This window comes from Rhodohalobacter halophilus, from assembly GCF_001715195.1.
GTDB classification, from domain to species: Bacteria; Bacteroidota; Rhodothermia; order Balneolales; family Balneolaceae; genus Rhodohalobacter; species Rhodohalobacter halophilus.
The window spans coordinates 57,672-115,342 of the sequence record NZ_MDWE01000002.1; the positions used below are offsets into that span (position 1 = coordinate 57,672).

The following is a 57,671-nucleotide window of genomic DNA, read 5'->3' on the forward strand; positions in this document are numbered from 1 at the left end:
TTTAATAAAATGATACAGTGCTTGTTCATCTCGTTTTCCAATTAATTTTGCTATTTCGTAATGACTTTTATCTGAGTTAGCAAGTAACTTTAACGCTTTTCTTACCTTTATCCTTAATAGATAAACTCGAGGGCGTTTACCGTAATAATTTCTGAAATCTCTTGAAAATAGTTTTGGAGAATCATACCCCATCATCCTACCCCATTCATTCACCCTATCAATTGTATGTAAGTTATCTTTTAATAACTCAATAGATTTTTTTATCTGATATCTCTCTTTCATCTATCCTAATATTAAATATCAATTCAACATGGACCCTCTAATCTATAAGAGTGAGATTTTGAGATTTCCTTACAGAGTTATTTTAAATTTTAATCAACGTTAAACTACCCTTCACATTCAGTACTACACCACTTTTTGTGACATGTATGTTCCTGCCCTGATAAATGGGGAACTCAACATCATCCCCAACTTTATAGAGCTTGGATGCCTCGACATCAAACAGATAGTAGGAGTGCCATTCGCAACCGTCAAACCCATCAACAAGTGAGATAAATTCTACACCTCTTTCCTCTTTGATTCTCATGAACAACCATTTCTGATCCAATACAGTCAGTTCTGATATTTTCGAATTGCTTTTATAAACCTCTCCGCTTGTCCATTCCCCGCTATCATTCCGCTCTTCATATTCATATAGCGGCTGTATTAATTCAGGCAGCTCATACTTTTCAATTAACTCCTGCTCTTCGTCATAAATAAATAAGTAAGGATAGTGATCAATCGTTACGATGGTCTTACCCAGATCAGGGAGCGATCGTACCTTACCCCCGGATGAGAGAGCGTCTCTGACAACCGGAGCTTTAAAATTGTACACCGGCATGAATGAGTTTTGAACATTTCCATCCATGTCGATTTTATAAATTAAGTTCTGATTTGCAGAAGTATGCGGATTATCTCCGCCGAACGGTGCGAGGCCTAAATAGAATAAAACCTCTCCATTTGAAGAAACCGAGTAGTTATTGTGCTTCGTTGGAATCGTTTTTTCATACTCGCAAATAACCTGTCTACAATCAAATACAGATATTTGAAAACCCTGCATGGCAACGTAGGCTTTCCCATCATGGAATGTTAATTCCTGTGCAAATAGTATATCGCCGGGGCCCCTTCCCTGACTCGCCAAGACCGTATAACTCTCATCGGATAAATCGTACTCTAAAAGCCTGTTATTGTCTCTCTCAAGAATTAAAACCGTAGAGTGATCTTTTGATACAACATCTATCCGATCGGTGGTTAAAAGATCCAGTTGATTGTTTTGGTCTATCTCAATACTACCGGTAAGATAATTGTAAAACGTTCGGATACTTTCGGGAAATTGATCCAGTTCCTCCGAGGTAAGGTCATTAACCTGAAGAAGTTCCGGAGTGAAATCAGAATAAGGAATTCGGTCCGGCTCCGGATGTTGGGTAACTTCCATTTGTCGTCGATTTTCTCCACAGGAAACTATAAAACAAAGTGTTGTTAAAGCTACAAGATAGATGCGTATCATATATCAATAATATATTAAAACCGGATTGATAAATTTATTATGTGAGAATCCTGATAAGAAGGCACAAAAGATGAGAATGTTCATCAGAATATTGAATAGTCCAACGAACACCCCTCTAAATTTCGTTTCACGTGTCGCTAACGTTCGGAGCCCCTTACTAGGGGAGACTTTTACATTAATCAAACTCAGGTAAATAGATAATAAAATTCATCATTGATCATACCTTCATGCATTTACTATACGCCGACCCGATAGATTCGAATTGAATGCCCTTCAACCGGATCCTTATGGATTGTGTATATCTGCCTGTCATTTACAAAATGAATGTCATCGTGTACAGAGAGGTAAAATGTGCCTTCCGGCTCGCCTTCCATCGTATATAAAACGATCTGACTGCCTTCTTTCTTTGTATCCACATGCAGCCAGAAATAGCTTTCAGACACCCAAACATTTAAAAAAGGCGGTTTAACATCCGGTATACGATCTTCCAGGGCTCTGCGAACCTCATTTGTGGCATTTCTCAATTCAAATAAAAAATCCAAATCTGATTTTTCCACCACCCGATCTTTTACATGAAGCGGAATCTTTCTTTTAAATTCATGATTATCGATATAAATATAGAGTGCAGAGCTGTCGGCTCGGGCTATTACATAACGGTTATTTTTCATCACTCTAAATTGATCAGAATATTGATATGGAGGCCACCCGAGAATTGTCAGTGCCCCTCCTTCAGACATTCGCACAGCGGGTGTTGGCTTTTTTAGAAGATGAAGAGAATCCACAAGAACATTCTCATTTGGATCCACGATCGTTACCGGTACCCACCCAAATTCTGCACGATCTGCAATGATGGATCGCAGCTGCTGATTATTCCAGGACTCCCGGGCATAATATTCTGTTTCAGAACGGGGAGCGATGGTAAGTAACGTTCTCTCCCTGAACGTTTCCGGAAGCCACGATTTACTGTGTCTGTACACATGATCCTCTCCCCGGCCGAAGAAATCAATCTGTTGAGACATACCTGTATAGCGTACAATCAGGGTGTCATTTACTCCTTTCCGAAGCGAAAAAAATTCCCGTAACTCGCCGGGACCTCTGCCCTCTTTAGCAACAGTAGCAATATGTTTGCCTTCTGCATTAAATTGCTCAATTGTCATTTTTCCCCAATCGGCTACCAGCATCGTCTTATCAGAGAAAATAACAAGGTCACCCAATGCACCCGGTACATATTCAGAACTCTCTCCAATTTCCCTCTCCATCTGAATATCTATTAAATTCAGATCTTCGTAGTCGATGAGAACTGGTACCGTTTCATCACTGCTGCAACCAAACGATAACAATAAAAATAACCCAATCAGTATGAAAAACTCATGTAAGAAAAGCCGGGGTTTAAAAACTCTCATTATTCATCTGCATAGATAAAATATTAAAATATAATATTCATAGAGATATTAATCCTCTCTGAGCCTTCACCTTCAAACTATTGATATTCATTAAATACAGTGCCGATCAAACTGGCAGCACCAATGGGCGCAATTTGAAGAACAACCTCTTTCGCCCGTAGAGCAACAGCACATGTATTGAACCTGGCACGGATATACAACACAGTCATCATTTATATTTCCACCTATTATATTTTTCATCTCTTCGCGATTTAGTACTTCCATAATTATCCTCTTTACATTATATCCAATTTCTCCCACGGATTAATCCACGAGACGGGCATGAATGTTTAATCCCTAAGGAATTATAATGAAAATATTTAGATCCTAAACCCATATTATTTTGTGGGATGAGGTTTAATTATTTTTTAGTATGTTGAGGTGATTTGAGATTATTTTGTTTTTTTTTGGAGTGGTGACAAAAATAAAATTAGCCGGTTTTAGCAGTAAATCATCCCCCAACCCCTTATTCAGACCGGAGACATCCTTTATAGGTGTTCGGAGACATGGTTTACACTTTTATCGCATGATGTTAATTTGATTTAGATGAATTGTCATTTACTGCAAAAAGATTACCCCCCTCACTCCCCCCTTGTTAGGGAGGAATTATTATTACCCTACACATACTTTGAGTTCTGAAAAATCTCTGTGGCCTTCCGTGGTTTCGTTTCACGTCAAATGATGAGATTGGCAAAGTTGTAGTAATTCAAACTCATCACTATTCCTCAAATTCTATCCGATACCGAACCACTTGCTGCAGGCCGGTTTCAGCATCGGTCTGGCGAGTGTACATGTAGCCGTTTTTTACGACCTCTATCGGCTTATTCCGAGGCCAATCAAATTTAGTAATCACTTCACCTGTGTTTTCAAGCACCCACCATTCATAGATATCAAAATTTTCTACGATAGTAGAGACCCAGATACGATTTTCGTTGTCAATGAGAATCTCATTCATGACAGGCCACACATCCGGCAGGTTCTCAGCTTCACGAATCATTTGCAATGCCATATTATCACCCTCATTAAAATCCAGACGACTCATGTCTATTCTTTCATATTTACCGATTAATTCTCTTCTTGTCGTTTGGATGGGATTAAATGAGTGTTCTATACTTCGAACGATTTCTCCGTTTGTAGCTCTAACGTCAATACGAAATTCATCCGAAAATGCCGTATAGAGGTATCCATCTTCCGAAACTGTAAATATTGATTTGCCATAAAAAGGAAATGCATAGTAGTTATATCCTATTCCTTGATGAACCTGGTAAAGATAGGTACGGTCTTTCTGCTCCAATATCGGTCCCCCTACAATTGCACCATTTTGATCGTGAAGGTAGTACATAATCTTATTCTCACCTCCTTCAAGGTATTCAGGTGAACGCACCTGTTCATAGGCCACCAAAAATTTCTCATTTTCCAAAGGGTATACACTTCTTGGAAAATAGTTTTCCAGTTGTGGGCTGAATTTCTTTTTATCAGATTCTCTAAAAAGCACTCCTCCTGATAATGAATAATCATTTAATGAAAATACCTGCACGTTATTAGAGAACATCCATTCGGTACCGGTTACGAACAGTTCATCTTGTTTTGCGTGTATTCGAGTATGCTGAGTAATGTGTGGAAATTCGCCGGGACCCCGCCCCTGCCGCCCAATAGATGTTTCATAACTCCCATCGTAGTCATAAACATGAATCGTTACATTTCCCGCATCTGCGATATAAACCCGGTTTTCAGAATCCACATCTACATCCCATATCCTACCCAAAAACACCGTATCCGTATCACCAAAAACTTGATCTTTTACAAACCTTATAGTTTGGAATGAAGAGGAGATCATCTCTTGATTTAAACATCGCCGTATCTCACTTGAAGAACAGTCCGGGTTTTCCAGTGCAAGATCCGTATTAAATAATAAAAATCCCGTTAATATAGGCAGGGTATAAATCAGCATTATGTCAAGGTTACAATCAAAATATTGTCGATTAATAGTAATATTACATCTAACTATACATTGCATTACTTGTTTAAAAATAAGAATATGACCCAACCTTTTTGAAGTGGATCATATTCTTTCAACCAAGTTTTAACTATATGCTATTTAATTTTAATATTATCATTAAATACAAGTACAAGTCCAACCTGTATCGTGTGCCCCGCACATAGGCCAAACACTTTGTATTGAACAATCACTTACATAACCTTGACAAACTTCGTTTTGACAATTACCACATGTTAAATAACAAGAACCCTCTCCGGGTTCCAGTTCTTTTGGATCATTTCCACCAGCCATTATATTCTTCATTTCGCTTCGCGTTTCTACACTTCGTTACGAATCTTCGCGATTTAATACTTTCATATCTATCCTCTTTACGTTATATCCAATTTCTCCCACACATGGGATGGGCGTGGATGTTTAATCCCTAAGAGAGTATAATGAAAATATTTAAACCGTAAACCCATGTTATTTTGTGGGATGAGGTTTAATTATTTTTTAGTATGTTGATAAGCTTTGAGATTATTTTGTTGTTTTTTGGAGTGGTGCTAAAAATAAAATTAGTCGATTGTGACAGTAAATCATTCCTACTACTTCGCATATGCTACAAAGTGAAGCCCTCACCCTTTCCAAGGTGGTTTTCTGCAGTTCTGTGGCCTTCCGTGTTTCCGTGGCAAACTTACCTATTTGCAATTTCTTTCCTGCTTTTTGAACTCCATCCGATACTTCACCACATAATGCTCACGTTACTTCATCGAGCTCAAATAGGTGGATCTTCAAGATTTAAAATTTGAACCGCTTCATCCCCATTCTCTCTGTTTTCGATTCCATATAATAAACCGTTTCCAGCCTGAATCCTCCATAATTTTAGGGGAAGATCTATATAGTGCACGTTACCGGTTTCTTCTTCAATACGAATGATTTCAGTTCGTTCATCCTTTGAAGGATTAAAAATAGTCAAGTAGAGTATGTTGTCATGAACCACAAATTCACTGAATAATGGTAGAAGAGTTACAGATTCCATTGTTTTCCTTAAAGATGGAAACCTGGTCATTATATTGGAAGCAAGCTCCATTAAATGCCCCCGGTTTTCCGGTGTGATTTCTCTTTCAGCCAGATCAAAAAAAGTTTCAAACGAGGTTTCACCCGTTCGTAGATTGTATCGATTAATCGTTGCATTATGGGATGTGATATAATAAAACCATTCACCGTCCAGATCCCATAACGTCTTTTGCCCCACTATATGGTCGACATGAGACCATTCGCTCAACGACATCTTTTCATTTCCGGGCATCTCGAACAGAGGTTCAGTCTGAATAAAAGAAGCATCCAGTTTGTATAAGTGATAGACTTCTTCTCCGGAACTGTAATCCACGATCGATCGAATAACCCCAAAATTGCCCCATGGTGTAACATAGATATTGTGCAGCCAAGTACCCGGCTCAAGGTTTACATAGAAGCTGGTATCATACATCAGTTCACCCTGGTGTACACGAAACCGGGTAATTCTGTGAAGACGTAAATCTAGTGCATAGAGGTACTGATTCGGGCCTGCATGCAACTGGATGGCCCCCATAAATTCACCCGGCCCGCGGCCATTCCCTCCGGCCTTGGCAAGGTGTGTCCCTGTTTCATCAAACAGATGAACCTGGTTCTCTGTCCGGTCAGTAGATGCTATATAGCGCCCACCCGAGACCGGTTCCAGATAATAAGGTCCCATAAAGTCAGGTGAATCAAAAATTCCTACAGGTTCGGCTGCCAATTCAGGCAATGTTGAGGCAAGATGATCCACAGAGTATAGGGGAATACTTCCGGTTTCATCCGGTGATCCCTTCTCCCCGTTACACGAAAGAAGCAATGTTGCAGTCAAAACGATCAGACAGAACCTATGAAAGATTTGCTCCCCACCCTGTGGATTCCTTGTTTTTTCCATTGACATAGCTAATTGACTTGAAAGCAATCATTAATACATAAGCCATTCAATTCATGTACCTCCTGACGACAAAGTGCCTGTTCATCAGATGATGGATCAGGATATGTACTATTACACTCATGATAGTAGCCAGAATACAGATTTAAACAATCAGTTGCGCACGATGCACATGAAGGGCAATTTCCGGCCATAACTAATTTCATCTCTTCGCGATTTAGTACTTCCATAATTATCCTCTTTACGTTATATCCAACTTTATCCACACTGTAAACTTAGCATGATGGGCATGGATGTTTAATCCCTAAGAGATTATAATGAAAATATTTAAACCGTAAACCCATGTTATTTTGTGGGATGAGGTTTGATTATTTTTTAGTATGTTGATAAGCTTTGAGATTATTTTGTTGTTTTTTGCTCACCATTTTGTCACATCGGTCTTGTTTGTTAATTCCACTCCCCAATACTAAATTATAGTATGAAACGAGTTGTCAACATCTCAAAAAATGCCGCAGAAGCTCAAGAATGGGATATTAAGCAACATCTCAGCTTGAGTGTTGAAGAGCGCCAAGCGGCAGCCCACACCCTAAAAGAGAGAGTGTATGGCAAAAACTCACCTGACATAAGAGAAGCTGAGCGAAACAAATGAAGGCTTCTCACTTTTCCAACGACTGTGTGGAGTTTATCTCACTTCTGAATAAATATGGTGTAAAATTCGTGATCGTTGAAGGTGAAGCTGTTATTTATCATGGATATGTTCGCCTTACCGGCGATGTAGACTTTTTTTATGAGAGATCTGGGCAAAACTGTATCAGACTTTATAATGCTCTTCAAGAGTTTTGGGAAGACGACATCCCTGGAGGTTTATCTATTCACGATCTGGAAGCACGGGGATATTTTATACAGTTCGGGATTCCACCAAACCGAATCGATCTAATGAATCATATAGATGGGGTATCTTTTAAAGATGTATGGGAAAATAGAGTAATTGAACAAGTTGATTATAAACAAAAAAAGATTGCTGTTTATTTTATTGGTTTAAAGGAACTTATAAAAAATAAATCCAGCACTTCGCGACCCAAAGACCAGGAAGACCTAAAGTATTTGAAATCGAATTTAATGTAGCTTCTGTTTACTGTTAACCTCATTGATTTACCCGGTTCATGATTATTCACCTGCCTGCTCCAATTCCATCCTATACTTCACCACATACTCAGCTCCCGTTTCTTCATCAATCTCTTTGCCGTACAGATACCCGTTTTTGATGTCGAATATTGTTTTTAAAAGTGGACGCTGCAGCTTGGCCAGCAGTTCGCCTGATTCATCCAGAATCCACCATTCTAATATTTCCCGTTGCTGATCCATCGGTACGGCCGCCCATATTCTATTTTCGTCATCTATCCTCAGCCTGAACAACACGGGGTTGGTTTCCGGCAGGTCCCGATCAATGTCCGAAAATGCATTCTTGATTACCCGTGCGGAAGGGCTGAATGGCGATGAGTTCGTGTGCACATCAAGATCGAACGGCAGACTCTGCACGGGATAGTAGAAGGCAGATTGATAGATGCCGTTTGCATCGTATTTCCGAATCAGAAAATCCCTTGTAAAGGCCGTATACAATTCATCGCTGCGGGAAACGGCTTCCAAAGTACTCCCCATAAAATATAGCGGCATGATGGGGCGCGCGGATGGATCAGTCTGTATTCTGAAGCCTGCTGGTAAAGCAAGCGATGGGTCCTGTATAATGCGCCCCTCATGATCCATAATCTTGTACCGGTTTGAGAGTTGTCCGATAACAGACCGTGGTTCAGAAAATATCAGCCAGTAATTCCCGTCCTGCCTTGCGTAGACATACCCAAACCTGGATTCGCCCCCGCTATCCCACTGTTCGAAACGGATGGAACGTATCACGGAGAAATCGGCAGTTGAATATTCGTTCAAGCGCTGATTGGTTACATCGGGTACAAATAGCTTGGTTCCCGTAACCTGCGGCCCTAACATAATACCGTACTCTCCGGGCCCTCCTCCCCGGCCTCCAATGACGGTCAGAAAAGCTCCATCACTTGAATAGGCGTGAAGAGACTGTTGGTAGTCGGTATTTGTACCCAAAATAATTACCTGTTCTCGATTATCCACTACGGCATCGAGAACACGGTTCAGGTATGGGCCTTTTGCATCGTCGAACGTCACCTCCGAGATCAGCTCCACGTCGTACACCGGCTCAGCATCTCCCGGAAAAATGGTGAGGTTTTCGACTTCCAGAATGTGCTCCGGGATTTCATCGAGGATTTGGATGTGATCTGTTTCTGGCTCTTGCGAGCAGTGAACCAGAAAGAGGGTTAGAACGATTATGAGGCGTGGTCTCATTTATTTGATTGTAGGTTAAAGTTTGTACTTTTTTGGATGATGATTGCCCCACTTTTTGGATTGTTTGGTTTATCGGTTTGCATAGTGAAGCTTCTTCAAATCAATTATGACGGATTTGCCCGGCTATGAGTTTTCCAACCACCCCTTCACCCCTCCTTCATAAGGAGGGATGCTTCTTCACTTTACATCTTGAGTCCTACGCGCTCATTATTCAAAATCTACCCGGTACCTAACAACCTCCACAAGGCCGGTCTCTTCATCCGTCTCGCGGGTGTAGGCTGATCCGTTTTTCACCTCCCGGATCTCCCGGCTTTCGGGCCAGATAAAGGCTGCAAGAAATTCACCCTCTTCCGAGAATACCCTCCAGTTAAACATCTCTTCCTCATCAGAGTAAAGAGCGGCCCAGATGCGGTTCTCATCATCCAGCACCAGGTGCCGGTAAGCCGGCCACCGTTCCGGCATATTATCATTGCGAACCATTCCCCGCCACGGCTCATCCCGGTCGGAATACTCCTGCAAAATCTCGTTCCGGTTTAACGATATATTCTCATTCGGCTGCCAGACCGCACGTTGATATGCCCCGTCCATGTCATAAAACTTGAAGAGCAGCTCTTCGCTCCAGCCATGGGCAAGCCGGCTGTTATTCACAACCGTAATGGAGCGACGCTTGTACTCCGGACTCATCACACTCATCGAGGTCCCCTCCCGGTGAACAATTGCCTCACTGATGGGGAACTCATACACAAATCCCTCTTCAAACTCACCGGCTGACCGGTTCAGCAGCCGTCCGCGATCTTTCGGTTCAACGTCCGAGTCATCCATCGCGGCGCTGTAGCCCGTCCCAAAATGGATGAGATAGTAACTGTCACCCACCAAATGAAAGTTGCCGGGAAAGCTTACAAACCCGCCTTCCGACTGAAACTCAAACGGAACCGACAGGTTATCGACAAAATTGTGAGAGTCCAGAGTAAACCTGGAAATTCGCATCGATCCTGTATCCAGTACGTGCAGGTGCCGCTCACCCGGGCGGATGGCACTCACTCTTCTGAATTCTCCCGGTCCGTCTCCCTCCCGGCCAATCTGTCTCAGGTAGCTGCCGTCAGATTCATAGGCGTGAATCACGTTCTGGCTGAAGTCGGCGATATAGATTCGTCCGGACTGATCCACAGAAAACTGCCCCATTTGCCCGATGATGACGTCTTCAGTATCTCCATAGGAAGCTGCCGGAGTCAGGCTGATCGAATGAATCGGATCGGCGTCCGCCTCAATCACATTTAGGTTTTCAAGGGAGGCGATCTCTTCCGGAATCTCAATGTCTGGCGAGCCGGAGCAGGCGGTTAGAAGTACGAAAAAGATCACGAACAGTAGATTCGATATTCTGTAATTCATCATATTGTTGTTTAATGTGAGTTAGGTATAAAATCTTTGGATAAGAGTGTCCCCTCCTTCTCAAGTAGGGTTGTGGGGTGGTTCTCGTTGATTTTCAATGAATTAAAATTTTAAATTTGGGACCACGTGGTATTTAAATTACATGTTATCATGTACTTATGCCACATTTATAACTATGATGAATTTAATCAAATCCAACATCATACCGCACAACCTCTGTCAGACCTGTCTCTTCATCCGTTTCTCGCGTATAAACCGATTCATTTTTAACAGCCTGAATTTGCCGGGTTCTTGGCCAGTTAAAAACCCCAAGTAACTCTCCCTTTTCTGAAAAAACAATCCACTCATACAGATCACGATCTTCCGTAACCGCTGCAATCCAGATACGTTTTTGCTCATCTACGTGCATGATATCAAACGCCTGCCAGGTGTCCGGCATATTCTGATTTCGCAGGACCGTTTGAATTCTGTCATCCCAGTCTGAATACGATTCCAGGGCATCAGACCGGTTCAACGGCACAGATTGGTAGGGAAAGTACACGGCCCCAATGTACTCTCCACCGTTATTGTACGATTTAACTAAAATTTGCTCGCTCCATGCATGGTACAATACACCGTCCGGAGTCATCGACATGAGAGATTTTCTGCCATACGGGGGCGGAAATGCGCGGATAAAATCATCACTGCTGTCAACAATCCACTCATTGGCCCGAACTTCCAGGTAGATATCCGAGGCATACTTCCCTTCTGAGTCTAACAAGGCACTTTGCCAAACCATCTCTTCGGTAGATGCCTCATCCGTAAACGGCCCGGTAAAAAAGACAAGGTACGTACCGTCGGGACGCACATGATAATCATAGGGAAATGAATACTCGACCGGGGGGTCATCCGAGTTTAAACTGACTGCCGAGTGAAATTCAAGAGATTCCAGTTCATAGCGTGTAATACGCCTCAGGTTTTGATCCACCGCATGCAGCAACCCGTTCCCAACTTTTACCGGACCGATCCCCCTGAATTCGCCCGGGCCTTCACCTTCCCCGCCAATTTGAGTCAGCCACTCGCCATCCGGAGCAAAAACGTGAATCACCTGCTGGCTGATATCCGCCAAAAACACTCTGCCTGATTCATCCACGGCAAACATTCCCATCTGCCCGATGATCACATCCTCCGTATCTCCATAGGAAGCTGTCTCATTCAACCCGACAGAACGCGACGGACCTGCATCCGCCTCAACCACACTCAGATTTTCAAGCGAGGCGATCTCTTCGGGGATGTCAACGTCGGGTGAGCCGGAACAGGCTGCCAGGAATAGAGAAATCACAAAAATTGCGGCATAGATCTTCTTCATATCTGTATGGTTTATTTTGAGTCCAATTCCCTTTTTAAGAACCCTGAACGCCGCTTAACTCAAGATTCACGCACAGCTACAAAGGAGCAACGGCCTTTAAAGTAACTCTATCTCAGGATATTTCAAGAACATAGATGAACCGGGCGGGGTTTGTAAATTAGAATATTAGGTGGGTAGTATAGGGTCTGCAGACGATTCCGTGGAAAGGGCCGAAGTATGAAATGCGGCAAATACTAAACCGTATTGAACGACAAAAGCCGTTACTTCCCGTTTCTCTTTCTTTTGTCCCACCACATGATGAAGCCGGTTACCGGTAAGCTTCCCGAAACGATGCAAAGAAGAAAAGCCAATATTTTACCCGGTATCCCCCCGATCGCCCCCACGTGAATATCGTAGTTCATCGCGATCAGCTTCTCTCCCCTATTTTTCTCATCGTAATCGTCAACATGCACGATTTCTCCGGTGTAGCGGTCAAATGCCATTTCACTCTTTTCATAGTAGGTTTTGTCATCTCCCCTGACAATTGCCCGGATCACTCCGGTTGTGCCGGCTGGCCTGATGAATGAGATATTGTCCGCATCCGGAAATCGATCCCAGGCATTTCTATAGGCAGCTTCTAACGGGCTATCGACCGAAGAATCCCCTACAACTGACTGAACGACTTCCTGTTCAGTTTGCGGCATGGAGTATTCCCCGGTGCCAATAAAATGAAGCGTTTTTTGCACCATGGGAAACGCCCAGTACAGCCCGGTGAATCCTATCACAAATGCCAGGATGAGCGAGTAGAATCCCAGTACATTATGCAGGTCATAATTCAGGCGCCGCCATTTGCTTTTCCAGGAGATGTTAAAGCTTCTCTTTCGCCCATTCTTATTCCATTTCTTGGGCCACCACAAGACCATTCCGGTAATCAGTAACACCAAAAAGATTACGGTGCTCCAGGCTACGATTGGCTGGCCAATGGGGGTAGAAAGCAGAAGGCTCCAGTGGATTCCCTTCACAATTTGAAAGAAATCTTTCTCCTCATCGATGATGGTCAGTACCTCGCCGCTGTACGGATTCAGGTAGGCCGTTTTATACTCCTCAATACTCCCAAAATATGTCCACGAAGGCTCATCAGGCCGTGTAAAACTAAACGCGGTCCAGGATCGGCCCGGATCTTTATAGGTGGTCAGGCCGTAACTCAGCCGGTCCACCTCCAGGGCGTCTGCGGTTAATCCGTACATCTCCTCCACGGATAGCCGCTGAGTCTCGGCCTCCACATACATCACATCATGTCGCAGCCAGTGAGTAAACTCTTTCTGGAAAACAAAGATGGCTCCCGTGATGCTTAGGATTAACACCACTGCCCCGGTAATAAGCCCGAGCCAGCGGTGTAGGAATAGGATCGCTTTCTTGAACATTCAGATCAGAGACTGCATCAAAACTTATAGGTAAATCCGGCTTTCACCACTCTTGGCATCTGTGGATTGATCGTCGTCCAGCCTTTGTAATACTCCTGATCGGTGAGGTTATCCACCTTCAGGTCGATGCGGAAAAGTTCTGAGTCGTAGAAAAGGGACGTGTTCAGCACCGTGTATGAGGGAAGTGTAAAGGTGCCCGTGGATTCACGGTTCATGATCTTATTTTCACCGGCATAGTTCAACCCTGTTCCAATACCGAATCCCTTGAACGTCCCGTCAAGAAATTTATAGCTGGCCCATAGATTAACCATCGATTCCGGCCCGGCAGATTCCGGCCTTCTTCCCAGGAACTCCTCGCTGTCTGTTTTTGTAACTTCACTTTCATTGTAGCTGTAGCCGATGTTCAGGTTCAACCCGTCAACAGGTGATGCAACCAGGCTTGCTTCAATACCTCTGCTGAAATTCTCTCCATCCTGAACAAAGAAATTTGGCCGGTCAGGATCTTGCCGGACAACATTGGAAACCAGGATATTGTAGTAACTGAGTGTCGTTGAAATCCTTCCGTTCAGGGCGTTCATTTTTACACCCGCCTCCCATTGATTCGCCCTTTCGGGAGAGAATGATTTCACCGATCCGTCTGCCTGGGTTCGGGGTGCAACGTTGTTAAACCCATTCATGTAGTTGGCAAACAGGGACACCTGGTCTTCAACCGGCTGGAAGACAAGGCCAAATTTAGGGCTGATTGTCGTTTGCTGATAGTCGTCATCCTCAGTCCTGTCGCTGCCGATGTTGTCGAAATGGTCGAGCCGGACACTTGCCATTGCCGACAGAGCCGGTGTGAAGTCGATAATATCAGACAGGTACGCACTGTACACATGCTGTTTTGTTTTACTGTTTACAACGGCCGCCCCGGAAAGAGCTTCATCCGCCGCCGGCTGGGAAACACCTTCCCCCTGGCCGCCGTCACCAATCGTCACCGAGCCAAAACCCACATAGCCCGTGCTGTTGTTAACCGTCTCCTCCACGAAGTAGTCAAACCCTCCGATAAATGTATTCTTCAGGGTTCCCGTCTGAAATTCTCCGACAAAATTTTGCTGGACATTTTTGCCAATCGTCGTGGAGTTTTGATTGCTTAAATATCTCGCAAACGTTGAATTTCCATCGGCCAGATCCCATAAATATGTGTAGTATCCGTCGGTTTTTGCATTGCTGCTCGATACCGATGTTTGGGATGTCCAGTTATCCGAGATCCGGTACTCCATGATTCCCTGGAGGCTGACCGTCGGGTTCGATATGGTCAGATCGTTGCTCGTGTATGAATTCCTGGGATCATAGTTCAGTTCATCAAGATTTTCCCAGCCCAGTGGAGCACTGCGGTTCAGGAAAAGCATGGTGGGATTGGTCTGCTCAGAGTTGATGAATTCGCTGTTGAACAGAAACGACAGGCGGTCATTCACCTGGTAGGAAATGGAAGGCGCGATAAAGAATGATTCATACTCACCCGCATCCTGAAAGCTGTTCTGTTTGTGATACGAGGTATTGACACGCGCCAGAATTTCCCGCTCTTCACTTAGCGGCGCATTGATGTCGGCAGCAAACCGGTTCAACCCGTAACTGCCCGTCCGGTACGAAACATCACCGGCAAAATAGTTGAACGGTTTTTTGGTAACCACATTGATCAATCCGCCGTAGGAGATCAGACTGCTTCCATACAGGGTCCCCGACGGCCCCTTCATCACCTCAACGCGATCGATATTCTGAGGGTCGAGGCTTCCGTTGGTTAAGGAAGGCAAACCGTTGACGATGGTCGGCTGAACGGAAAAACCTCTGAGCGCGTAGTATCCGGCCCCGTCATCTCCCCGGCCGGTCGACTCCCAGAGTTTAAAAATTCCGGGTGCATTTGTGATCGCCTCATCAAAATTGGTGACCACCTGTTCCTCCAGAAGTTCGGAGCTGATGGTATTGTACACCTGGGGATTCCTGATATTTTCAACCGGCACTTTTGCAACATAGCTCGTCTCTTCGCGGTTAAATTTATTCATCTTTGAGCTGGTAACGGTAATATCCTGCAGCTCTTCGTTTGAAGCGGATAGCGTGACATTGATCAGTAATATCTCCCCTTCGTCGATTGTAATCTCTTTCTCCTCCGTGTCGAACCCGACTCCGGACGCGACAAACGTATATCGTCCTTTGGGCACACTGTTAATTTCATACGTTCCATCCTGACCGGATGCCGACCCGATGGTGGTATCGTCTAACCTGAGGTTGATTCCGGCAACCGGATTATTGTTTTCATCCACAACCTGGCCGATAATCTTGCCGTTGATTGTTGAGCCATCTGCTGAATTGAATAGCAGTACAAAAATACCAAGTAGAATGAGCAGCTTTTTCACTTTACAAACATGTTTAAGGTTCATATCTTTTTTCATCTATTTAGACCACATCTAAATAACTCTGTAATGATAAGGCTCTTCTCAAACAGGCTCAAGCACTATTTAGATTTATTCTAAACAACATAAAAACCCCGGCTTCCCGTCCCCTTTGCCTAAAATTTTTAACCGGGCCTTTTTTGGATGCGGACTCGAAACCCCCAAGGCCGGAAGCCATCTGCCTGCGGCGCCTCTTCAGAGCAGTCATTGGTTTATTTTGCAGCTATTTATCCTTTGTAAATGTCGCGGACAGCAAACGATTAGAGTGCCCGATTTCAGGGTTCGATTGACTTCCCCGGGGATTAAAAACTCCCGTATCATAGCCGGGTCAAAAACGTGCCGCTTTATTTTTTTAAGCCGGCAATCCAAACCGCTTAACCTTCCGTTTTCAAGAAACTGCCCGGGACTCACTGATCTTCTGAAGATGTGACCCGCTGTTTACAAACGAGCGGTACTCATTAAAGCCCTTTCGGACCACAGAATTCCGCATCCTTCAATGTATTCCGGTTCAGGGCTTTCTAAACCAAACGCTTCCAGACAATTCCAAAGCATTATGTGACCGGGAATCGTGTAAATGATTCCCACCTGATGGAAATGGCCACAAAAAAATGGCCGGTAGCTGCATCCGGATCTATATTATTCGTAATCCTTTCGAATGCTTTTACACATGGTTTGTACAAATGACGGTATGCCGTCACTCCCCCTCCTATTTTAGGGGTAATCAATAAATTAAATCGGAGAACTTGTTATGATTACCATAAAAATTGGTACCGCAGAACGAAGAGATTAACTCTTCCTAAATTCACAACTTCTTTTATCTTATGACAAAGAAGAATAGCACTATATAGATATAAGCAATACGTTAAATAATAATTGCATCCTTAAATTTACAGCATCATGTTTCCACAATGGATAAGATGGGATGAATTAGAATAACTCAATGGATTAACACTTCCAGGTGTTTATATTTTTGCGATAACAGAAAATAATATACAAGGTGAAGAATTTAGTTGACTAAAAGACATCGTTAATATCGGATTGACAAATTCAAGAAAAGGTTAAAAAGGCACCTTTATCAATTCGGGCAAACCATCAGAGGTTATTCAGGGCACGGTGAAGTCAAACGGTTCAGATATGATCATCCAATTTATGATAAACTAACAGTGGATTTATTTGTAACTACTCAATTTTTTAAATGTGATAACAAAACATATCCACCTACTGCAGATGATCTTTTAGTAATGGGGGATGTAGCAAAGTTTGAGTACGAGTGTATCGTTGACTACATGAAGTGATATAACAAATTACCTAACTATAACGACACAAAAATTTCGCCAAACAGATAGGCAAATATTTCCAAAGAAAACGATCATTAATAATCATGTGAAAGTGGGTGATTATTTTACGATAATCCTTATCAATAAGGTTAGATTTTGAATTACAGAATCCCAGCTGCACATCACTGTAAACATGCGAGCATTATATGAGCGACATTGAAGATATCACAAACTCTATAACAAAATTCAGGGATGAAAGAGATTGGGAGCAGTTTCATAATCCGAAAGATCTGGCGGTTGCGCTAAATATTGAAGCGGGAGAACTGCTGGAAGCTTTTCTTTGGAAAAAACCTCAGGAAGCCGATCCCGAAAAAGTAAAAGAGGAACTGGCGGATATTTTCAACTATGCCTTTCTGTTGGCAGAAAAATATGATTTCAATGTTAAAGAAATCATCATGGAAAAACTTCAGTCCAACTCAATAAAATATCCTGTCCATAAGGCAAAGGGTTCTGCTAAAAAATATACCGACCTCTGACCATGATCGTATACAAATCTACTAAAGAGAGTTTTACCGCTGATGTTGAAACCGGGATGGTTGAAGAGGTCATTGAGGCAAAATATAATGCCACTTTGAACCGTGGAGTCTCTAAAAATGAAAAACGATCATGGCAGAACTCCATGATGTACATGAACACGGTTTTAACGGACTATGAAATCCCCCTGGATGCCGGTATCACTATAGAGATGCAGATTCCTCAAACATCAAAGCGAATTGATTTTATCATTACCGGCAAAAATAAATCAAAACAAGATCATGCGGTTATCGTAGAGCTCAAACAGTGGGAAACGGCTGAGAAAACTGGATTAGATGGAATCGTAAAAACTTTCATTGGGGGCGGAAAAAGAGAAGTCAGCCATCCCTCCTACCAGGCATGGTCATATGCCGCCCTGCTGAATGATTTCAATGAAGCCGTTTACGATGGAGATATCAACCTGAAAGCTTGCGCCTTTCTTCATAATTATCATTCCAACGAAGTTTTGGATGATCCTTTCTATCAGGATCACACTGAAAAGGCTCCGGTATTCATGAAGAAAGATATCACGAAGCTGAGAGAGTACATCAAGAGCTTCATCAAGTATGGCGACAGTGATAACATTATCTATCGTATCGAAAACGGGCGTATCCGACCCTCGAAAATGCTGGCCGACAGTCTGAGCTCTATGCTTAAAGGCAACGAGGAGTTCATCATGATTGATGAGCAGAAACTGGCGTTTGAATATGTAATGGATGCTGTACTCAACAGAAAGAAAGGGCAGAAACGGGTCGTGATCATTGAGGGCGGGCCGGGAACCGGTAAATCCGTTGTAGCCATCAATTTGCTCGTCAAATTAACGGCTAAAAACCGGTTTGTAAGCTATATCACCAAGAACTCAGCACCCCGAACGATTTATTCCTCTTTACTAACCGGTGACATGAAGAAGAGCCATATCAACAATCTTTTTAAAAGTTCAGGGTCCTTTACGGATACAGAACCCAACCTTTTTGATGCACTCATTGTGGATGAAGCCCACCGGCTGAATGAAAAGTCGGGAATGTTTCGAAACAAGGGCGAAAATCAGATCAAGGAATTGATTTCGGCATCTAAAACTTCTGTCTTTTTTATTGATGAAGACCAACGGGTTCATATCCATGATATCGGAGAGAAGCAGGAGATCAGAAAGTGGGCTGCAGAAGCCGGGGCTGAAATTATTGAAACAGAACTCAGCTCACAATTTCGCTGCAATGGATCAGACGGGTATATGGCGTGGTTGGATCATGCCCTGCAAATTAGGGAGACGGCCAACACAGATTTAAAAGGCATAGACTTCGACTTTCAAATTTTCTCCTCTCCCAATGAAGTATTTGATAAGATAAAAGAGAAGAACAAAGAGAATAATAAATCCAGGATGGTGGCCGGGTACTGCTGGGATTGGAACAGCAAGAAAAATCCGGACGAGATGGACATTGTGATCCCAGAACATGATTTCGCTAAAAAATGGAACCTGGCAGATGACGGAATGCTCTGGCTGATCAAGGAGGAGTCCATTAATGAAATTGGCTGCATTCACACCTGCCAGGGACTTGAACTGGATTACGTGGGTGTTATCATCGGCCCAGACTTCAAGATTCGGAATGGCGAAGCTGTTACGGATGCCTATGAGCGATCAAGCAACGACCGGTCGATTTTCGGGATTAAAAAAATGATGAAAGAAGAGCCTGCAAAAGCCAATGAGCTTGCTGAAACCATTATCAAGAATACCTACAGAACCCTGATGAGCCGGGGGATGAAAGGGTGCTATATCTATTGCACGGATAAGGAGACGGAGGAGTATTTTAAGGCAATGACCTAAAAATAAATGGCTTAAAAACTAATGTAAATGTCTTCACAGCTAAATAAGTAAGAAAACCCCGAAGCCAGCAAACTGGAAGCCGAAATAGACCAGCTGGTGTATGAGCTGTATGGCTTGAGTGATGAGGAGATTGGGATTGTGGAAAATTCAATTTAAATAAGGAGAAATGACTGATACTATAGAAATTCAAGTCTTTGTTTCTAATCCTGGAGATGTTGAGCCTGAAAAAAGAGTGGTTGAATCGGTTTGCAAGAGACTTTCAGAATCTTATCAAGATTATTGTAAAGTTAGATTAAGAGTTAGGGAATGGTCTACAATTGTTGGTCAATTTGGAAAACGTCCACAACAAATTATTAACGATGAAATTCAAAATTATGATATTTACTTAGGAATTTGGTGGATGCGTTTTGGTTCAAAAACAGGTGTTATAAATCCTGAAACAAAGGAGGAATTTGAATCAGGTACGCATGAGGAATTTTACTTAGCATATGAAAATTGGGATCAATTTAGGCAACCTGAAATTTTTCTTTTTTTTAAAGAACCCAAAATTTCAGGTGCCTCAAGAGAAACAGAGCAACTACTGAAAGTTCAAAAATTTAGAGAAAACCAGCAGAAAAATGGATGGTGTAACAGATTTCAAGATGAAAAAGAGTTTCAGAGTAAGGTATATGACCTCTTAAATAATAAGTTGTTAAATTTTTGTTTTAAAGAGAAAAAAGCTAAAAAAGACAGAGTTGAAAAAAATTCTAAACATTTACCATTTACTAAAAAACAGGATATCTATTTAAAACAGCTGTATATATCTCGGGACATAATTCCATATAACTCACTAGTAAATGAACCTAAATTCAGACTTAATGATAAAAAGAATCGCAGCAGGCTTTTAGAAAAAATATTGATAGAAAGTAAAATCGTATTGCTAGGGGAAGCTGGTTCTGGAAAAACTACAGAACTAAAAAAATTAGCAATAGACTTAAACGATGAAGATTCTTCATTTTTTCCAATTTATCAGCAATTAACTAACTATACTCCAGAAATAGGTTTAGAGGATTTTCTTCCAGAATATTGGAAAGAAATTCCTGAGGATTTATTGGTAATTATTTGGGATGGATTAGATGAAATACCTCCAGAAGAGTTCAACAAGGTAGTACGTCAAATTAATAGCTTTTCAGAAAGATATTCCGAAATAAGGATTGTCATTTCTTGTCGTACCAATTTTTATGAATTACCGAACAATACATCTCAAGGCACACTTCCAGATTATGAATCTTATTTTATAAATGATTTCGATATAGATGATGTAAAACGGTTTTATAAAACAAGTTTTGAAGAAAAAGAGGTGGATGACTTTATTGCAAATATATTTGAAAATGATTTGGGTGACTTAATTGTAAACCCCTTCTTTGTAATGGTCCTGGCAGATGTTTATTCGAAGAACAAAACTCTATCGCTAAGCCAGGCTGATTTATTCCAACAATTTCTATTTCAGAGAATGGAATTTGATGAAGAGCACTTCAAAACAACGTTTGAAATACGATCTAAAAAACAGGAGTTAATAGAATTATTGGAAAAAGTTGCATTGGGGATGGAAACTCTTGCCCAAAATTACATTCAGGAGGAAGACTTACTGACGCTTGTAAATAGTAAAGAATATAAAATGCTTCAATTTGGCTCATCTTTTACTAAAAGGAAAGGCGATGATAGAGTTTGGAAATTTGAACATAACAATATTCAAGAATATCTAGCCGCAAGGGTGTTATCTAAATTGGAGTATGATAAAGTTATCCAATTTATAACCTTTGAACCCGATCATGAAAAACTCATTCCAAGCTGGCTTAATACACTATCCTTTTTATTTAGTTTGTTGAATTCAGATGAAAACTTATTTAATCAATTATTGAAATGGTTATTGGATAACGAGGAGGAAGTAGTCGTAAAGTTTGAAAGAGATAAAATTCCAACTGGTACTCGGAATGAACTATTTCAAGGTATTTTCAATCATTATAAAAGTCACGATGTTCGGATAAATTCAAATAAGTTTAGTGATCGGGAATTAGCAAAATTTGGCCAATCTTCTGAAAATCTGAAATTCTTAATTAGTGAAATAAAGGATGAAAACAGCTCCCGAATAAACAAACTAAATGCGATTCATTTGATCGGGTATTATAATTTTGAAGATTTTGGTACAGAAGAAATAAGTCTAACAAAAGACCTTCTTGTAGCTGAAGTATTATCTCATATTGATGATTCGTACTACATATTCAATTCGATTCATGCATTGGAACATGGAAAACTATATGACCGAGATGTTATCGAAAAAATAATGGATCAGTTCGGTAAGAGGGAGAATCAGTACATTCGTGCGGCAATCTATTCTCTGCTAATTGAATCCGGTTATGTAGATAACTATGTAGATTATCTGGTGGAAGGGTCAAAATTATTGTATAAACAAGATTCAAATGAGAGGGGGCAAACAAGTCTCCTTGATGAAAGCTGGAATCTTAAAAATTGCTTTAAAAGCATTAAGTCTTATGAAGGGTTAACTACTCTTTATCAAGAGATTTCAAAAGAAAGGTATTTTGATTTCGGATATGACTCCGAGAAAATCTTGAAAGCTATCATTGATAATTCAATTCAATTGTACAAAAAAGATACACGAATCTTCGAAAAATTTTTAGACTGGTATGTGAAACAGGTTAATAACTTTAGATGGAAGTGGTTGAAGGAGCAGTTAAGATTTTTTAAGGAGACGGACACTACTGTTAAAGCATTCCAGAGTCTATGGGAAAGTGAAGATAGAGACAGTGAAGCGATTGTAACAGCTTTGGCGCATCTTGCTACTGAAAACTCTTTAAAATTTGTGATAAAAAAATATGAAAAGCATGATTGTACCAATAGAGATATTGAAAATTTATACCAGCGAATGTATCGGGTTGGAAATGAGAGCTATCCAGTTTTTAAAGAGCTAATCAAGGAGAACACTTCAATTTCTATAGAAGAGCCCGAACCTCAGTTTGATTACGAGAAGTTTAGAAATGAAAAGAGGCAGAAAGACTTTGATCTGCTTTTTGAAGAAGAAGGTATAGAAAGAAGTGTTGAACAGATATTTCAAAAAGAGGAAAAGAATGTGCTTTCTGAAGACGACCTTTTTGAAATGCGAAAGATACAAAACAGGTATACCGAAATAGATGATATTTATCCTGAGCCTGCCTTGAGGTTACTACGCAGTCTGTCTAGAAAGGAAAAAAATATAACTCAAAGGGAAGCCCTTAATTGGTTTGAAGAAAATCATAATGTTGAATGGTATAAAATTTCATTGGTATATGAATACCTTTCTCGTGATGAAAACCTTGACGTCAAAGAATATCAGAGAGAGTGGATTAAGAATTGGTGTGATGATAAAATCAGTGAAGTTGATTTTAAAGTTGCCATTCGACAAAAAGAAGGAGAAGGGGTAAGCAGTAATTATATAGCTATATATCTTTGGTATTTCTTGAGAAGGTTTGACTTTGATTACCCGGAACATGTGATGCTGGACATGCTGTCTTTTGATCATATAGAAGGCCATGGTTGGATAGGTATAAATTATATAACAAGTAAGCTTGATGTTGAAATTATTAAGAAAAGGGTAATTCAAAATCTACAAGATGGTATTGAAGTTACCCAAGTACTTTTAAACCATATAGAATATGCGGTTGAACATAAACTAAAAGAGGTTTATCCAATAATATTTAAAGAAATTTTGAACAATCAGCATGATGATTATGATCGCAGAAAAATGCTCAATATATATTATGAAGCAACGAAAGATATTAGTGAACTTAAAAATTTATTAGCCAAAGCTGACTCACTTATCAGGTGGGAAATAGTAGAAAAATTATATCAAAGCGAAGATTTTAATTACCTGAAAGGTTATTTGATTGAATTTCTGAGTGGTGAATTTGAAGATGAGGAAAAATTAAAAGCGGCTGAATTTCTTGTGAAAATGAATAGCTTGGAAGGTCTTAAATATTATTCAAGGTGGTTAATTGATAACAACCCGTCTGAATATGATTTTACAAAAACCAATTGTCTAAACAAATTGACCGATAGAAGAGCTATTCCATATCTCTTAGAATTATTGGAACTCAGCTACGATATAAAAGTGGGTTTTGAACGAATTAATTCCTTGAAGAACAATGCACTTGATGCTTTGACAAAAATAGCCTTAGAAGATAAAGATAACTTTAGTGAGGTGATAGAAAGACTGAGAGACTTTATGGAAGAACACAAAGAAACTAAAAATGTAAAGTTTCTTCTTCATACTATAGAAAGAATGGAACATCAATTTTATATGAATAAAGCTCAGTCTTATTCTATCAATCAGGTAAAACAGAAATTGAAATTAATTGAAAGTTATAATTGAATTACTGCTCCATGATTCCAGTTTGAGAATAGGGTCCCCTCAAACCAATGGTTAACGGGCAACCATTTCTTTCTATCTGTTGGTAACTCTGTTTAAAATTTGTTCAAAAATAATCTCAAATCGGTTAGGATAATTAAGTACATTCTTATAGATCGTACATATAGCGATTGATGTACTTATCCAGGGAGGGTAGTCGGCCCTGGGAGTTCCAGAACCGACTTACAACCAACTTTTGCTGAAATTCGTAATTGAGTTATGAAGTATATCTTTTTAGATACCAATGTGCTAATTCATTATTTGCCAATTGATGAAATAGACTGGGAAGTTTTTTTTGGCAAAGAAGAATTGTGCTTTTCAATTCCTTATACGGTAGTTCAAGAATTGGATAATCATAAATATAGTGATAAGAGTTTTTTGCAAAAAAGAAGTAGAAAAATCTTATCAAGTCTAAGAAAATTAGAGAACGGGAGGGGAGCATTTTCAGATAAAATAAATGTAGAAATTTTGATAGAAGAACACTCTGAATCAATTTATAAGCCAAATAATTTAGATAAAACTCAACCGGACGAAAGAATAATTGCTAGTATTTTAAATTATCAAAAAGATAACCCAGAAAAGGATATTTTTCTTGTTACAGGTGATTTTTCAATGGGGTTAAAGGCGAAAAAATTGGGGATTAACGTAAAGCAGTTAAATGATGAATACCTGTTGCCTTCAAGTGAATCTGAAGAACAAATAGAGCTTAAAAAGCTTCGTAAAGAAAACCTAAGACTCAAAAAATTATTTCCTGATGTTGACTTACTTTTTCCAAATGGGAAAAAGCATCAGTTATTTACTGTTCACAAGATGTTAACTTATGAACAGGATTATATTGACAAAAAAATCGATGAACTTAAATCAATAGTTCCCAAAATAGATACCAAAAATAATAGATCATCTTTAGGCCTATATGATCTTGCTTCTACAAAAGTATTTTTAAGTAAAAGTGCAGAAGATTATAACAGTGAGCTTGATGACTATTATGAATCTTATCGAGAATATTTAGAGAATAGGCTTGCTTACCTTCAATGTATGCGAAGATCTTTTGAGATTAAGTTAATTGTTCAAAATAAAGGAACCGCTCCCGCTGAAGACTTAGATATATGGCTGCATTTTCCTGATGGATTCTCAGTTTACAGTGTTAAGGAATTTCCCCTTAAAAGGCCGGTTGAACCTTTACCACCTAACAGGGAATGGAATAAAGATTTGGCAAGTCGAATACCTTATATAGGTATTAATGATTTCGACGCACGAAATTTTAATATCACGTCAAATGTTGGCGGGTTAGATATTAATAAGACAAATAGCTATGAAGTAGAGACCTCTGTTGGTAGGATTAAGCATAATAGAAGTGAAAACATAAAAGATATAATGATTCTATATATGCCTGAAGATGAGGTCAAGGGATTCAACATTGATTACAGAATAGATATTGGGAATTACCCTGATCGTATCGAAGGCCAACTAAATGCACAAGTGCATGAGATTTAAATTTTTGTGAAAGTTGGAGGAATTATAATTAAAGACATATTCAAAGTTTGACAGACCAAGAAAGAGAAGTGGAAGAATACAGATCAACTGTTCGAGAGATGCGGGATTATGCCCAGGAACAGTTTGATAAACTAATTGTGTACTTATCCAGCGGGGGGCTGATCTTAACTTTGGGCTTCGTAAAAGACTTAGTTGATTTAGATGAAGCAAATTGGAAGTTCCTCATGATCACTTCTTGGGCAGGTTTTGTCATATCATTGCTGTTAATCCTATTGTCCCATAAATCCGCCATTAAAGCTGGAACTCTTGAGTTACAAGGAAAGCAAACCGAGAGTGATAAACAGGATAAAATTACGAACCGATTGAATAACTGGTCGTTTGGTTTCTTAATCGCAGCAATAACCGTATTTGTAATATTCTTCACCATAAATATATAGTCATGGCTAAAAAGCAAAAAACACAACAGACAGTCCCTGTAAAAAAGGGGAAAACTAAGCATCCAAGACCCTCTGCAAGTCAAGATAAAAAACCACCCAAAAAATGAGTGATTCAAAGAAGAAAAGCATAACTAAATATCCGGAAAAGAAAAGAGTCAGGCACAATAGTAAAACAAAACCTCCGCGTCCGGATGTTACAAAAACAAATCCTCCTAAGAAGGATTAGGGGGCTTACCCTGTTTTTTTAGGCTGCTGTCGTTTCATCTCCTTTTCAATAATTCTAATCAGCCGGTCAGAAACTTCTTCAGCAAGTTTTTCAGGATTCATCACTTTACGTTCCTCTTGTTCTTGCTCTTTTTTCCGCCACAAGTCAGCGGCTACATGAGGATCAAAGCGACGGCTTGTGTTATCTGTTGGTTGCTCGGTCATTCCAGATAGTTTTTGAAAAAGTGGTGATTAAGTTTCGGATCAAAATAGTGTTTACGTTTTATCCAGATAAATCCATCACCTTTGGTGATAAGGGCTACATCTACCGGACCGCCCACACTTTCTTCTTTAAAAGTGATTCTGCGTTTAAGATACGTTAAGTAAATTAAACTTTCCGCCATTTCTGCGAGGTCTTCCTTTGAGAGGCTTCCAACGGCACTCATCAAAGGGTTTATGTAATTCTCCCGCCGGATCTTGAAGTTTTCATCAATGTATTCTTTGACTACTTTCTCTAAATTTAAACCAAGAATGGCATCTGCAAGTTCCTGAGACTGATCCTCTATCGTCTTTGCTACGAGCCGATTATATTTTTGTAGAAATTTCATGAAATTGTCTGTGTAAAAAGAATCCAACTCTGGGTCAATCCCTGAAAGTACTGTATTAATCACATCAGTCTGTGCAAATGGTCGAATAGCGGCACTATTTTTTGAGGATATGTGGGCCTGATTATCAACGTCAACAAAAGCTCTTAGTTTTTCATCGAGCACAAATGATACATGGACAGGAATCAATTGTGAGTAAATTTCTTTGTCGCCATACCCTACAAAAATCAAACCGGTATAATTGCGATAAAAGTCTTTGGTAGTTGTCTGATAAAAGAGAAATTTTCGCAGTTTCGATTTTAAGCTATCCTTTAGTTCAAGTTCTAACGGGTCAAAAATCCATTGTAGACATTGATCAAAAATATCTTTGGTATAGGCACTAAATGAGCGTTGAGTATAGTTTTTGAAGTCAGTGCATAATTCCCGCCCCTTCACATTTTTAGTAAACTTAGTGACCATTTCCGCGAAGCGGTTTAGAAAATTTTCTTTGTTTTCCTCAGTTGGATTTAAAAGTAGATTTCTGTGGTCTTTCAATACTTCCTCAACTAACACGTTCATCCAGAAAATAAAAAAATCAGTCAACTCACCGTCTTCCTCTTCTCTGTCACTGAAAAAATTATTTGAACGCAAGTATTTGAAGAAATCTTCTTGATAGGCTTTAACAGTCTTGAAAGATTTATTTTTTAGCTGATCCCGGTACATTTTAATGATAATTTCCCAAGGGGTTCCCATAAAGGAAGCGGAATTGTAAACCATTACCCCAACCGGGTGATATTTGGACAGAGTAAAAATTTTATTGGCCGTATTAAAAATCTTTCTGTTATCTCTCCTGGAAATAGTAACGGCACTATCAGCAGCTAACGCTACAGCTTGTTTATTAAGAATCCCGATAACCGATGACATAACTTTAGTGTAGTTAATTGAATTGACAATGCATAAAAGTTAATCGGATATTATAAATAGTCAAATCTTTCAACTTTTATTGCTGGATGTAACTATTAGTGTATTATTTTTGAGTTAAAACACCCCATCCAACGATTTAGCTTTCAAAATCCTCTCCCGTGAAGCATAACGTGGGCTCTGAGGTGCTTTGCACGGACTATTCCCAAGCGGCACTTTCTTGATCTTTTCAGCCGGTTTGTAAGCTCCCCCGAAAGTTGGCCATTTGAAAGTAGAGGATGTACTTATTGGTATCCTGCCACTGTTCAATAGATTTTACTTCAGCCATATGTGTAATAGCCGAAATCGGGGCTGTCTGATACGCTGCAACGTATTTAATTTTAGGAATCATGGAAGAGTTGAGTCGAATATGATGCCAGCAATTTTCTCCAATAAAAGTCTCTTCAAAGCCATCCTTTCGGGCCGGAACTACAATGGTATCAATTTCAGAAATGTCCACTTTTTCTATGTCCTCAGAAACTTCATTCAGGAAAGGCTCAAATTCCAGTTCGTATGGGACAAGGGTATATTTTTCGTTTTTGTTCCAGAGCATTTGGTAGAATAAAGTTTTTAAATAGCTTAAATCAGTTAGCTATTATACATTTTGAAAACTCATGAGTCAACATGTAGAATATCTCACATTTTCGGACAACGCTCTTCGAATGGCGTTTCCGGCTCCTGTGATGGACTATTCAGAAGGCACCCCCCAAGTAGATCAGCTTATACTGAATCTTGAAATGGAATTGAGCCGGGATGATATTCAGGAAAAACTGGGACTCTCGGATCGGAAAAACTTTCGAAAAAACTATTTAAACCCTGCTATTGAGTCTGGACTCATTGAATACACGATTCCGGATAGTCCGAATCATCCGAATCAAAAATATCGGCTTACTCAAAGTGGCAAAGCCTATAAGAATAAACTTGAAAAATGAAATTCTACATCGGCGTTACAGATGATAACTGGTTTCACTTTCTGGCTCAGCAGCAGCCGGATGAGGTGAATTTCTGGCGTCCGAGGGATAAATCAAATTTCAAGGTGATCCAGGAAGGGGCACCCTTTCTGTTTAAGCTCCACAGCCCGAATAATTTCATTGTGGGCGGAGGATTTTTTGTGAAACACCTGTTTCTCCCGTTAAGTCTGACCTGGGATGCGTTTGGCATCAAAAACGGAGCGGCTACGTATGATCAGTTTCGCCAATCGATTATGAAATTCAGGCAGGGAGAAGGGCTCAATCCAACCATTGGCAGCACGATACTCACCGAGCCCTTTTTCTTTGAGCGACAGGACTGGATACCCATTCCTGAGAACTGGAGTAAAAACATTGTGAAGGGAAAGTCATATAGTACTGATGAACCCATTGGTTCAAATGTTTGGAGGCAGGTGAAAGAGCGTCTGGATGCAAAAAAGTACAGAGAGGGTGAACTGGCTGTTGAGGAACCTGAAACCCGATACGGCAACACATATGAACTTCGTTCCCGCATCGGCCAGAGTGCGTTCCGGGCAATGGTTACCGATGCCTATAAATACCGCTGTGCCATCACCAAAGAGAAAACACTCCCGGTACTGGAAGCGGCGCACATCAAACCTTATTCAGAGGCAGGCCCCAATCTCACAAAAAATGGACTCCTGCTTCGATCCGATATGCATATCCTGTTTGATAAGGGATATATGACTGTGACGAATGATCATATTGTGGAAGTAAGCCGAAGAATCCGGGAGGAGTACGAAAACGGAAAAGAGTACTATGCCTGGCATGGCAAGAAGCTGCAAAATCTGCCGGAGCATAACTTAGACCAACCGGCTACGGATTATTTGCAATGGCATCAACAAGAGATTTATTTGGGTTAGCGTGTTCACAAACCGAGAACATTATTAAACTCATATGTATCTCGTATTTTGGAAATCACAATCCGAAACGAAGAGGACTTAACCAAAGCCGAGCCGTTGATTTTAAGGAGTTATGAGGGGTTAAACACGCTCTACTCTATTTTTATATATTTTACCATCAATTTCTACGGTACACCAGGGAAAACAATTTGGACTAGGATGATATCTGTACGATTTCGCATCCTGTGAATATGAGATTACCGGGGTGACCTGCAAAGGAAGCCCATAATGTCGAGGGTGCCAACCAGAACAGTAGTCCCAAGGTGTTCGCCAGCGAATAAAACGCTGGAGAGTGTGAGTGTGGGTGAAGTTTTTTATAAAAACCTTCGGTTCACTCCCAACTACTATTCGGTACTCTAATGCTGAGAAAAAGATTTCATTCAATACATCCATAGGAATTTCCCTGATGCCGGCATCCAACTATCTCTTATGCGGGAAGCGCTTCCAATCCGTTATATTCACAGAATGTAAAACAGAAAAGAAAAATTAAATGAGGAATCCGTTATGGATAAAGCAAAGCTGATTATTGGAAATGATACCCATGAACTTGATCTCATCGAAGGAAGTGAAGGAGAAATAGCGATAGATATTACGAACCTGAGGAGTGAAACCGGCCTTATAACGTCCGATTTAGGGTATAAAAGTACGGGAGCCACTAAAAGCGCCATCACATTTCTGAACGGAGAAGAAGGGGTGCTGCGGTACAGGGGGTATCCCATTGAGCAGCTTGCTGAAAAATCCTCGTTTCTGGAAGTGGCCTACCTGCTCATTTACGGAAATCTGCCGGATGCAGATGAATTATCAAAATTCAAAGATGGAATCACACGGCACACTCTTATTCATGAAGATATGAAGATGCTCTATGAGGGATACCCGGCCAAGGCCCACCCCATGGGTGTACTGGCTTCCATGATCGGGGCTCTGTCCACATTTTACCCGAACGCCCAGGGCTCCGAACTGGACCCGGAAGAGGTTGACCTGACGATCCGCCGGTTGATTGCAAAAATCACCACCATTGCGGCGTGGTCGTACCGGAAATCGCAGGGCTTCCCGATTATGTACCCGCAAAACAAGCTGGATTACTGCTCAAATTTTCTGCATATGATGTTTGCGCTGCCCACGGAGGAGTACGAGATCAACCCAACCATTGTAAAAGCCCTGAACACACTGTTGATTCTGCACGCCGATCACGAACAGAACTGCTCGACCTCCACGGTCCGGATGGCCGGTTCATCCCACGCCAGCCTGTATGCGGCCATCTCGGCCGGAGTTTGTGCCCTGTGGGGTCCACTGCACGGAGGGGCCAATCAACAGGTGATTGAAATGCTGGAACAGATTCATCGCGAAGGCAGCGACGTTGCCAGAATGGTGGAGAAAGCCAAAGATAAAAGCAGCGACTTTCGCCTGATGGGATTCGGCCACCGCGTATACAAAAACTTCGATCCGCGGGCCAAGATTATTAAAAAAGTAGCTGATGAAGTATTGAATGAGCTCCATATTGAGGACCCGCTCCTTGAGATTGCCAAATCGCTGGAGGAAGTCGCACTGAATGATTCCTACTTTGTAGAGCGAAAGCTCTACCCGAACGTCGATTTCTACTCCGGCATCCTCTATCGCGCCATCGGCATCCCAACCGAAATGTTCACTGTGATGTTTGCACTGGGACGCCTGCCCGGCTGGATTGCCCAGTGGAAAGAGATGCGGGATAATAACGAACCCATTTCGCGTCCGCGCCAGATCTATGTGGGCCCGAACAAACGCGATTACGTGGACCTGAAGAACAGATAAACGGCAAATTCCCTGAACATTGATATGAGATCACTCAAAATATGGGTGATCTCATTTACTTTTGATTGGTTTTTAAAAGAGCAATGCCGGCTGCACTGATCAGTCATGGATATTCTGTTTGGCAAAGGGTATATGACCATTACGGTTGACACATGCGCGGCTGGGAGCCAGGGAATACGGGAGGAGTACGAAAACGGATAAGAGTACTAAGCCTGTCAAGGTATTCGGTAAGCAAATTGATAAAACCTCTACCGGTGAAAAGCTGGAACATGCCATCCGCGCAGCCTGCACAGATTCTGATGATCAGGAACGAATTATTTCCGGCACGCATATTGGCACCACAAATAGGGAAAAAATCGCCAAATTTTGTTCCTTTCTGTTCACTTTCAATTTGTAGTAAAAATAGAAAAAGCGCCTGAGAGATGGTTATTAAGCCATTTTTCAGCCGCTTTTAGAAATGTACGCCCGGAAGGATTCGAACCCTCAACCTTCTGATCCGAAGTCAGACGCTCTATCCAGTTGAGCTACGGGCGCATTTCAATAAAAAATCAAATTCAATCCATTTTCATCGTTTGGCGTACGATTTCGAATTCTATAATCCGAAGTCAGTCGCTTCCCGATCCGTCGGGATTGAGCTACGGGCGCATGTCAGTAATTTTGATTCATGGTAACTGTAGTCACTAATAACTACAATTTTTTTTGAATCAAGACTCCAAAGTTAACCGTTTTTGAAATCCGACACAACCTAACAACCACTCTTTTTCTTATTTATAGGATTGTGTGTATTGTAATGGATCAAAATATATTCTGGCTATGAAAACGACTCCTTTTACTTTTATCGACTCCACGAACACTGAAATCCATGCCGTCTGTTGGGAACCTGAAAATCGCCCACCAGCAGCAGTTGTTCAGATCGTGCACGGGATGGCTGAACACATCGGTCGTTATGTTTCATTTGCCAATTTTTTAACCGATCACGGATTCATTGTCTATGCACATGACCACCGTGGACACGGCCGTTCTGCCCATAATCACTTAGGGTATGTAGATACAACAGATGCCTTTCACACCCTTGTTGATGGAATTCATCAGCTTCACTTACATATTACGCAGAAACATTCTAGCCTCCCGATCACTCTGTTCGGACACAGTATGGGATCATTTCTTGTACAGCGGCTGATGCAGATTTCAGATATCCATCCGGCAGGTATCATCTACTCGGGCAGCAACGGTAAACCTCCTGCCCTGTTGAAATTTGGGATTGCCATCTCAACACTTCTGGCCAAAATCAGAAACCCTAAAACGAAAAGTCCTCTGATCAACCACCTGACGTTCGGTGAATACAACAAACACTTCAAGCCAAACCGGAACGATTTCGACTGGCTGAGCCGTGATCCCGATAAAGTGGATCAATATGTTGAGGATCCGCTATGCGGATTTGTTTACTCCACTGCATTTTACAGGGATCTTTTTCTCGGCTTGAACACGCTTCATAAACACCGGCCGTTTGCTGATCATCCAAAAGATATTCCAATCCTGCTGGTATCAGGCGACAACGATCCTGTTTCTGAAATGGGCAAGGGAGTTCATAACCTTGAAAAGATTTTAAATAAATCCGGAGCTGGCCGGGTATTCCTCAATCTCTATCCCAATGGCAGACATGAGATGCTTCATGAATCAAACCGAGATGAGGTGATGAGCGATATTTTTTCCTGGATTCAGGATCATGTAAATCTATCTTAATATGAACCAACTGCGAAAATACATTAAGAAGTTTATCCCGGTTCTCATCATTATCCTTTTTGTCGGCCTGATCCTGTCCCGGGTGTTTTCACCTGAACGGCAGCAAAGAGTTGAGGTCACCGCTACGGCAAGTGAAGCTGCCGATCATCAGGGCAAGTATGCAGAAGTTTGCGGTGAGGCTATCTCCGTTCAAACGATCAAGCAGATTGGAGGAGAGCCTACATTCATCAATTTTGAAGAAGAGTATCCAAATCAACACTTCACAGGTGTGATATGGGGAGATGACAGATCCGCGTGGCAAAGTTCACCGGAAGATCTCTATACAAACCGGCAGATTTGTGTAGAAGGATTCATTCAAATGCATGAGGGAACACCTCAAATCAGAATAAGCTCACCGGAACAAGTCAGATTCCAAAATTAAATCGACTACCTAAGGAAGCGGATCGATCGTCACCATCCCGATGCTGCTTTTCTGAGCATGCTCAAACTCCTGATCAGTCGGACGGGTTGTCATTACCGGTTTACTCATATTTTGTACAACCTTTTCAGTCATAGAACCCAGGAATAGATGAGCAAATCCGCTATAGCCGTGGGTTGCCATTACAACTAAATCTGCGTTTTTCTCAGCATATTTTTCAATCTCATAGTGTACGGAGTGTCCGGTACGAATAATTGTTTTGAGCGGAATATATTTTTCCGATTCCGCATCACCGGTTTTCAGACTATCTAAAAAAAGTTTATCGCTTCGCTTCAGTTCAATTCCTTTTTCATCTCGATTTGTTAGATAAAACGCAATTTTCTCCATCAGCTGTTCATAGATATTTTCCCGATCAATCATTGCTGTGTCATACTCTGCTTCCTCCCTTCCTCCGCCACCTCGCAGTTCAATTACATACAGGAGTGCTAATTCTGCACCAAAAGCGTGTGCAAGTGCGGCCGCATGAGGCAGAGCCGAAAGTGACAGCTGAGACGAATCAGTTGGAAGCAAAACCCGTTTAATATCACCCGGCTTCGTCATTTCCCCAACTGCAATGATTGGAACCGAGGAGTTTCGCAGTGTTCTCAATGTTACAGAGCCCCTATTCATCAAAGTTTTATTCTCCCCTTTGGAGCCCATCACAATCAGATCATAATGGTGATCTTTTGAATAGTGGATAATCGAATCTGCTGCTTTCCTGTTCTTTCCTATATGAATCTTACCGCGCACCTTTTCATCAAACTCACCCAATGTTTTTTTAAGGCGCGATTCAGACTGTTTCACAATATCAGGGATTATATCATCGTCCGGCTCCACAGCCACAGGTATCTTCTTCAAACTCTCCTTCAAATACTCTACAGATGGAATCACATTCATCAGGTCTATCTTCCCTCCAAATTTGGCCGCTATTTGCCTTGCGATTCCATAGGCGGTTTTAGCTCCATCAGAAAAGTCGGTTGGAACAAGGATTTTTTTATAGCTTTTCATTCGATCCTCTGCTAATCAATTCTTCACAATCATGCTTCATCTGCTGCAATATCGATCAATTCGATGACATTTTCATACGCTTCATCGAGGGTCTCTCCATCTGCGCTCAGCTTCTTTCCTTTTTCATTTGTAACCGTAACCCGCACACCGTCAAATTTTTTCTTGCTGACATCTATCGTAAAACCCCGATATCCCTGTTTGGTCAGTGTGTTTACCCGCTCCTGTAGTGTCGATTCTCTTCCGCTGTTCATTTCATCAAACATAACCCTCCTTCTTTTGATTGGTGACCTATACTCAAAAAAACGATTTGGCGACACTTTTCATATACAAATTTCGCTGAACAGAATCTAAGGGATACCCTTAGTTGTGAAATGTATTGTGGCCGCCCAGCCTGCCCCTCCGATTCACTCACCTCATAACCACACTTTGCTCACGGCAACCGAGCCATTTAGTTTAACATTAATTTTTTTAATTGACGGGGAACGATAAGTGCTTTATATTTATTTCAATATTAAACAATTAAACATCAATACATAATAAAACCATGAGTACTGACACATTAACAAAATGGACAATTGACCCTTCACACTCTGAAATCACCTTTAAGGTGAAACATCTTGTAATTTCTACAGTTACCGGAAAATTCAAAGAGTTTGATGCGGCAATTGAGTCTGATAATGATGATTTTGAAAATGCAGAGATCTCTTTTGAAGCTGCGATAGACAGCATTGAAACCGGAAATGAAGATCGGGACAACCACTTAAAATCGGATGATTTCTTTAATGCTGCTGATCACCCAAAGATGACCTTCAAATCCACATCTTTCAAAAAAGTTGGTGACGGAGAGTATAAACTGATTGGCGACCTGACCATTCGCGGAAACAGCAAACAAATTGAACTGGATGTTGAATATGGCGGAACGGTTGTGGATCCATACGGACAAACCAAAGCCGGATTTGAAGTATCCGGAAAAATCAACAGAAAAGAGTTTGGATTAACCTGGAGTGCTGTTACCGAAGCCGGCAGTGTAGTCGTTTCTGATGAAGTAAAACTAAACCTCAACGTACAGTTTACAAAAAGCTAATACCCCATAGTGTGAGGTTAGATCCGCCGCTGCATCTGACCCGGTGCAGCGGTTTTTTTATTCTTTTGACAATCAACATTGGTTACAATTTGGCGATCGATTCTACATCTTTTAAACTATTCACTATTTTAACGTCTCGGTGTTTAATTCATTAAAAGTTTATCGTCTTGACTCTTTACCCTGCACGCCTATTTTGGATCATCTTTTCGACACTGATTTTTACTTTATCATGCTCATCAACACAAACGGTAGAAGCACCTTCAGAAATAACGACAGATTCCTTTCCTTTTGAGGCAAGTTCCGCTTTTGACCGTCTCAGCCGGGCCATTCAAATTGAAACCGTATCTCTTGAGAATGAGGATGAAATTGATTTCGCCCCGTATGAAGAGTTTAAATCTTTCTTATCCGAAAACTACCCGGCACTCCACGCCAATACTGAAATCCATTACATCAACAAGTACACAATTCTGATTGAGTGGCGAGGAAGTAATGAGGAGCTCAAGCCGGGTCTTTTTATCGGGCATTATGATGTTGTTCCGGTTAAAGAGGACGCCGTTGAATTTTGGTCGTTCGCCCCGTTTGGTGGTGAACAGGCGGAGGGTTTTATCTGGGGCAGGGGAGCATTGGATGATAAAGCGGGAATACTTTCTGTTGTTGAAGCTGCTGAATACCTGATCCGTTCCGGCCATGAAAATGAACGCTCCTTTTTTATCGCTTTACACCACGATGAAGAGATTGGCGGGTTGAACGGTGCCGCGCGTGTTTCACAATTTCTGGAATCACGGGATATTGAAGTAGAATTCCTGATGGATGAAGGGCCTCCGGTGGCTGAGAATATTATCGACAACATCGATGTTCCCCTGGCCATGATTGGCGTAGCAGAAAAAGGCTCACTGAACCTCGAACTGGTTTACAGACAGGAAGGAGGTCACTCATCGATGCCACCTCGCCAAACGGTCATAAGCACGCTAAGCAGAGCCATTAACAGAATTGAACAGCGCCCGATGAAAGCGCACTATCGCGGCCTCATCACCGAAACTTTTGAACCTCTTATTCCATATATGTCGTTTACCCAGCGGCTTGCGTTCAACAACACCTGGTTGTTCAGCGGAAAGATTAAGCGCGAGCTGGGTAAAAACCCCGCAACAAATGCAGCTCTTCGAACTACAGCAGCCAAAACCATTTTCGAAGCCGGATTTAAGGAGAATGTACTGCCGGTGGAGGGACGCGTTATTATCAATTTCCGGCTTCATCCCAATGACACGATCGACGATGTCATCGCATATGTCCGCCGACGTATCGACAACCCGGATATACAGATCAATGTCATGGACCGGGCGCGCAACCCATCCCCTGTGTCGGATACAAGAGCAGCTCCATACAGCATGCTGAAGCAGACTATCCAGGAAATTTTTGATCAGGCCCTGGTTTCTCCATCATTGTTTGTTGCCGCAAGCGACTCCCGCCACTTTCACAACTTGACAGAAAATATCTATCGCTTCAGACCCATTCGTGCCACTCATGACGACCGCGCCAGAGTGCATGGAATTGATGAACGCATTCGAAAAGAGAACTACCTCGAGATGATACAATTTCAAATTCAGCTGATGCAAAATTTGAGCGGACCGCTGTAAACTATCTGAATCGCTTACATCATTTTTCCTAATCCAACGAAACCCAATCGTCCACACTTTAATTTAATGAAGCAAGACAGTTTTAAAATTACAAAGCCTGCTCATTCCCGGTAACTGCGTGCCCACAATAATCATTTGCACGGAGTGATGAATAAAACACCACAGATTTTTAAAAACCTGTCGGGTTTTGAGGGAATCGATAGAACACGGATGATTATCCGGAATAGTGCTCTTCTACCATTTCCAGAATACCGGCTTTTTTGAGAAGTTTCTCCGGAACCAGGAAGGTAACCGTAACTACACCCGGGTGCCGGCCCACTTCAATATTACCGTTTACAGTCACGCGGTTCATCACCTCCGGCACTGAGATTCCCAGCAGATCCGACGCCCGTTTCATACCGTTATCCGTTGCATCATTCAGGTTCGCGCCCGTTCCCACAAACTGCAATGGCCACGCGTTTTCGAGCTCTTTAACGCCCCATTGGTCGGCCAGCTTTTGGGCTTTACCTATCTCCTTCTTGTTAAATGGTCTTGCAAGATGTGGCAGATCTTCTTCCACGGGCAGAATAATCGGCCCACCTATTTTTACATTTTTCAGCACATCAACTTTCAACTGAACCACACCCGACACATCTGTAGTGTGGCCTGCAATTTCGCTGTCACCCTGCATTGCATGCATATCTCCGATATATACACCGCCGCCCGGAACTTTTACCGGGCAGATGACAATAGCTCCTTCTCTTGCCCGGCTAATATCCATGTGTCCATCTGTTCTGTCTTCCAGCTCTTCGGCAGTGAGTGCATAGTCGTGTGGGGCGCCGATCAAAAATTGCCCAAAATCTCCGGCATTATGAGAATCCGGGAATGGCCGTGAAGGAGTGGTTCCAAGCTGCCCCAGAAATGGACGCATCCGTGCTACCATTCCCACAATATCGCTGGGTGCCAGCGATACAATCGGATTCTGAATAGAATGTTCAGGCGTTTCCATATAGTGGTGACCATTTTTTGCAACTTTTTCTGCACCCTCTTTATTCAGTGTAATTCCCACGGTTTTATCATCGTCAAACACCATGGTATATCCGTTTGTAAATACAAAAGGTGTAATCACCGCCCCGCAGTTTTTGCAATGTATGGCATCTTTACCAATCCCTTTAATCTCTGTATCCGGGTTCATCTCTCCGCATTCCGGACATTTTGCGGCTACAAACGGATCCCCTAGAAAATGGCCTCCAACGGTTTTATCATTCCCCGAGGCCGTGGCAATAGACGTAACCTGAATAGATTGGATATGAATGGCAATCGCATCCCCAACTTCAGCGCCCTCCACATACACTGGCTTGGTAACTTCATGACCTCCTTTCAGTTTTGGAGTGATCATCGGCCCCCAGCACCCCGGGGCGGTGTTGGCTAAAATGAGTCCGCCATCTTTTACTCGGTAGCGCATCTCCTCATTGGGATTCAAAATTCCATCGGTAAACTCATTTACATATATCATAATAACTCCTTACTCATGTTCTCATGTTAGTGTTGGATTGGTAGTTATAGCTCCTGTTTATTTTAACCTGATGATCTCCTTAACCGTTCATAAAGGCCGGACACCTGCTTATGAATTACAAATATTGATCCCATTTTCGCATATTTACGATTCATACCAACAATTAAATTCCAACACAATGAAACTACACACCCTCCTCCTATTTATTGCAGGGCTAATCACTGCCTGCAGTTCACAAGAACAACCATCAGAAATAACTTCCCGGGACTACCCTGCGCCTGAATATTCCCTGACCGCCGATCAGACCCACAGCAGATGGAGTCGTTTAATCGAACCCGTTCTGACTGTTCCCTCCGGGTCTGTCATTGAAGTTTTCACTGAAGAGGCTTCAGCCGGACAGCTCACACCTGAATCTACATTAGAGGATCTCGGAAACTTGGACTTTGACCCAATTCACCCGCTCACCGGACCTGTTTATATCGAGGATGCCGAACCCGGTGATGTTTTAAAAGTTACCCTTCACAAAATTGAACTGGGGGGCTGGGGTTGGACAGCCGTCATTCCCGGATTTGGTTTTTTGGCTGACGAATTTGATCAGCCCTGGCTCAAAACATTCACTTTTGAAGAGGGCGGAACACATGCCAGATTTTCGGATGATATCAGCATACCGCTCAAACCATTTCCGGGCGTGATGGGCGTTGCACCTGATACTGATGAAATGCTCTCCACCATCCCACCCCGTTACAACGGTGGAAATATGGACGATCCTCACATGGTGGAAGGAACCACCATTTACTTCCCGGTTTTTGTTGAGGGTGCCCTCTTTTCGATTGGAGATACCCATGCGGCACAAGGCATGGGTGAAGTTTGCGGAACCGCCATTGAAGCGCCGATGAGAATCGTTTATGAAGTCGAAGTTTTAAAGGGAGGCCGCACTATTCCGGAGCCGGAGTACGAATCGGAGGACTTCTATGCAGTAACAGCCTTTGGTGAAACGATTGATGAAGCCGCGGAAAAAGCAACCCGATATATGATCGACTACCTGGAAGCCGAACACGGTATGGACCGGTATGATGCCTATGCATTAGCTTCCTTGGCCGGTAATCTAAAAATCGCCGAAGTTGTGGATGTGCCCCACATGCTGGTAACCATGCATATGCCAAAAGAGGTGATTGGGATGGAGTGATGGTTATTAGGCTAAACCTGACAGGTTTTTTACTACTCACTCCAAAGCCTGTTCAAGATCCGCAATAATATCATCCGCAGATTCAATTCCTACGGAGAGCCGTACCAATCCATCGGTAATTCCCGCCTCTTCACGTATTTTCGGGTCCACAACAGAGTGTGTCATCGAGGCCGGATGCTGAATCAGGGAATCGACCGTACCCAGGCTAACAGCCAGCGTACAGAGCTTCACCCGATTCATTAGCTCAACACCTGCATTCAGTCCGCCTTTCAGTTCAAAGGCGATCATCCCGCCATGGCCGTTAATCATCAGTTTTTCTATGATCTCCTTATCAGGGTGATTCTCAAGCCCGGCATGCCATATCCTGTTGATCTTTGGATGATGATTCAAATAGTCAGCAACTTTCTGCCCATTTACGTTGTGCTGTCTCATCCGAAGTGGAAAGGTTTTGAGCCCCATAAGCGTCAGCCAAGCATCAAACGGACCGGATATTCCGCCAAAATTCTTTCTATAGATATGCATATCCGTTTCAGCAAAAAATCCTTTTTTGGCAACCAGCGCGCCACCTACTACCGTACCGTGTCCGTTTAGATACTTCGTTGTTGAATGAGCCACCAGATCCACACCCCAGTTCAGCGGACGAATGTGATATGGTGTGGCAAACGTATTATCTACCATCACGAGAGCGCCGTTTTGATGAGCAATTTTTGTGATTGCCTCCAGATCACACACCCTCATGGTTGGATTGGCAATGCTCTCAAGATAAACCAGTGCGATGTCATCATACTCTTTAAACGCATCCATCACCTGGTCCAGATTATTTGGATCCACATTCGTCACTTGAATATTATACCTGCCTGCCTCCTCCTGTAAGAACTGTGAGGTACAACCATAGAGAGCCTCCTGCGCCAGAATTCGCTTCCCCGGAGCAAGCGCCATCAGGCCGGTGGTAATGGCCGCCATCCCAGATCCAAACATCAATCCTTCGGTATCTTCATCCAGGTCAATCCCCTCCAATTGGGCAATGATCTTCTCAGCTTTTTCTACAGTCGGGTTGCCCAGTCGTGAATAGCTGTGGGTTGCACCTCCTTGCTCATGCGCAAAAAAGCGCTTCCCGGCCTCTACATCATTAAATGCAAATGTTGACGTTTGATAAAGCGGCATGGCGTGTGACCCATAAGGGTCTTTCTCCGGGTGATCCGCCTGTGCGCAAATTGTATCTATCGTTGCTTTACTCTTCGTTAAAGTCTCCATTATCCGTCACCATAATTTTTGATTGTTCTTTAATTACCGACAATACAATACCGGTATAAATTCTCTCGACTCCGGGTATCTGTGTAAGTTTGGTCCGGAGAAAATGCTCGTACTCATTTGTGTCTTTTACCACCACATGAAGCAGGTAATCATACTCTCCGGTGGTGTTGTAACACGCCAGGATTTCCGGCACACCGTGAATATGCTTTGAAAACTCCTCCATCTTCCCGAGTTGATGGACAGAAAGCTTGATATTACAAAACACTGTAAGCCCTTTGTTGACAGATGGCCGATCAATCCAGGCAGTGTACCCTTTGATCACACCCTCTCTCTCAAGTCTTTTTACTCGCTCCAGTGTAGGGGTGGTAGTAAGGCCAATCCGTTTTGCCAGCTCGTTGTTTGGCATCCGGCCATTTTCCTGAAGCAGATCGATGATCTGCCTGTCAATATCATCCAATTTTACAGGCATAACAAGAATTATATTCTTCTCTATACCTTAATTTAAAGAATATAATCCTGATATAAAAAGGATAGACGGGTATTTAAACTAACAAAGACAAGCAGACAAAAATGAATTACCGCCTACATTGCTGTAACCTGAGCTCCGCTAAACTTTTTTATATCGAAAAAATGCAGTGACAGGGGTTAGAGTTCAAAATCATCCTCATCAAAATCGCTCATTCCGCCGAGCATACTTCCCAACATATCCGAATAGGAGCGTTCAGCATCGAGCTCATCCTTACCAAGCTTTGAAAACTGGTGCAGTGACTCAATCACAAGGTCCATTGCCGAATAGAGGTCATCACCTGCCAAAGACTTAGTACCTTTAACCAGGTTTTTCAGACCATCCACACTTTCGAGTGCTTTCCGGTACTCCTTTTCCTTCATCAGATCCGGAATATCCAGAGAATTGCCACTTGCAAACCAGTCCAGGATAGGTTTAATCCCATTCTCGTTCTCTCCCTCCTGCTTTTTTGAAGGGTCATCAAAATGATCTAAAAAAGCCCTCCGGATCGCCTTACCAAGCAGATGTTTTGCTACATTCACAGCACCCTCTTGCTCTCCCTCATAAACCAACTCCAGCTTACCGGTCAGCGCCGGAACCGTGTAAAAAAGATCTGTGACTCGAAGTGTTGCTTTCGCTTCCCCATTCCTGATCGCTCTTCGTTCAGCAGCAGAAACTGCCTGCTCCATGGAGGTAATCGTCATTCGGGTAGAAACTCCGCTCTTCTGATCGATGTACTCACTCTCGCGTGCTTCAAATGCTACATACTCCAGTACATTTCTGTAGAGATCGGGAATCTCAACTTCCACTTCCCCATTTCTGCGGCTCCAGGCCTCCTGCTTTGTAATTTCTGATGCCACCTTCAAATCTTTCGGATAATGCGTAATTATTTGAGAATCGATCCGGTCTTTCAGCGGGGTAATGATGTTTCCGCGGTTCGTATAATCTTCAGGGTTTGCAGAGAATGCCAGAGAAACATCCAGCGGAATTCTCACATTAAATCCACGAATCTGAATATCCCGCTCCTGCATAATATTTAGCAGTGCAACCTGAATTCTCGGCTGCAGGTCCGGCAGTTCATTAATCACAAAAATTCCCCGGTTGGTTCTTGGGATCAGCCCAAAGTTAATCACCTCTTCATCGGCCAGAGTAAGTTTTTTGGAAGCCGCTTTAATGGGGTCCAGGTCGCCGATCAAATCCGCGACGGTTGTATCCGGCGTGGCCAGTTTCTCCCCGTACCTTTCCTCTCTTTCAAGCCAGGCAATCGGAGTATCATCGCCATGTTTCTCCACCATCTTTTTGCCATATTTTGAGATCGGGTTAAGCGGATCATCATTCACTTCTGATCCCTCAATTACCGGAATCTTATCGTCCAAAAAGTCAACCAGAAGCCTTAATATCCTGGTTTTAGCCTGGCCCCTCAAACCGAGAAGAATCAAATCGTGACGAGCTAAAATTGCATTCTGAAGCTGCGGAAGCACCGTCTTCTCGTACCCCAGAATACCCGGGAAAAGCGGCTCATTGCTCTTCATTTTGCGGATCATATTTTTCCTAAGTTCATCCTTAACGGAAATGGATTGATAGCCGCTCTCTTTCAGTTCGCCGAGTGTTTTCATTGCGTTTGTTTATGAAGGTTTTTTAAAAATTTCCATCGCGTTTAGCCGCTTCAGTCGAATAACTGAATCCGGGCTAAAAGCATTTCAATTTGATCCATTTTTTTCGGCAATTTTTGTGATGGCACGAGTTTTGACATGCGTCTCTTCCCACTCCTCCTCGGGGATGGAATCAGAGGTAATAGCCCCTCCAACGGGGTATATGAACTTCTCCTCCTGAATAATCGCTGAACGGATTACTACATTAAAATCAAAATCTCCATCCGGTGAGATATAGCCGATGGCGCCGGAGTAAATTCCCCTGCGATAGCTTTCCAGTTCATCAATCACTTTCATCACTTCAATTTTTGGTGCGCCGGTCATGGAGCCCATAGGGAAACACGCCTTGATTATTTGAACCGGCGAAAGTCCGTCAAGCGCTGTAGCCTCAACCGTAGAAATCAACTGATGAACCGTGCCAAACGTCTGCACATCAAACAGTTTCGAAACCCGAACAGAACCGGTTTCGGCAATAAGTGAGAGATCGTGCCGGACCAAATCCACAATCATCAGGTTTTCTGCTTTATTCTTCTCATTCTGCAAAATCTCTTTTTGACGGTGATTCTCAGCCGGATCGCTGGATGTTGGCGCAGTCCCTTTGATCGGTTCGCTGACCACTTTCCTTCCGCTTTTTTTCAGAAACCGCTCCGGCGAGGCAGAACAGACCTGAAAATCATCCGTTTTAATAAATGCCCCAAACGGCACAGGGTTAACCTCCCTCATCTTACGGTAAAGCGCCAGCGGATCTCCCTTCACCTTTCCCTCAACCGGGTAAGAGTAGTTAAGTTCATAAAAATCTCCCTCCCGTATTCTGCGCTGAACCTCTTCAATTTTCCGGATGTAGTGCTGTTTCTCTTCAAGCCTATGAATCTCCCCTATAAATCCGGATATCGGTTGAATTCCATGACTTGCAATCTGATCCAAGTCCACTTCTCCGTTCACTGTTTCAGCCTCTCCTTCTCTAACCTGAATCAGTATTTCTGGCTCCATAAAGTAGAAATCGGGTACATCAATAAGCGCAGGATTATCCGACTCTACCCGTTCAATATAGTTTTTCAGATCGTACCCAATATATCCAAAAATTAAAGATTCGCTCCTTTCATGAAACTTCTGAATGGAATCCCATGGATTTTCAGATGATACGCTTCTCTCCCCATTTTCGATCCATGTGACCTCTTCACCATAACCAAAAATCTCTCTCCGTGGCCGAATCGCCACAAAACTTTGACCGGACGATGGGTGACCCTCCATTTGTGATTCGAGCAGAATGTAGTTCTCCCCGGCATAGAAGCTCACAATTTGATCCACACTATTTTTTCCGGAAAATTTCATTCAGCAAGTATAATAGATTTCTTCAACAATTGAATACAGGTTTTAATCTTCTCAATTCCTGTTTACCTTGTCTGCCTAACAGGTTCACCAATTCCAATTATGTATAAATTTCTGATCCGGCCCATACTGTTCAGACTGTCGGCTGATTACGCACACGAACTGACCGTTAAAATGGCGTCGTCCTACAGTAAACGATCCCTTTTCCTACAAACTGCCGGGGCAATTTATAGTTACAATAATCCAAAGCTCAGTCAAAATATCTGGGGACTGAATTTTAAAAATCCGGTTGGACTGGCCGCCGGACTCGACAAAAACTGCACTATGGCGCCGCTGATGGAGAAGTTTGGATTTGGGTTTGTTGAAGTGGGAAGCGTAACTGCACTTCCGTCAACCGGAAACCCCAAACCCAGAAGTTTCCGCCTGCCCGAAGATCACTCTCTTATCAACCGGCTGGGGCTAAATAATGATGGAGCACAAACCATATCAAAACGCCTCACAAAGTTAGAACTCAATATTCCGGTTGGGGTCAATATTGCAAAAACTCACAATCCGGAAATTTACGGCGACAAGGCCCTCGAAGACTATCGAACCAGCTTTGAGCTGATCAAAGACTTTGCGGATTACATCACCCTGAATGTAAGCTGCCCCAATACTGCTGAAGGGAAAACATTTGAAGACCCCGAAGTTCTGAACTCCCTGCTAACGCATCTGGAACTTAATAAAGATTCCAGCCTTCCCCCGGTTCTGGTCAAGTTCTCCGTAGATCTGGAGGATAAACAACTGCAGGAATTGATAGAGGTGTGTGAGAGTCACGCCATCAGCGGCTATGTAGCAACGAATACATCTTCTGCCCGAAAAAATCTAAAAACTTCAACGGCACAGTTAAAAACGATCGGGAAAGGCGGATTGAGCGGTACAGCGATCAGAAATCAAAGTACTGAGATTATTCGAAAAATTTACCGTCAGACAAAAGGTGAGAAAACGATTATTGGGGTGGGCGGAATCAGTTCGGGCCGGGATGCAATCGAAAAAATTAAAGCCGGTGCCGACCTTCTTCAAATCTATACCTCCATGGTTTATGAAGGTCCTTCAATCGTTAAACAGATCAATCGCGAAATTGCCGATTACCTAAAAGCGCACAATCTCGACCACGTTTATCAGATTCGAAAAGCGTCGGATGAACCCGTTACCGCCTGACCGGAAACCGAATTCTGCACCGAATAGGGTGCTCACCGCCAATCGGCTCAAACGAAAGCCGGCTAATGGCAACATTCAGCTCCTCTTCTACAGCCTCGGTAAGCTCCGGCTCCAAAAGGGAAAAACTCTCGATCGTACCATCAGGTAAAACTGCGAATCTGTAAAAAATCTCACGGGGTAATTCATTTCTCACTTCTTCACTCCAGTTCAGCTCATCGATCACCCGTGCGGCTCCTCCGGGCAGATCGAGGTAGGCGCCCGCTTCACTGCAAAATGGCAGATCACCTGCCGGATCGGAAGGGTAGCGATCGGGCGGGAAGCGCTCCAGGACAAATGGCTGATTCTCGGGTTCCGGCACCATCTCATCCAGTATTTCCAGCAATCTTTCTGCACGGAGTGCCTGCTGCGAACCCTGAGCAATTTCCGATATCTCAGTAAACAGTTCCCGTGCCGTCACAATGTGCTCCCGGCTATCTGTTTCAAGTGTATCACTCCGGGCGGCTTGGATGTAATTCTCCGCAGCCTCCAGTAAAAATATAGCTTTTTGATCCGGGTCCTGCGCTTCTTCCGCAAGTTCACGCAATGCATGTCCTTTTTCAACGAATGATGTATCCGGTATTTGACCATGCACCGCATAATATTTCTCTAAAACAGAATCTGATGCATCAACCGACCGATTGTATGGGCGATCCAGCCCCAGCCTTGTGGCAAGACGGTTGGCAAACGGGCTGTCCGGGTAGAGCTCAAACAGGCTTTCACTATAATGATCAACTGCATTTCTGTCTCCATACTCCAGTTCAAGTTCAGCCATAGAGTAAATCACTCGCGCTCTCAAATTTTCATTCAGCGCCGATTCGATTACCTCATTAAAATAGTAGCGGGCACTGTCGGGCATGCTGAGTGAAAGAAAAAATAGATTCCCGAGCCGATAGTTCAGCTGCTCCCGCTCCTGTTCAACTCTTAATCTCTCCGGTTCAGTGAATGGAATTTCCGATATATCCACCCCCGGCACAGCAGCTGAACCGTTCTGTACAGCCGAGCGGCTATCTGACGTCACCCCGTCTGTCACATCATCACCGGGCAACCCTTCAATGGCCGAAACCATGATTGAGCTTTGCCGTCTCCAGTTATCAACCAGTGGCCGATCACCCCAAATTGCGCGAAACCTCAACGTTGCCTGCTCCAATCGAACCGGATCATTGATATTCAAAAATCCAAACTCCACAGACTCTGCTGCTTCTTCGGGAGTAGCTAAATCCTCAGCACGTACAATTATTTGTGAATCTCTTTGATCCATCTCGGTCTCAAAATCCTGCTGCATTCGCTTAAGCAGTGAATCCAGCTCTTCAGGTGAAAGCGATGCAAGGTGCAGCAAACTGTCTATGTGAGAAATTTCCTGCTTGATGGATGCATATTCACCAAATGCGCGAGCTACCTCATCCACATTCTCAGATTCATCCGGATCGGGCAAGTTGGACCGAAGCGAATTTGCTGAATCGTAATAGGCTGCTGCCATCTGAAAGTTGTTCAACCTGTTTCTATAAATTTCAGCCAGGCCAAAATAGGTGCGGGCTCTCACCCGGTTCGAGGGCAGCTCAAACCGGTTGTGAAGCACATTATTATAGAGAGTAACTGCGTATTGCACCTCACCCATTTCGTGGTACGTTTTGGCAATTTCGTATCGAAGATCAGGGTGAAACTCCAGAAACTTGTCATCTCGTTCCAGTGCTCGGTATTGACTTAATGCGGTTTGATAGTCCCCGGTTTTTCGGTGCATCTCTGCCAGCTTACGGCGTGCATTAAACTCGACATCATATTCAGTCAAGATACCTGCCGATAGCCGGTAGGCAGCCAATGCCTGATAATCATTACCCAACTTTTCCTGAACCTGCCCGTGCAGCAGATATGCCCTTGCCTGATGACGATTTTGCTCAAGATCTCCAGCAGAAATATGAAGGGCAACGGAGGCTTCATCCCAGTTTTCAAGCCCAACATGGAGTTGTGCAATCAAGGCATAAACCTGTGCCAGGTTTCCGGAAGCCCACTCTTCCACAAACTCCAATTCGGCATTCAGAACCCGAATTCCTTCCTCATAGAGATCCATCTCCAGGTATGTTCTCCCTTGCCAGATAATAGCTTCCTGAAGATCTTTTCCGGATGTGATTTGAGCTAATTCCTGAAACTTCTCAAGAGCCGAGAAATACTCCTGCCTGTAGAAATAGGATTGACCAATGAGCGATACTGCATCCGGCACATAGGATGATTCTGAGTGATTTCTTAGAATGGATGCCCCCTTTTCGATGGCTATCTCAAACTCATCATGCCCCGCACCGGTTGGTGATGGATGAATTCTGATCGGCCGCGAGATATCCACTTCCGGTTGCTGGGCCAGGTTTAATTTCACTCCCTCATCAAACGACTGCTTCGCATTGTAGAATGTATTGTAGTAGGCTGTAAAATTATTCCACCCTTTTTTGACGGGCGAGAAACAGCCGGCAAACAGAAACGGAAACAGTACGATATATAAATGCTTTTTCACGATATCCGTAACGTTTCCATTATGCTTAGCGTATTATTCAGAGTCGATCGTACTCACTTTAATCATGTTGGTTCGACCCCGTTTAGCGACCGGCATACCGGTGGCAATAATAACCCGGTCACCACTGTTTACAAATCCATTCTCCCTAAGGTAGTCTTCCATCAGTTTCACACTGATATCCGTGTCAAAGATCTCTTTCAACCGAACCGACTGAACGCCCCACACAAGGTTCAGTTGCCGGCGGACAATCAGACTTTCTGTAAATGCCACAATGGGAACTCGCGGGCGAAATTTAGAAATTCTTCGCGCAGTGCTTCCGGAGTGAGTTATGGTACTGATTGCCCGGGCCTCAATGTTGTCTGCAATCATCACACACGAGTAGGCAAGCGATTCAATAATCTGCTTCTCCTTCCAGTCCGGCTTTCGATACTTCAGGCTGTAGTACAATCCGTCTGCACTCCCTTCCACCGACTTAATAATTTTATCCATCGTGCGAACCGCTTCAACAGGATATTTTCCGGCGGCTGTTTCACCTGACAACATAACGGCGTCGGTTCCATCCAGCACAGCGTTGGCTACATCGGAACTCTCCGCCCGGGTTGCTCTCGGGTTGTTGATCATGGAGTCCAGCATCTGCGTAGCAGTGATGACCGGTTTACCCGCTACCCGACATTTTTCAATAATTTTTTTCTGCACCAGAGGTACCTGCTCACTTGGGATTTCAATACCCAGGTCTCCCCGGGCAACCATAATCCCGTCGGCCTCTTCTATAATATCATCAATATTATCAACGGCTTCCGGTTTTTCAATTTTGGCTATGATAGCCGCATTGCTGCCGGCTGCCCTCACCCTTGAGATCACATCCTGAATATCTCTGGCTGATCGTACAAATGACATGGCCACATAATCCACCCCAACTTTAAGACCAAACTCCAGATCCTTGATATCTTTTTCGGTGAGAGAGGACATCGAAATATCCACATCCGGCAGGTTCACCCCTTTTCTTGATTTCAACAACCCGCCAACTACCACTTTTGCTACAATGGCATCTTCATTTTTTTTCACAATCTTCAGCTCCAGCAAACCGTCGTCAATCAATATTTGATTACCGACTTGTGCATCCTCAGCCAGGTTGGGATAGTCGATAGGAACAAGATCTGACGAACCGATTACGTCTTCGGAAGTGAGTTTTACAAGAGCGCCGGTTTCAATCAGCTGCGCATCATCTTTCATCTGACCGACCCGGATTTTCGGTCCCTGAAGATCCATCAGAACAGGGATGGCATAGCCGTTTTTTTCAGCTACTTCACGAACAAGCCCAATCGTTTTTTTATGCCCTTCGTGGGTTCCGTGAGAGAAATTTATTCGCACAACATTCATCCCGGCCCTGTAGAGTTTTTCAATATCCTCCCGGGTGTTACTGCTGGGACCTAATGTACATACAATCTTTGTTCTGCGAGCACCGCTTTGCATAAATATGTGGTTGTTTTAGAATGATTTTTTATATAGATAGTGTTTCAAGACTAAATGTAAGCAATTATCAGCCCATTTTGTTGTTATTAGTGTGAAAGATAAGAACGATTGACCTGCTCTCTCCGTTGAGTAGAAAAATATTACTATGCATACGCTTACTAAACAGAATTTAATTTCATTATTCCTTCTGGCAGTCCTGTTACTCAGCGGGTGTGTTCGCTCCTCCAATCCGGATGTAGAGCGCGGTTCCCTTTTTCAGTTCCAGGAGGGTTATCCTGAAATCAGGACCTCTTCCATCGGGTATTTAAGTGAACAGGATGAACCGCTGATCAATGTAACAACCGACATAGTACTGGGGAGTCTGATTTACTCCTCGCGCGGTGACAACCGAACGGCACAGGTTGTTCTTGAAATCAGAATCCAACAGGTAAACGGTGACTTTACCAAAACCGTTCGTCGGGACTTCCAGATTGAAGCAGAGTTTGAAGGGAGTTTCATCAGCCAGGAGGTATTTACCAACGAGGAGACAATCGAAGTTGTACCCGGCACATTTGAAGTTGAAATTACGGTTCTCGACAATACCTCCGGCAGGGCATCGAGCAGAAGCAGCACAGCTACAATTCCCAACCCCGATGACCCACAGATTAACCTGACAACTATCCGGATGTCGGGCATGAACCTGGCTTTGAACCAAAATCAATTTACGCCAATCACTACCTATACGGTTCCATCTAAAATTGATAGCATTAAACTGGAATTTCAGGTTACCAATAACGACCTGGACGACCCTCTCGTCATCAACGCCCGGCTGCTCAAATACCCGTCCGATACAACCGCAGCACGCCCGATGAACTTTAATAACTACAGTCCCTCTTCACTTCCATACATTGGTGTAGATATGAGACGCTATGAGGAGATTGATTCAAATGTGCGGCGGCTGGATCAGCCCGGCAGTGTACTCATCGAGTTTAAATATCCTCTGTTAAAACGCGGCACATATCGGTTTGAAGTAGAAACCACCGATGCGAATGGCGAAACTCTCTATCGTGCACGCGATTTTTCGGTTGTGGGAGAAAACTATCCATCGGTTATGACGGCCAGGGAGCTCGCTGAACCACTTATCTACCTGATGGATCGGCGAGAGCATCGCCGAATGATGGAGATACAAGATCCGGACTCACTCAAGGAGGCTGTGGATCGGTTCTGGCTTTCAAACGTGCGTAACATGAATCAGGCCCGATCGGTCATCAATCTCTATTACGAACGGGTTGAACAGGCCAACAAGCAGTTTACCACATTCAAAGAAGGGTGGAAAACCGATATGGGAATGATCTACATCCTGTTTGGTCCGCCATGGTATGTAGATCGCTATTTGAACCGTATGCAGTGGTCTTATTCGTACGATCGGAATGACCCTGAATATAATTTCTTTTTTGAAAGGCCGAATTTAAACAACGAGTTTTTTCCATACGACAACTACCTGCTGCAGCGAAATCAGGGTTATTTCAACATTCAGTACAGACAAATTCAGCTATGGCTTACCGGTGGCATTCTTACCAATCGACTCTGATTTTAAGTTTGCCTTAATTGATCTTGAAAACTGCATTTCCTGAAAATTCTTTCCCTTTTTTCCGTGTAAAAGAATTTTATATTAGCTTACATTCATAACTATTTACAACTAATAGATTAGCGCATGTCTGACAAGAAAAAGGTGCTTATTGTAGAGGACGATCTCATCCTTAGTCTACTGTATGAAAATTACATGGATAAACTTGGTTTTGAGACCGAAGGGGAACTTGTTTACGGTAAAACCGCTATCGAGGCAGCAAAAGAGGCAGATCCGGATTTGATTCTGATGGACATCTCACTTGAGGGTGAAATGGACGGGATTGAAGCCATGCTCGAAATACGTAAGTTCTCAGATGTACCGGTCATATATATCACCGGGAACTCCGATAAGGCGCATCAAGAGCGCGCCAAACATACAGACTATGCCGATTACCTCATCAAACCCATTGAGTTTAACGAACTGAAGGCAAGTCTCGTCAAAGCCGGTATTCTGGATAACGAAGAGTAGTTGAGCTCTTTCCACAATTTTTCTATTACACTTCAATTTATTACTATGATCAAGAATTCACTCCTCGGTGCCCTTTCAATGGCATTCGCACTGCTCACCTTGTCCTGCACTGCAACTGAACAGGTTCAGTCGCCCGACACATCTCAATCTGTAGAGAACCAGGGAAAGCAGGTTACAGAACTAGAACGACCGCTACCCTACCCTGTTGATATTCCAGATGCATATTTACAGGCAGTTGAAAATGGAACCCGAACCTTAGACGGGTTACCCGGCGAAAATTATTGGCAAAATTATGCCAGCTACAATTTATCTGCAGAAATTGATCCCGAAACACACACGCTGTACGGTGAATCTTCGGTTCAATATTTTAACCATTCGCCTGATGAGTTACAGGTTATTGTTGTTGAACTGGCGCAGAACCTACACAAAGCTGGAACCCCCAAAAAAGAAACCACGGAAATTACCGGCGGTAAAAACCTGAACAGAGTGGCTGTGAATGGCACTGATTTGGATACCATTACAATGTTTCAGCGGTGGGCACAAAATGCCTCCGGTTATATGATAGAGGGAACTCGCCTTTACATATTTCCGGACGAACCGCTTGCATCGGGCGAAAGTATCGACCTCGCATTTGAATGGTCGTTCGAAGTTCCTCAGGCTGGAGCATCCGGCAGAATGGGCCGCAATCGGGACAACCTCTATTTCATCGCATATTGGTACCCTCAGGTAGCCGTATATGATGATGTTTACGGCTGGATGGATGACCCGTTTGTTGGAAATGCAGAATTTTATCACGGTTTTGCTGATTACGAGTTAACGGTTACCATGCCAAGAGAGTGGATCGTAATGGGAACAGGTGAGTTCCTCAACCCTGAAGAGACACTCTCCGAAGAAACTCTGCAGCGTTATGAGCAAGCCGGCAGCAGTGATGAAATTGTAACCGTTGCAGATTTTCATGAACTATCAACTGCAACCCGGCAGGGCAACGATAAATTATCCTGGAAGTTTTCTGCAGATAAGATTCGTGATGTAGCATTTAGCGCTACACTTGAATCCCGCTGGGACGCCACCCGAACACCCGTAGGAGATCTTGACGGAGACGGACAAACGGACTACTCACGGATCAACACTTTTTTCCGAGAGCTTGCCCCGCTCTGGGAAGAGCAGGCAGAATACGCTCAGCACTCCATCAAATTTCTATCTGAGTACACCTCACTTCCATATCCCTGGGCTCACATGACTTCGGTTGAAGGGGCCGGCATCATCGGTGGCGGTATGGAATTCCCTATGATGACTGTTATCGGAGACTATAATAATGCAGGAGCTGTTCGTCTCTATGGTGTAACTGCACACGAACTGGCACACATGTGGTTCCCCATGATCCTGAGTACGAATGAACGACGATATACCTGGATTGATGAAGGATACACCACATTCCACACCAACGAAGCCAACAAAGATTATTATGGCGACCGTTTTGACAATAATGACATCTTCGGTGGTTATTTACAGATAGCCGGCTCCGATCTGGAAGGTGAAATGATGAGATGGTCTGATTTTCACTACCCGGGACCTGCTTACGGTGTGGCTTCCTATCCAAAACCGGCATCGGTACTCGCAGCCTTGAGAGGAGTATTAGGTGAAGACCTATTTCTTGAGGCGCACCACGAATTAATCGAACGGTGGAAATATAAGCACCCATATCCCTGGGATATTTTTAACACGATAGAAGATGTAAGTGGCCGTGATCTATCGTGGTTCTGGAGAGCATGGTATTATGAAACTTGGACACTGGACCAGGCAGTGACCGACGTTACTGCGGGTGGCAACACCTATACCATTGCAATTGAGGATTTAGGTAACGTACCCATGCCGGTCTATTTTAAAGTAACACTTCAAAACGGTGAGGAGTTAATGGAAACCATTGACGTTGACCACTGGCTGGAAGGAAACAGAACAAAACACATTCAAATAGAAACCGGTTCGCCCATCATTCGGGTTGAAATCGATCCGGAAAATCACTTCCCCGATGTTAATACCGGAAATAATGTCTGGAAAGCGTCTGAGTAGATTGAATATTCCGTATCAATCAACGTTATCAGAAAGAATTACTTTAGAGGAAGGTTGCGCTGTAGTATTTTTTCATTGTAAGGTTTGTAAAAAAGTATTATAAACTGTGTAGAATCGTATTGATGTTTCTATTTTGAATAATTGTTTAATTCAGTAAATCATCATGCCATTTTTTAATAAAATGCGAAAGCGCAATACCGTTCGTTGGCTATTCCTCAGCCTGGGAATTACAGCCGTTCTGGCTTTAACCGCAATGAATATCTACTCGCTCTACGCTCTTCGCGAATCGACCATTGAGTCGGCAAAGGACAATAAAAAGAGCCAGCTGGATGAGTTTACCTTTCAAATCCGGCACCAGTTTGGCGGCCCTTTTCGTGAACTCAGAAAACTTGACATTGAAAAGCTTGAAAATAGCTGGGAAGTTAGCGGAAATTTTCCAAACCATTTTATTGAAGTATTGGTAAAAGCTTCTGACGACCCTCTCTACGATGACATCTACTACAATCCCAGCGATTCAGACGCATGTTACGACAGCGGTCAACCGGTTTACAAGTTCAATAAAGATTTGAAAATGTTCACTTTGGTTGAGGAAGTTCCGGAATTGGTTTGTGACGGTTTTGGGATCTCCAATTCCCGTATTAAGGCATTGATTGATGAATATCGCTTCAATAATAAAGTCACTTTTGATGCACACCGGAGCATGAACCTGGCACTGATCAATCTAGACTCCAGAAGTGTCATCGGACATCTGAATTTCACAATCAACCGAGATTACTTGGTAGATGAACTGATCTCTAAACAGTTGAAAGAGCAGTTCGGACCAACAGAGGAGACCGGAATCGTAGTTTGGCTGCGAGACTGGATTCAGGACGAGATTTTATCCGGGAGTGATGATGCGCACATTTATAATCGGGATGTGTATGAAATAGACATGCGGCAGAGATTCCCCGAAATGCTCGAAAACTGGGTTCTGCACGCATCGTTCCTTCAATCCCCAACAGTGGCAGCAACCAATGCATCACTAACCCGAAACCTGATTGTACTTGGCTTTGCAGTAATTGTACTTTTTGGTGCACTGGTCTTTATGTTCATCAATGCACAGCGCGAACGTGAACTGGCTCAGCGTCAGGCCGGGTTCTTAGCAAACATTACTCACGAACTAAAAACACCGCTTGCAGTTATGCAGGCAGCCGGTGAAAATATTTCGGATGGACGGGTTACAGATGGAGAACGGCTAAAAAATTACGGAGACCATATCTACAACGAATCGGTCCGGCTCCGAAAAATGATCGAAAAACTGCTGGATGTAGCAAAAGTTGACTCCGGACAAACAGTTGTTGAACAGGCACCGCATCAACTCTCAGCTTTAGTTCAGGAATATCTTCAATCCAATCGCGAATATATACGCTCCAAAGGGTTTGAATTAAATGTTCAAAGCGATGAGAACTTACCGCTTGTGATGGTAGACCCCGATCACCTGGAAACGATTTTGAATAATCTGGTTGAGAATGCAATCAAGTACAGTTCAGACAATAAGCAGATCGACATCCGTCTGAGCTCAGCCAATGATCAAGTTTTCATTTCTGTGGCCGATAAAGGAGATGGAATTGCAAAAAAATCACAAAAGCTGATCTTTGAAAAATTCTACAGAGTCGAAAATAGTTTAACCGCAAAAACCAAAGGTCACGGGCTGGGGTTAGCAATTGTCAAAAACCTAATTGAACTGAACGGAGGCACTATTTCCTTGAAAAGTGCTGAAGGTAAAGGCTCCACGTTTACCGTATCATTCCCCGCAATGATCAAGGGGGAATCTCCGATTGAAAATCAAATTTCCACAGATCCTGTTCGCGAAACAGCCAAAATAGATTCAAACCAATATGTCTGAAGAAACTAAAAAAATTGTCATCGTCGAAGACGAACCCAGCCTGGTATTTACTCTTCAGGATACTCTCGAAACAGAAGGGTATGAAGTGACGGTTATTCAGGAAGGTGACAAAGCCATCGAAGCTGTAAAAAATGTAGAACCGGACCTGATGCTTTTGGATATCATGCTGCCCGGCATGAGCGGTTACGACATATGCAAGGAGGTGAGGGAGCTGAAATATACATTCCCCATCATCATGCTTACAGCTCGCGACCAAGAGATTGACAAAGTTGCCGGACTAAATATTGGAGCAGATGACTATATGACGAAGCCGTTTGGCGTGAAAGAGCTTCTGGCCCGCATCAAAGCCCGGTTGCGACGAGCAAATGCCTACTCTAAAGAGGGCCCGACTGAAATGCTAAAGCTCGGAGATGTAAAAATCGACCTGAAGGAGTCGAAGGTAGTCAAGCCAAATGGCGTGGAACACGACCTCTCCACACGAGAAGTTGAATTGATTCAATACCTCGTTTCGAAGGCAAACAAACCAATCTCCAGAGACGACCTGCTCGAAAATGTCTGGCGGTACGAATACAGTACCAACACACGCACCGTAGATGTCCACATCTCAAAGCTGCGCGCTAAAATTGAAATGCAGCCCGACGATCCGAGATTCCTGGTCACCCTGCACGGTGTAGGCTACATGCTACGCGTCAACTGATACATCAAGCGATTTGATCTTCTCAACAAAGTCAGGAAAGCCGTCGAGCTGACTCAATAACAATTTTTGAAGAATCTCTTTATTGATCCCACTTTCAGGATCAAACGAATCATTTACTCTCTGTATAAACATCCTCTCCGGGTAGATGTACGCCTTTCTGTATTTGAGAAGTTGCTCAAACTGCTCCACCGGACGCAGAGCTCCAAATGCACCGGCTGCTTCACCAATTAAACTTACGGGCTTCAACTCAAGAGCTTTTGGAAACGGCAGGTAGTCAAAAAAGAACTTTAAAACTCCCGGGAATCCTCCGTTATACTCCGGAATGACAAACAGAAAACCGTCTGCATCCAAAAATTTGCTGTTAAAATCTTTTACTGAGTCGGGGGTATTCCCGTACTTCCCCCCAACAACATCCTCAAATGGATAGTCCATTAAGGAGAAAATCTCTGTCTCAGCTTTCTTGGTTAGATACCGCTCTGCGTACTTCGACACCTTAAGTGCATTTGAACCGGGTCGATCTGTAGATGAAAGTATATGAATTCGACTCATTCTATTTTTTTGGTGATGATGATTTCAATTTGTTATTGATTTCCCTAACAATATATCACACAATTCAATTTCATAGATTCGCGCACAATTTTGCCCGATTTCTTTTGAATTGGCATCTATAAAACTGAATTAACACCGTTTTGAAAGCCCTTCCGATAAATTTAATTAACTTAAAAAAAGCGCTTTTCTGAACCATATATTTAAAATATCATCGCATAATGATTTTTTAACTTTATAAAGTTTGTATAACATGCGATTTCACTTTATCATTTATTTGAAGACTTGAAAAGAAAGTTCAGAAATTATTCAAGAGCTCATGTTATGGTAGACATCGAGCAATAGCTCCAATACTCAGCAAAGCCGGAATGGATAATTCCGGCTTTGCTATTTTACAGACCTAATCATTTCTGCTTTTTATTTTCTGAAGACGCCCCCACATTTTTGGCTCCCTGCCAGAACTTCCCGCACGATAAAACGACCTCCCTTTCAGTTTATCCGGCAAATACTGTTGATCAACCCAGT

Annotated in this window: 45 protein-coding genes and 1 tRNA gene (2 of these 46 cut by a window edge); 21 read left to right on the plus strand and 25 right to left on the minus strand. The window is 42.9% G+C overall.

From position 1 onward, the window contains the following. The 5 genes from BG260_RS00945 to BG260_RS00965 form a co-directional block, all read right to left on the minus strand. Nucleotides 1-282: the 5' portion of a helix-turn-helix domain-containing protein gene (locus BG260_RS00945; RefSeq protein ID WP_069130075.1), read on the minus strand. 66 nt of this gene lie to the left of the window's left edge; 282 of the gene's 348 nt are visible here — the first part of the coding sequence; it begins with the start codon at nucleotides 280-282; the stop codon falls past the left edge of the window. 82 nt (nucleotides 283-364) lie between these two features. Further along, nucleotides 365-1,474, minus strand: a complete 1,110-nt coding sequence (locus BG260_RS00950; protein ID WP_069130076.1) for a YncE family protein — start codon at nucleotides 1,472-1,474, stop codon at nucleotides 365-367. 308 nt (nucleotides 1,475-1,782) lie between these two features. Then, nucleotides 1,783-2,949 carry a hypothetical protein gene (locus BG260_RS00955; protein ID WP_069130077.1) on the minus strand — a complete coding sequence of 389 codons (1,167 nt, stop codon included), beginning with the start codon at nucleotides 2,947-2,949 and terminating at the stop codon, nucleotides 1,783-1,785. 757 nt (nucleotides 2,950-3,706) lie between these two features. Further along, nucleotides 3,707-4,939, minus strand: coding sequence for a 6-bladed beta-propeller (locus BG260_RS00960; RefSeq protein WP_069130078.1), 1,233 nt, complete (start codon nucleotides 4,937-4,939; stop codon nucleotides 3,707-3,709). 802 nt (nucleotides 4,940-5,741) lie between these two features. Beyond that, nucleotides 5,742-6,914 (minus strand): 6-bladed beta-propeller, encoded by a 1,173-nt coding sequence (locus BG260_RS00965; protein WP_069130079.1) that lies wholly within the window; start codon nucleotides 6,912-6,914, stop codon nucleotides 5,742-5,744. Between the two features lie 475 nt (nucleotides 6,915-7,389). Here BG260_RS00965 and BG260_RS14110 point away from each other — a divergent pair, with 475 nt between their 5' ends. Further along, entirely contained in the window at nucleotides 7,390-7,560 is a 171-nt protein-coding gene (locus BG260_RS14110) for a hypothetical protein (RefSeq protein ID WP_176719403.1), read from the plus strand. Beyond that, entirely contained in the window at nucleotides 7,557-8,036 is a 480-nt protein-coding gene (locus tag BG260_RS00970; RefSeq protein ID WP_069130080.1) for a DUF6036 family nucleotidyltransferase, read from the plus strand. The genes BG260_RS14110 and BG260_RS00970 overlap by 4 nt, the downstream gene beginning before the upstream one ends. 42 nt (nucleotides 8,037-8,078) lie before the next feature. Here the strand turns inward: BG260_RS00970 and BG260_RS00975 are convergent, their stop codons facing one another. The 5 genes from BG260_RS00975 to BG260_RS00995 form a co-directional block, all read right to left on the minus strand. Further along, a complete protein-coding gene (locus tag BG260_RS00975) occupies nucleotides 8,079-9,278 on the minus strand; it encodes a 6-bladed beta-propeller (protein ID WP_069130081.1) in 1,200 nt (399 codons plus the stop codon). A 207-nt stretch (nucleotides 9,279-9,485) separates the two neighbouring features. Next, the gene (locus BG260_RS00980; protein WP_176719404.1) at nucleotides 9,486-10,667 is read right to left on the minus strand and encodes a 6-bladed beta-propeller; all 1,182 of its coding nucleotides are present in this window, start codon (nucleotides 10,665-10,667) and stop codon (nucleotides 9,486-9,488) included. Between the two features lie 184 nt (nucleotides 10,668-10,851). Beyond that, nucleotides 10,852-12,015 carry a 6-bladed beta-propeller gene (locus BG260_RS00985; protein WP_069130083.1) on the minus strand — a complete coding sequence of 388 codons (1,164 nt, stop codon included), beginning with the start codon at nucleotides 12,013-12,015 and terminating at the stop codon, nucleotides 10,852-10,854. A gap of 260 nt (nucleotides 12,016-12,275) precedes the next feature. Further along, the gene (locus BG260_RS00990) at nucleotides 12,276-13,418 is read right to left on the minus strand and encodes a PepSY-associated TM helix domain-containing protein (protein ID WP_069130084.1); all 1,143 of its coding nucleotides are present in this window, start codon (nucleotides 13,416-13,418) and stop codon (nucleotides 12,276-12,278) included. A 17-nt stretch (nucleotides 13,419-13,435) separates the two neighbouring features. After that, a complete protein-coding gene (locus tag BG260_RS00995; protein WP_087148670.1) occupies nucleotides 13,436-15,835 on the minus strand; it encodes a TonB-dependent receptor in 2,400 nt (799 codons plus the stop codon). Nucleotides 15,836-17,330: 1,495 nt separating this feature from the next. Here BG260_RS00995 and BG260_RS01000 point away from each other — a divergent pair. The 5 genes from BG260_RS01000 (at nucleotide 17,331) to BG260_RS01020 (ending at nucleotide 25,888) form a co-directional block, all read left to right on the plus strand. Beyond that, a complete protein-coding gene (locus BG260_RS01000; RefSeq protein ID WP_069130085.1) occupies nucleotides 17,331-17,660 on the plus strand; it encodes a nucleotide pyrophosphohydrolase in 330 nt (109 codons plus the stop codon). A 2-nt stretch (nucleotides 17,661-17,662) separates the two neighbouring features. Then, a complete protein-coding gene (locus BG260_RS01005) occupies nucleotides 17,663-19,516 on the plus strand; it encodes a DUF2075 domain-containing protein (protein WP_069130086.1) in 1,854 nt (617 codons plus the stop codon). A gap of 166 nt (nucleotides 19,517-19,682) precedes the next feature. Further along, a complete protein-coding gene (locus BG260_RS01010; protein WP_069130087.1) occupies nucleotides 19,683-23,921 on the plus strand; it encodes an NACHT domain-containing protein in 4,239 nt (1,412 codons plus the stop codon). Nucleotides 23,922-24,176: 255 nt separating this feature from the next. Then, complete coding sequence (locus BG260_RS01015; RefSeq protein ID WP_069130088.1) at nucleotides 24,177-25,451, plus strand: PIN domain-containing protein; 1,275 nt, start codon at nucleotides 24,177-24,179, stop codon at nucleotides 25,449-25,451. A 47-nt stretch (nucleotides 25,452-25,498) separates the two neighbouring features. Continuing rightward, on the plus strand, nucleotides 25,499-25,888 hold the full coding sequence (locus BG260_RS01020) for a hypothetical protein (RefSeq protein WP_069130089.1): 390 nt from the start codon (nucleotides 25,499-25,501) through the stop codon (nucleotides 25,886-25,888). A 231-nt stretch (nucleotides 25,889-26,119) separates the two neighbouring features. On the opposite strand, the gene BG260_RS01025 is transcribed toward BG260_RS01020, so the two are convergent. From BG260_RS01025 to BG260_RS01035, 3 genes are all read right to left on the minus strand, one after another. After that, nucleotides 26,120-26,317: a hypothetical protein gene (locus BG260_RS01025; protein ID WP_069130090.1), complete on the minus strand. Its 198-nt coding sequence runs from the start codon at nucleotides 26,315-26,317 to the stop codon at nucleotides 26,120-26,122. Then, nucleotides 26,314-27,600, minus strand: coding sequence for a hypothetical protein (locus BG260_RS01030; RefSeq protein ID WP_069130091.1), 1,287 nt, complete (start codon nucleotides 27,598-27,600; stop codon nucleotides 26,314-26,316). Before BG260_RS01030 ends, BG260_RS01025 begins: the two co-directional genes overlap by 4 nt. Nucleotides 27,601-27,826: 226 nt before the next feature. Then, on the minus strand, nucleotides 27,827-28,189 hold the full coding sequence (locus tag BG260_RS01035) for a hypothetical protein (protein ID WP_069130092.1): 363 nt from the start codon (nucleotides 28,187-28,189) through the stop codon (nucleotides 27,827-27,829). Nucleotides 28,190-28,250: 61 nt separating this feature from the next. Between BG260_RS01035 and BG260_RS01040 the strand changes: the two genes are divergently transcribed. From BG260_RS01040 to BG260_RS01050, 3 genes are all read left to right on the plus strand, one after another. Continuing rightward, nucleotides 28,251-28,568, plus strand: coding sequence for a Fic family protein (locus BG260_RS01040; protein ID WP_069130093.1), 318 nt, complete (start codon nucleotides 28,251-28,253; stop codon nucleotides 28,566-28,568). After that, the gene (locus tag BG260_RS01045) at nucleotides 28,565-29,485 is read left to right on the plus strand and encodes an HNH endonuclease (protein WP_069130094.1); all 921 of its coding nucleotides are present in this window, start codon (nucleotides 28,565-28,567) and stop codon (nucleotides 29,483-29,485) included. Before BG260_RS01040 ends, BG260_RS01045 begins: the two co-directional genes overlap by 4 nt. A gap of 543 nt (nucleotides 29,486-30,028) precedes the next feature. Further along, nucleotides 30,029-31,312, plus strand: coding sequence for a citrate synthase (locus BG260_RS01050; RefSeq protein WP_069130095.1), 1,284 nt, complete (start codon nucleotides 30,029-30,031; stop codon nucleotides 31,310-31,312). Between the two features lie 460 nt (nucleotides 31,313-31,772). Here the strand turns inward: BG260_RS01050 and BG260_RS01060 are convergent. Next, nucleotides 31,773-31,846: transfer RNA gene (locus tag BG260_RS01060), tRNA-Arg, on the minus strand. Nucleotides 31,847-32,125: 279 nt separating this feature from the next. Between BG260_RS01060 and BG260_RS01065 the strand changes: the two genes are divergently transcribed. Both BG260_RS01065 and BG260_RS01070 read left to right on the plus strand, forming a co-directional pair. Next, a complete protein-coding gene (locus BG260_RS01065) occupies nucleotides 32,126-33,055 on the plus strand; it encodes an alpha/beta hydrolase (protein ID WP_069130097.1) in 930 nt (309 codons plus the stop codon). Between the two features lies 1 nt (nucleotide 33,056). Further along, nucleotides 33,057-33,476 (plus strand): hypothetical protein, encoded by a 420-nt coding sequence (locus BG260_RS01070; protein WP_069130098.1) that lies wholly within the window; start codon nucleotides 33,057-33,059, stop codon nucleotides 33,474-33,476. A 9-nt stretch (nucleotides 33,477-33,485) separates the two neighbouring features. On the opposite strand, the gene BG260_RS01075 is transcribed toward BG260_RS01070, so the two are convergent. Beyond that, nucleotides 33,486-34,520: a universal stress protein gene (locus BG260_RS01075; protein WP_069130099.1), complete on the minus strand. Its 1,035-nt coding sequence runs from the start codon at nucleotides 34,518-34,520 to the stop codon at nucleotides 33,486-33,488. 29 nt (nucleotides 34,521-34,549) lie between these two features. Next, entirely contained in the window at nucleotides 34,550-34,783 is a 234-nt protein-coding gene (locus BG260_RS01080) for a hypothetical protein (protein WP_069130100.1), read from the minus strand. A gap of 281 nt (nucleotides 34,784-35,064) precedes the next feature. Here BG260_RS01080 and BG260_RS01085 point away from each other — a divergent pair, with 281 nt between their 5' ends. Further along, complete coding sequence (locus BG260_RS01085) at nucleotides 35,065-35,604, plus strand: YceI family protein (protein WP_069130101.1); 540 nt, start codon at nucleotides 35,065-35,067, stop codon at nucleotides 35,602-35,604. 167 nt (nucleotides 35,605-35,771) lie between these two features. Then, entirely contained in the window at nucleotides 35,772-37,238 is a 1,467-nt protein-coding gene (locus BG260_RS01090; RefSeq protein ID WP_069130102.1) for a M20/M25/M40 family metallo-hydrolase, read from the plus strand. Nucleotides 37,239-37,452: 214 nt separating this feature from the next. Here BG260_RS01090 and BG260_RS01095 read toward each other — a convergent pair whose 3' ends face one another. Then, nucleotides 37,453-38,733, minus strand: a complete 1,281-nt coding sequence (locus tag BG260_RS01095) for an acetamidase/formamidase family protein (protein WP_069130103.1) — start codon at nucleotides 38,731-38,733, stop codon at nucleotides 37,453-37,455. Nucleotides 38,734-38,911: 178 nt separating this feature from the next. Here BG260_RS01095 and BG260_RS01100 point away from each other — a divergent pair, with 178 nt between their 5' ends. Further along, the gene (locus BG260_RS01100) at nucleotides 38,912-39,919 is read left to right on the plus strand and encodes an acetamidase/formamidase family protein (RefSeq protein WP_083750015.1); all 1,008 of its coding nucleotides are present in this window, start codon (nucleotides 38,912-38,914) and stop codon (nucleotides 39,917-39,919) included. A gap of 36 nt (nucleotides 39,920-39,955) precedes the next feature. On the opposite strand, the gene BG260_RS01105 is transcribed toward BG260_RS01100, so the two are convergent. The 4 genes from BG260_RS01105 to pabB form a co-directional block, all read right to left on the minus strand. Beyond that, complete coding sequence (locus tag BG260_RS01105; protein ID WP_083750016.1) at nucleotides 39,956-41,173, minus strand: trans-sulfuration enzyme family protein; 1,218 nt, start codon at nucleotides 41,171-41,173, stop codon at nucleotides 39,956-39,958. Next, on the minus strand, nucleotides 41,151-41,642 hold the full coding sequence (locus BG260_RS01110; RefSeq protein ID WP_069130104.1) for an Lrp/AsnC family transcriptional regulator: 492 nt from the start codon (nucleotides 41,640-41,642) through the stop codon (nucleotides 41,151-41,153). Before BG260_RS01110 ends, BG260_RS01105 begins: the two co-directional genes overlap by 23 nt. Before the next feature lie 176 nt (nucleotides 41,643-41,818). Beyond that, nucleotides 41,819-43,294, minus strand: a complete 1,476-nt coding sequence (locus BG260_RS01115; protein ID WP_069130105.1) for a sigma 54-interacting transcriptional regulator — start codon at nucleotides 43,292-43,294, stop codon at nucleotides 41,819-41,821. 84 nt (nucleotides 43,295-43,378) lie between these two features. Further along, on the minus strand, nucleotides 43,379-44,662 hold the full coding sequence (pabB, locus tag BG260_RS01120; RefSeq protein WP_069130106.1) for an aminodeoxychorismate synthase component I: 1,284 nt from the start codon (nucleotides 44,660-44,662) through the stop codon (nucleotides 43,379-43,381). Between the two features lie 99 nt (nucleotides 44,663-44,761). Between pabB and BG260_RS01125 the strand changes: the two genes are divergently transcribed. Next, the gene (locus BG260_RS01125) at nucleotides 44,762-45,859 is read left to right on the plus strand and encodes a quinone-dependent dihydroorotate dehydrogenase (protein ID WP_069130107.1); all 1,098 of its coding nucleotides are present in this window, start codon (nucleotides 44,762-44,764) and stop codon (nucleotides 45,857-45,859) included. Here the strand turns inward: BG260_RS01125 and porW are convergent. Both porW and pyk read right to left on the minus strand, forming a co-directional pair. After that, the gene (gene porW, locus BG260_RS01130) at nucleotides 45,849-48,398 is read right to left on the minus strand and encodes a type IX secretion system periplasmic lipoprotein PorW/SprE (RefSeq protein WP_069130108.1); all 2,550 of its coding nucleotides are present in this window, start codon (nucleotides 48,396-48,398) and stop codon (nucleotides 45,849-45,851) included. The genes BG260_RS01125 and porW overlap by 11 nt on opposite strands. 33 nt (nucleotides 48,399-48,431) lie before the next feature. Further along, entirely contained in the window at nucleotides 48,432-49,871 is a 1,440-nt protein-coding gene (gene pyk / locus BG260_RS01135) for a pyruvate kinase (protein ID WP_069130109.1), read from the minus strand. Between the two features lie 145 nt (nucleotides 49,872-50,016). Between pyk and BG260_RS01140 the strand changes: the two genes are divergently transcribed. The 5 genes from BG260_RS01140 to BG260_RS01160 all read left to right on the plus strand — a co-directional run bounded on the left by BG260_RS01140 (nucleotide 50,017) and on the right by BG260_RS01160 (nucleotide 56,600). Continuing rightward, the gene (locus BG260_RS01140; RefSeq protein ID WP_083750017.1) at nucleotides 50,017-51,441 is read left to right on the plus strand and encodes a GWxTD domain-containing protein; all 1,425 of its coding nucleotides are present in this window, start codon (nucleotides 50,017-50,019) and stop codon (nucleotides 51,439-51,441) included. Between the two features lie 123 nt (nucleotides 51,442-51,564). Further along, nucleotides 51,565-51,948: a response regulator gene (locus BG260_RS01145; protein WP_069130110.1), complete on the plus strand. Its 384-nt coding sequence runs from the start codon at nucleotides 51,565-51,567 to the stop codon at nucleotides 51,946-51,948. Between the two features lie 45 nt (nucleotides 51,949-51,993). Then, nucleotides 51,994-54,018, plus strand: coding sequence for a M1 family metallopeptidase (locus BG260_RS01150; RefSeq protein ID WP_069130111.1), 2,025 nt, complete (start codon nucleotides 51,994-51,996; stop codon nucleotides 54,016-54,018). Nucleotides 54,019-54,181: 163 nt separating this feature from the next. Continuing rightward, a complete protein-coding gene (locus BG260_RS01155; protein WP_083750018.1) occupies nucleotides 54,182-55,903 on the plus strand; it encodes a sensor histidine kinase in 1,722 nt (573 codons plus the stop codon). After that, the gene (locus tag BG260_RS01160) at nucleotides 55,896-56,600 is read left to right on the plus strand and encodes a response regulator transcription factor (RefSeq protein ID WP_069130112.1); all 705 of its coding nucleotides are present in this window, start codon (nucleotides 55,896-55,898) and stop codon (nucleotides 56,598-56,600) included. The genes BG260_RS01155 and BG260_RS01160 overlap by 8 nt, the downstream gene beginning before the upstream one ends. On the opposite strand, the gene BG260_RS01165 is transcribed toward BG260_RS01160, so the two are convergent. Together BG260_RS01165 and BG260_RS01170 are read right to left on the minus strand one after the other, a co-directional pair. After that, a complete protein-coding gene (locus BG260_RS01165; RefSeq protein WP_069130113.1) occupies nucleotides 56,586-57,149 on the minus strand; it encodes an NADPH-dependent FMN reductase in 564 nt (187 codons plus the stop codon). The genes BG260_RS01160 and BG260_RS01165 overlap by 15 nt on opposite strands. Nucleotides 57,150-57,546: 397 nt before the next feature. Further along, on the minus strand, nucleotides 57,547-57,671 hold the end of the coding sequence (locus tag BG260_RS01170; RefSeq protein WP_069130114.1) for a replication-associated recombination protein A. Its footprint extends 1,222 nt past the window's final position; 125 of the gene's 1,347 nt are visible here — the last part of the coding sequence; its start codon lies off the right edge, out of view; its stop codon occupies nucleotides 57,547-57,549.

What these genes read in the sequence shown, in the direction of transcription:
- BG260_RS00950 (WP_069130076.1), bottom strand. Translation starts at nt 1,474, where the DNA reads ATGGAAGTTACCCAACATCCGGAGCCGGACCGAATTCCTTATTCTGAT.
- BG260_RS00955 (WP_069130077.1), bottom strand. Translation starts at nt 2,949, where the DNA reads ATGAGAGTTTTTAAACCCCGGCTTTTCTTACATGAGTTTTTCATACTG.
- BG260_RS00960 (WP_069130078.1), bottom strand. Translation starts at nt 4,939, where the DNA reads ATGCTGATTTATACCCTGCCTATATTAACGGGATTTTTATTATTTAAT.
- BG260_RS00965 (WP_069130079.1), bottom strand. Translation starts at nt 6,914, where the DNA reads ATGGAAAAAACAAGGAATCCACAGGGTGGGGAGCAAATCTTTCATAGG.
- BG260_RS14110 (WP_176719403.1), top strand. Translation starts at nt 7,390, where the DNA reads ATGAAACGAGTTGTCAACATCTCAAAAAATGCCGCAGAAGCTCAAGAA.
- BG260_RS00970 (WP_069130080.1), top strand. Translation starts at nt 7,557, where the DNA reads ATGAAGGCTTCTCACTTTTCCAACGACTGTGTGGAGTTTATCTCACTT.
- BG260_RS00975 (WP_069130081.1), bottom strand. Translation starts at nt 9,278, where the DNA reads ATGAGACCACGCCTCATAATCGTTCTAACCCTCTTTCTGGTTCACTGC.
- BG260_RS00980 (WP_176719404.1), bottom strand. Translation starts at nt 10,667, where the DNA reads ATGAATTACAGAATATCGAATCTACTGTTCGTGATCTTTTTCGTACTT.
- BG260_RS00985 (WP_069130083.1), bottom strand. Translation starts at nt 12,015, where the DNA reads ATGAAGAAGATCTATGCCGCAATTTTTGTGATTTCTCTATTCCTGGCA.
- BG260_RS00990 (WP_069130084.1), bottom strand. Translation starts at nt 13,418, where the DNA reads ATGTTCAAGAAAGCGATCCTATTCCTACACCGCTGGCTCGGGCTTATT.
- BG260_RS00995 (WP_087148670.1), bottom strand. Translation starts at nt 15,835, where the DNA reads ATGAACCTTAAACATGTTTGTAAAGTGAAAAAGCTGCTCATTCTACTT.
- BG260_RS01000 (WP_069130085.1), top strand. Translation starts at nt 17,331, where the DNA reads ATGAGCGACATTGAAGATATCACAAACTCTATAACAAAATTCAGGGAT.
- BG260_RS01005 (WP_069130086.1), top strand. Translation starts at nt 17,663, where the DNA reads ATGATCGTATACAAATCTACTAAAGAGAGTTTTACCGCTGATGTTGAA.
- BG260_RS01010 (WP_069130087.1), top strand. Translation starts at nt 19,683, where the DNA reads ATGACTGATACTATAGAAATTCAAGTCTTTGTTTCTAATCCTGGAGAT.
- BG260_RS01015 (WP_069130088.1), top strand. Translation starts at nt 24,177, where the DNA reads ATGAAGTATATCTTTTTAGATACCAATGTGCTAATTCATTATTTGCCA.
- BG260_RS01025 (WP_069130090.1), bottom strand. Translation starts at nt 26,317, where the DNA reads ATGACCGAGCAACCAACAGATAACACAAGCCGTCGCTTTGATCCTCAT.
- BG260_RS01030 (WP_069130091.1), bottom strand. Translation starts at nt 27,600, where the DNA reads ATGTCATCGGTTATCGGGATTCTTAATAAACAAGCTGTAGCGTTAGCT.
- BG260_RS01035 (WP_069130092.1), bottom strand. Translation starts at nt 28,189, where the DNA reads ATGCTCTGGAACAAAAACGAAAAATATACCCTTGTCCCATACGAACTG.
- BG260_RS01040 (WP_069130093.1), top strand. Translation starts at nt 28,251, where the DNA reads ATGAGTCAACATGTAGAATATCTCACATTTTCGGACAACGCTCTTCGA.
- BG260_RS01045 (WP_069130094.1), top strand. Translation starts at nt 28,565, where the DNA reads ATGAAATTCTACATCGGCGTTACAGATGATAACTGGTTTCACTTTCTG.
- BG260_RS01050 (WP_069130095.1), top strand. Translation starts at nt 30,029, where the DNA reads ATGGATAAAGCAAAGCTGATTATTGGAAATGATACCCATGAACTTGAT.
- BG260_RS01065 (WP_069130097.1), top strand. Translation starts at nt 32,126, where the DNA reads ATGAAAACGACTCCTTTTACTTTTATCGACTCCACGAACACTGAAATC.
- BG260_RS01070 (WP_069130098.1), top strand. Translation starts at nt 33,057, where the DNA reads ATGAACCAACTGCGAAAATACATTAAGAAGTTTATCCCGGTTCTCATC.
- BG260_RS01075 (WP_069130099.1), bottom strand. Translation starts at nt 34,520, where the DNA reads ATGAAAAGCTATAAAAAAATCCTTGTTCCAACCGACTTTTCTGATGGA.
- BG260_RS01080 (WP_069130100.1), bottom strand. Translation starts at nt 34,783, where the DNA reads ATGTTTGATGAAATGAACAGCGGAAGAGAATCGACACTACAGGAGCGG.
- BG260_RS01085 (WP_069130101.1), top strand. Translation starts at nt 35,065, where the DNA reads ATGAGTACTGACACATTAACAAAATGGACAATTGACCCTTCACACTCT.
- BG260_RS01095 (WP_069130103.1), bottom strand. Translation starts at nt 38,733, where the DNA reads ATGATATATGTAAATGAGTTTACCGATGGAATTTTGAATCCCAATGAG.
- BG260_RS01100 (WP_083750015.1), top strand. Translation starts at nt 38,912, where the DNA reads ATGAAACTACACACCCTCCTCCTATTTATTGCAGGGCTAATCACTGCC.
- BG260_RS01105 (WP_083750016.1), bottom strand. Translation starts at nt 41,173, where the DNA reads ATGGAGACTTTAACGAAGAGTAAAGCAACGATAGATACAATTTGCGCA.
- BG260_RS01110 (WP_069130104.1), bottom strand. Translation starts at nt 41,642, where the DNA reads ATGCCTGTAAAATTGGATGATATTGACAGGCAGATCATCGATCTGCTT.
- BG260_RS01115 (WP_069130105.1), bottom strand. Translation starts at nt 43,294, where the DNA reads ATGAAAACACTCGGCGAACTGAAAGAGAGCGGCTATCAATCCATTTCC.
- pabB (WP_069130106.1), bottom strand. Translation starts at nt 44,662, where the DNA reads ATGAAATTTTCCGGAAAAAATAGTGTGGATCAAATTGTGAGCTTCTAT.
- BG260_RS01125 (WP_069130107.1), top strand. Translation starts at nt 44,762, where the DNA reads ATGTATAAATTTCTGATCCGGCCCATACTGTTCAGACTGTCGGCTGAT.
- pyk (WP_069130109.1), bottom strand. Translation starts at nt 49,871, where the DNA reads ATGCAAAGCGGTGCTCGCAGAACAAAGATTGTATGTACATTAGGTCCC.
- BG260_RS01140 (WP_083750017.1), top strand. Translation starts at nt 50,017, where the DNA reads ATGCATACGCTTACTAAACAGAATTTAATTTCATTATTCCTTCTGGCA.
- BG260_RS01145 (WP_069130110.1), top strand. Translation starts at nt 51,565, where the DNA reads ATGTCTGACAAGAAAAAGGTGCTTATTGTAGAGGACGATCTCATCCTT.
- BG260_RS01150 (WP_069130111.1), top strand. Translation starts at nt 51,994, where the DNA reads ATGATCAAGAATTCACTCCTCGGTGCCCTTTCAATGGCATTCGCACTG.
- BG260_RS01155 (WP_083750018.1), top strand. Translation starts at nt 54,182, where the DNA reads ATGCCATTTTTTAATAAAATGCGAAAGCGCAATACCGTTCGTTGGCTA.
- BG260_RS01160 (WP_069130112.1), top strand. Translation starts at nt 55,896, where the DNA reads ATGTCTGAAGAAACTAAAAAAATTGTCATCGTCGAAGACGAACCCAGC.
- BG260_RS01165 (WP_069130113.1), bottom strand. Translation starts at nt 57,149, where the DNA reads ATGAGTCGAATTCATATACTTTCATCTACAGATCGACCCGGTTCAAAT.